The sequence below is a fragment of the Synechococcus sp. 1G10 genome, from assembly GCF_002252625.1.
In the GTDB taxonomy this organism is placed as follows: Bacteria; Cyanobacteriota; Cyanobacteriia; order PCC-6307; family Cyanobiaceae; genus Regnicoccus_A.
The window spans coordinates 1-48,054 of the sequence record NZ_NQKW01000021.1 but is presented as its reverse complement, the minus strand read 5'-3'; the positions used below and the strand labels follow the sequence as shown (position 1 = coordinate 48,054).

Genomic DNA, 48,054 nt, shown 5'->3' with positions numbered 1-48,054 from the left:
GGGGTTCTTTTGATGCAGTTTGTGGATTCGCTGCTCTTCATCCCAAAAGCCACGCTGCCCCATTGATTTGGCGCTTTCAACGCATCTATTGTATCTGCATGGCAGCATTCTGGCAAGTCAAACTTATTTTTCGAGGTGCCCTGCTGGAGACTGGCCGCTTTGCCTTAGTAATGGCATTGGAGTCGTGAAGGGAAAAGATATGAGGACCAGCGTTGGGTGCGATCTATGGCACGAAAGCTCCAGTTAAATCTTTTAGGGCTCAGAAGCACAGTCTCCACAAGACTGCCAAGCTGACTGGATTGTGCAGGCAACGTCTTCAGAGTCGCGATACGCTTCCTGATTTATCGGAATACCCAGCTGGCTGGTATCTGATGTAGGGGTGTAGAGTGCTTGTAGCGTTTCTGGCCCGGCAAAAGATTTTCTGGGCTATAAACACAGCACCAGCTTCAGTGCTCAAAGTCCAAAACGCTGACTTAACCAGTTGCAGGCATTCGGCTCTCCCCGTGTACAGGCGCTGTTAGCGATCATGGCTTGCTGGAAAAGTTGTGGATTGGCTGTGCCCAACTGCTGGAAGTAGCAGGCTTTCTGGAATCCATAGCTGCACCATAGTTGATAGTAGGTCAAGCAGATGTTGAAGTTGGCCGTGACCTGGCAAGCGGCTTCAAGCCGCCCAGCGGTCGGGTTCCACTGTCGCTCCTCATTGGGGTCGCCAGGATTCAGCTTGGGATAGATCTGGTAAGGCTGGGTTCTTGCGGTGGGCTGGCTGAGCATCAGGACCGTGGCAACACAGCCAGTCGCCAGAGCAGCTGGGCCTAACACCAGGCCTGCCGTGGTTCCTCGCTTTCGAAGGGTGGACATGGAATTCAGCCTGCCGACCACTGCTTGAACACTACCAGTGTTTCGTTTTGAAGCCGAATAGCTCGAACTGACGAAATTGGACTTCATGCTCAGTTCGAAAGTGTCGCATCATGCGTATCCAGGGCAGTCAGGGAGTTGTCGCTGGGAGAATGGATTCACGCCGATGAGGCTGCTTCGGGCTGCTTGGTGATCACTCAACAGCGCTTGCGGAGGGCCGCGATGATCCTCTGTGGTGCATCGGCTTGGCCCTGCATCGCGAACGCTTCCTGCTCGATGATCCGATTGCTGTGGTGATATCGGGTCGTGAGGATGCCGCTGATTTCACGCTCCACTACCGGCGCCAAGGTCACGTTCCAGCCGATCGGTCTGAGGGTGCCGTCGGGGCAGCTCTGGGCGGCATGCGTGGCCTCATGGAGGAAGGTCTGACGGCCGATCCCGAGTTCGAACGCGATCGGGGCCACCCAGAGGGTCCTGGTCTTGGCCTGATAAAGCCCGTACGTTCCCTGAACAGGAGGCGGGGCGAGCTTCAGCCTGAAGCCATGGCGACGAAGCTCAGCCGCCACCGGCTGGAGATCGGCGGGGAGGGAGTGGAGCGACATAGCCAGGAGGGCGATCGAGCCGCTGGCCAGGATCGTCATCGCCATGGCGGGGAGGAGGATGCGGTCCGATCAGCATCCATGAGTTCTGTGACGTCCCATCTTGCGCCTCCAGGTTGGACGCGCGAGCTTTTGGAAGGCTTGCGATGGCCATGAGCATGTCGTTTTCAGAAACTGATCTGGCGGCGGCCTTGTGTGTGCTTGAGCTGCACGCGCTTCTCCCCAGCCGACGCGCTCTCGCGGTGCGCGTGAACCGGCTCCATCCCGGTAGGGCCGTCTGGACGAAGGAAAACACCGCTGCCTACCGGCTGCTCTGGGAACTCCTCCAGGAGAGGACGGGAGAGGCGGCTGCGGCCTGAACGGTTTCTCTCCACCGGCGTTCGGCGCACCGACCAACGAGGACCCCCTGATCTGGCTGATCACGACGAGGATCCCACCCCTGTGTAAGCGCCATCGGCTGCTGAGGGAGGGAAAAACTGCGTCGGAGGAAACTGCGTCGGAGACAATTCGCTCGGTTCCCGCCCCAGCCATGACCCAGCCCCTGCCCGTGATGCTTCTGGGCTACGGAGCCGCCACCCTCACGACGTTGAGCTTCTTCCCTCAGGCGATCAAGACCGTCCGCAGCGGCGACACCCGCGGCATCTCTCTGCGCATGTACCTGTTGTTCACGCTGGGGATCACGGCTTGGGGGATCTATGGCCTGATCACTGGTGATGGGCCCCTGATCGTCGCCAATGCCCTCACCCTGGTCCCGGCCTTGGTGGTGCTGGAGAGGAAGGTGCAGGCCCTGCGGCGTGGGGACGACCGGTTGTGGTGAAGCCGCCAGCTCCAACCAGGGCGAATTAAGGAAGGCTTCAGAATGTCTTTTGTCTCATCTGCGCAAAAGTTCGTTACAGTGTGAAGAACTGAAACGCGGACATGGGCGAACTGGTGGGTGGATACGGCGGCGTCACGGCTGGTCTTCAGAGCGGCTATGCGCTCGCCTCAGCTCTGATCAGCGTGCTGGCCCTCGGCCTGTTTGCCCTTTTCCAGAACGACCAGGAGAACGACGACGACGATTCCAACCCAGGTGGCGGCCTGATGCAGCCCGTAACGGGCGCGGCCTGAATTTGGTCAGGCCGGGAGCCTGTCAGGCCGAAACTGTCCGCCTGAATCCGGGGGACCCGGCCGGACACATCCAGTCAGAACCTGGGGCCTTCCCTGTCATCGTTTGGCTGCCCCCCAGCGTCAGGGTGGAGGAGTAATAAGTCGTTGTCGTGGCCCGTTCGCTGCTGCCACCGACCCCAGGTCGTTCGGCCCACCGCCAGTGGTCCGGGGTTGGACCTATGGCTTGTTTCGCCGCTCTGCTGCTGAGCCTGGTGCCTGCCCCGGCAAAGGCTCTTGATCACTGGCGAGCCATCGACATCCTGCGAGATCGTCTGGCAGCCAACGGCGTGAGGGTGAAGCAGCGGGACTGCGGTCAGCGTGGTCTCCAGGGCCTGTATCACCCGAGCAGCGAGACGATCGTGGTCTGCCGCGTGCACAGCGATCCGGTTGCAGTGTGGAACACCCTGGCTCATGAAGCCACCCATCGGATGCAGGTCTGCCGAGGCGGTCCGATCACGGATCCGCGTCACCACAGGGCGATGGCGGCCACTCTGGCCAACCGGGCACCGCTCGAGTGGCGCTCCCTGCAGAGCTATCCAGCCCGGGAGCGCCTCAGCGAACTGGAGGCCCGCTACACCGCCCAGCTGCCACCCGATCAGGTGATCCGGCTGTTCGATCGCTACTGCGGTCGGCGCTCCTCTGCCGGCCTCGCCTTTCGTACCCCTTCGCTCCGATGAACAACCTTCTGCTTTCACTGCTTCTGAGCGCACTTGGCCAGTTCGGCGGGGGTTATGGCTACCGCCAGGGTCTGAGTTCGGGTTCGAGTTCGTTGCCGGTCGACACTCTGGCCGTGGTCCAGTGCCTCTATCAAGAGGGCCGTATCGGCGATGACGAGGCCCGTGCCCTGATCGATCAGCAGGGTCGCCGCCGCAGATGGCCGGTGGGTTGGGAACGCTCGATCGACCCCCGCCGCCTGGGGCAGGCCATCGGCGCGGCCGGCGGCTGTCGCTCCCTGATGGCCCGGCTAGATCGCAGCGGCAGCCGCATCGCCACCAGGCCGGTGCCCGTCGCCCCCTGGCCTATAAACGGACCGGGAATCACCGACAGGAGCCCAAGTCAGAGCGAGGGTTTCGGGCTGGCGCCCTATCGCTGAACGGGCAGGGCGGCCGGCAGATTGGCGCTGGTGGGATTGAAGGTGGTGCGGGAGGCGCTGGTTTCACGCAGCTTCTTCATAAGGGTGGATTCAGCCGCCCGGTACTGCACATCCTTGGAGGTGCCCAGATCTTCCAGCTTGAGCTTGGAGGCTTCCGCTTCGCTCAGCTTCACCGACACATCCGGGGCGATGCCGTGCTTGTGGATGTCGCGGCCGCTGGGGGTGAGGTACTTGGCGATGGTCACGGTCATGCCGGAGCCATCGGAGAGCCCACGCACCGATTGCACCAGACCCTTGCCGAAGGTTTTCTGGCCCACCAACACGGCCCGCTTGTTGTCCTGAAGGGCGCCGGAGAGAATCTCGCTGGCACTGGCGGAGCCTTCGTTGACCAGCACCACGATCGGTGATTTGGTCAGGGCGCGGCCATTGGCGCGACGCACGTCCTGGATGCCGTCACGCGTGCGGGTGGAGACGATGATGCCCTCATCAAGCAACTGACGGGCAATTTCCACGCTCGCCATCAGCAGCCCACCGGGGTTGCTGCGCAGGTCGATGACGTAGCCCTGCACCCCTTTCTGCTCCAGATCGCGCAGGGCAGCGCGCATGTCCTTGGCGGCGTTGGCGTTGAACTGTTTCAGGCGGATGTAGCCCACCTTCACGCCGCCGGCGCCGGTGTTGATCTGGTGCTCGACCGCATGCAGCTCGATGCGCGCCCGGGTGAGTGGCACCGTGACCACCTGGCTGCGGCGGCGAAGCTGCAGGGTGACCTTGGTGCCGGCCTGGCCGCGGATCAGTTTGACCGCATCCTCGGTGCTCATCCCCTTGGTGCTCTTGCCGTCGATCGAGACGATCACGTCTTTGGGCTGCACGCCGGCTTCAGAGGCGGGGGAGCCGTCGATCGGTGAGATCACCACCAGCTCCTTGGTCTCCTTGTCGAGACTCAGCTGGATGCCCACCCCGGAGAGTTCTCCCGAGGTGTCGATCTGCATCTCCTTGAACTCCCGCGGATCCATGAAGCGGGTGTAGGGATCATCGAGGGTGCCGAGCATCCCCCGGATCGCCTCATAGCTTTCCTTGGTGCTGCCGTAGCTCTTGGCCAGCAAGTCGCGGCGCAGCTTGCGCCATTGATCAGGTGTGTATTTGCCGGTGGTGTCGAGGTAGTCGCGGAAGACGATCTGCCAGGCCTGATCCATCACCTCCTTCGGACTGTCGGTGATCAACGAGGCGGCGCTCGGGGAGCCCAGCCAGTCGGTGCCGACGATCACAGCGGTGGTGCAGGCACCCAGTCCGGCGAGAACGGCGATGCTGGTGCGACCCCTGCCCATTGGCTGATTCCCTGGAGCTTGACTGTCCACCCAAGCTAGCCCCAGCTGCAGGGCTGGGCGAGGGATCGAAGACGGTCAAAGGCAAGTCAGGATGTGACTCGTCAGGGATCGACCCAGCGACCGTCCTCCTTGATCAGGGCGATCAGCGCCTCCACGCCTTCGGCTTCCGGCACCCGACGGATCTCATCGCGGCCGCGGTAAAGGGAGATGGTGCCAGGGGTTTTGCCCACGTAGCCGTAGTCGGCGTCGGCCATCTCGCCGGGTCCGTTGACGATGCAGCCCATCACGGCGATGTCGAGGCCGGTGAGGTGGGCGGTGGCGTTGCGCACCACATGTAGCACCTCCTCGAGGTTGAAGAGGGTGCGGCCGCAGCTGGGGCAGGCCACGTATTCGACCATCGTTTTGCGCAGGCCCAGGGCCTGCAGGATCGAGTAGCAGACCGGAATCTCCTTCTCGGGCGCCTCGGTGAGCGACACGCGGATGGTGTCACCGAGGCCCTCGGCCAGCAGGGTGGCGATGCCGGCGGTGCTCTTGATGCGGCCGTAGTCGCCGTCGCCCGCTTCGGTGACGCCCAGGTGCAGCGGGTAGCGGAAGCCGGCGGCGTCCATGCGGTCGGCCATCATCCGGTAGGCGGCCAGCATCACGGGCGCCCTTGAGGCTTTCATCGACACCACGATGTTGTGGAAGTCGAGGCGATCGCAGATCTGGATGAACTCCATGGCGCTCTCCACCATCCCCAGCGGCGTGTCGCCGTAGGTGAACAGCATGCGTTCGGCCAGGGAGCCGTGGTTCACGCCGATGCGCAGGCCCTTGTCCTGCTCCTTGAGCAGGCTCACCAGCGGTTCGAGTGTGGCCTGGATGCGCGCGCCGATCGCCGCCACTTCCTCGGGCGTGAACTCGGTGCGGTTGGGATCGGGCTTGTCGAACACATAAAGGCCCGGATTGATCCGCACCTTGTCGACGTGCTGGGCTACCTCCAGGGCGATCTTCATGCCGTTGTGGTGCACATCGGCCACCAGAGGAACGCTCTGGTAGCTGTCTAGAAGACGCTTGCGAATCTCACCCACCGCCTTGGCGTGGGCCAGGCTGGGCACCGTCAGCCGCACGATCTCGCAGCCCGCTTCGTGCAGGCGGCGGATGCCGGCGGTGGCGCCCGCGATGTCGAGGGTGTCCTCGTTGATCATCGACTGCACCACCACCGGGTGATCACTGCCCACCCAGATGTCGCCGACGCGCACGCTGCGGGTCTTGCGGCGGCGGATCAGGGTGTCGTAGCGGGGGTTGCTGGCCCAGTCGGCGGGGAGGCCCGCAAGGCTGGTTTCGGGGCGGGCGAGGGTGCCGGTCATCGCCAGGGTGCCGGGAAGTTGGTGCACCCTGCCACAGATCAGGGGTCGCCTGACGAATCGGGAGCGGGGTCAGGGGCGGCCCTGAGTTGGTCGAGGCGAACCCTGACCGCCTTGAGGTCCTGCCAGGTGTGCCACTTGGGGGTGTCCGGTTCCCGCGAGGGATTGCGCAGGAGATAGGAGGGGTGAAGGATCGGCATACACCAGCGCCCCTGCCAGGAACGCCACTGGCCCCGCAGGCGGGTGATACCGCCTTTGATTCCCAGCACCCCTTCCACCGCGGTGGCGCCAGCCAGCAGCACCACCTGCGGTTGCACCAGCTCCACCTGCTGCAGCAGCCAGGGCAGGCACGCGGCCATCTCCTGGGAGGTGGGTTTGCGGTTATCCGGTGGACGGCACTTCACCACATTGCAGATGTAGGCGTCGCGGTTGCTGTCGATGCCGACGCTGGCGAGCATTCGATCGAGCAGCTGGCCGGCCCGGCCCACGAAGGGGGAGCCGCTGGCGTCTTCCTGGGCGCCGGGCCCCTCGCCGATCACCATCAGGGCGGCACGGGGGTCCCCCCGGCTCACCACCACCTGCTGGCGGCCGTCCGCCAGGGAGCAGCGGCGGCACTCGGAGCAGGCTTGGGCCAGTTGCTGCAGCGCCGCGCCGGAATCACCCTCCACTCAGTTTCTCCCCTGTGGCTGAGCGTCCACGCTGGCCGCAGCGGGGTGCAGCTGTCCAGCTGCCTGGCGCGACGGTGCCCGCTCGAACCTTTCCCTGGAAGGGCGTCAGGCAGGATGCAAGATCTCCCAGGCGCTTCTTTCGGAGCGCCACGGCCCCAGCGGCCGCTTCGCGCTGCGGCCGTCGGCCGCGCCCCCGCCGATGCATCGTCCGTTGAAGCTCTCGGCCCGGGCCGAAGCCCTGCAGCCTTCGCTCACCCTGGCAATCGCCGCCCGCGCCAAGCAGTTGCGCGCTGAGGGCCAGGACATCTGCAGCCTGAGCGCCGGCGAACCCGACTTCGACACCCCGCCCTTCATCCGCCAGGCGGCCATCGATGCCCTCGAGGCCGGCGCCACCCGCTATGGCCCGGCCGCCGGCGAGCCGGCCCTGCGCCAAGCGATCGCCGTAAAGCTGAGTGAGGAAAACGGGGTTGCCACCAAGGCCGAGCAGGTGCTGGTCACCAATGGCGGCAAGCAGGCTCTGTTCAACCTCTTCCAGGTGCTGCTGGGCCCCGGCGATGAGGTGCTCCTGCCCGCCCCCTACTGGCTCAGCTATCCCGAGATGGTGCAGCTGGCCGGGGCCAAGGTGCGGCTGCTGCCCAGCGACGCCGAGCACGGCTTCCGTCTGGATCCCCAGGAGCTGGAGGCCGCGATCACCCCGGCTTCCCGCCTGCTGGTGCTCAACAGCCCGTCCAATCCCACCGGGATGGTGCTCAGCCGCCCGGAGCTGGAGGCCATCGCCGTGGTGCTGCGCCGCCATCCCCATGTGGCGGTGGTCTGCGACGAGATCTACGAATTTCTGCTGGCCCCGGGCCATGAGCACCACAGCTTCGCGGCAGTGGCGCCCGACCTCAGCGATCGGGTGTTCATCGTCAATGGCTTCGCCAAGGGCTGGGCGATGACGGGCTGGCGGCTGGGTTTTCTGGCCGGCCCCAGTGCCGTGGTGAGTGCCGCGATCGCCCTGCAGAGCCAGAGCACGAGCAACGTCTGCTCCTTCGCCCAGTTCGGTGCCCTGGCGGCGGTGCAGGGGCCGCGCGACTGCGTTGTGGAAATGGCCCGGCAGTTCAGTGAACGGCGCGCCCTGCTCCATCAGGGTCTCGCCGCCCTGCCGGGGCTCAACCTGCAGCCACCGGAGGGGGCCTTCTACGCCTTCCCGGATGTGAGCGCTCACGGGCTCGATTCGATGACCTTCTGCAATCGTCTGATTAACGAGGTGGGCCTGGCCGTGGTGCCTGGGATCGCCTTCGGCGACGACCGCTGCGTACGCCTCTCCTGCGCCGCCTCCCCCGCCACCCTGCGCGACGGCCTGGGCCGGCTCGGCCACTTCCTCACATCCCTGTAAATCGAAGCAACCCCCATGTTCTCCTTGCCCCTCCTCCGCCCACGCCTTCCGCGCCCCGGTTTTCGCCTGGCTCTGCTGGCCGGCCTCGCCCTGGCCCTCACGCCAGCGGCCCTGCCGCCCCAGCTGCAGCAGGTCGCACCCCAGCTCGCCGGCGCCCAGGCCCAGCAGAAGCTGCTGCGGATCAGCGCCATTCCTGATCAGAAGCCCGAAACCCTCAACCGCCTCTACCCCCTGGTGGCCAGCGAACTCAGCCGCAGCCTCGGTGTGCCGGTGAAGTACGTGCCGGTGACCGATTACACCGCCGCCGTGAGCGCCTTCCGCCGCGGTGATCTGGATCTGGTCTGGTTCGGAGCCCTCACCGGCGTTCAGGCCCGGCTGCAGAAGCCCGGCGCCAAGGTGATCGCCCAGCGCGACATCGACGCCTCCTTCCAGAGCTTCTTCATCGCCAACACCGCCAGTGGAATCAAGCCCATCGCCAATCAGAAGGGGCTGAGCGTGCTCAAGGGCAAGCGCTTCACCTTCGGTTCTGAGAGCTCCACCTCCGGTCGGTTGATGCCTCAGTACTTCCTCGGCCAGGCCGGCGTGCGGCTGAGCGATTTCGCCGGCGGCGCCCCGGGCTTCAGCAGCAGCCACGACGCCACGATCGCCCTCGTGCAGAGCGGCGCCTACCAGGCGGGGGTGGTGAACGAGGAGGTGTGGCAGAGCAATCTCAGCTCCGGCAAGACCGACCCGAAGAAGGTGATCGTGATCTGGCGCACCCCCGGTTACGCCAACTACCACTGGCTCGCCCAGCCGAATCTCGACCAGCGCTTCGGCAAGGGTTTCACCACCAGGCTTCAATCCACTTTCCTGAATCTGCGCGCCAGCAATCCAAAGCAGGCCCAGATCCTCGACCTCTTCGGTGCAAAGAGATTCATTCCTGCGCCTGTTAGCCAGTACGACTCGATCGAGAAGGTGGGCCGCGAGATCGGCAAGATCCGCTGAGCCACGCCGCTGGGGCCCCTTAAGCCTGAGACCGATGATGCCGGGTGCTGGCTGTTCCCTGTCCTCTCCTGAACCGGCCCAATTTCCCTGTCTTGAGCAGCTCCCCCGACCGTCTTTTGCTGGAGCTGTGCTCCATCCGGGTGCCGGGCCGCAGCGCCCCCCGGCTGGATGACGTGTCGTTGCAGCTGCGGCCAGGTGAGCGGGTGGCCCTGGTGGGCCCCAGCGGTGCGGGCAAAAGCACCCTGCTGGCCGTGGCCAATGGCCTGATCAGGCCTGAAGCCGGTGAGCTGTTCTGGAACGGCGCAGCCCCGGCGCGCTCCAGGCGCAGGCGCAGGCTTCAGCAGGCTTTGATCGGCACCCTCTGGCAGGACCTGCGCCTGATCGAAGAGCTGACGGTGCAGCAGAACCTGAATGCGGCGCGGCTGGCCCGCTGGGGCTGGCCGCGGGCCCTGCTCAACCTGATGCTGCCCGTCGAGACCGCGGCCAACACGGAGGTTCTCGCCCGGGTCGACCTCAGCGCCGATCTGCTGGAGCAGCCTGTGACCGCCCTCTCCGGCGGCCAACGCCAACGACTGGCTCTGGCCCGCTTGCTGCGGCAGGACCCGCTGCTGCTGCTGGCGGATGAACCCCTGGCCCATCTGGATCCGCGCCTGGCGCGTGACCTGCTGGATCTGTTGCTGAAGCAGGCCAGCGGCGGTCGGGCCCTGCTGCTCAGCCTGCACCGCCCCGATCTGCTCGCTGGCTTCGATCGGGTGGTGGCTCTGCGCCAGGGCCGGGTGGTGCTGGATGCAGCGCCTTCGGGCCTGACTGGCCAACAGCTGGCGGCCCTCTACCGCTCGGAAGCATGACGGCCACGTCTGCCTGGAGCTGGCGGTCGCTGCGCCTGGCCCCGCCGCTGCTGCCGCTGCTGCCGGTTCTGGCCTGGTTGCCGGTGCTGCTGGTGCTGCCTGGCCTCAGCCATGGCGGCGGCTGGGACCTGATCGGCCAGTTCGCCTGGGCGGCCTTCAACCCATCGCTGGATCCCCTGGTGCTGGGCTCGCTGCTCTCAGGCCTGGGGATCACCGTTGGGATCGCCCTGCTGGGCTGGGCCCTGAGCCTGGCGCTGGGGCTGCTGGGGGGAGTGCTGAGCTCCCGCACGGTGTGGCGCACGCTGATCGGCAGCGCCCTGCCGGCGGAGTTGATCCGGCGGCTGCTGGCAGTGCCGCGGGCGATGCATGAGCTGCTCTGGGGCCTGCTGCTGCTGCAACTGCTGGGTCTGCAGCCGGTGGTGGCCGTGTTGGCGATCACGATTCCCTACGCCGCCCTGGTGGCGCGGGTGGTGAGTGATCTGCTCGACGCACTCCCCACCCAGGGACTGGAGGCCCTGCGCCTGGCTGGAGCTCCGGCCGCCCCTGCCCTGCTCACCGCCCTCGGGCCGGCACTCCAGCCCGGGGTGATCAGCTACGGCGGTTACCGGCTGGAGTGCGCTCTGCGCAGCGCCACCCTGCTGGGGGTGTTCGGTCTCGGCGGGCTGGGCACCGATCTGCGTCTCACGCTCCAGTCTCTGCAGTTCAGTGAGCTCTGGAGCGGGCTGTGGATCCTGCTGCTGGTGATGCTGGCTCTTGAGGCCCTGCTGCGGGCGTTGCGCCAGCGCTGGGCGATGCCGGCCCGCTTCGGCCTGACGCGCCGCTCCGTCGGGCGTGGTGGCCGGGAGGTGGCACTGGGCCTGGTGCTGTTGCTGCCGCTGCTGGTGCTGGTGGCCGCGGCGCTCGGGGTCAGCCCGCTGCAGCTGGGGCAACTCCAGCCCCTGCCACCCTTCACGGCCGACTGGCCAGCGGTGGCGGCCTTGCCCTGGCTCTCGCTGATCGGCTCCACCCTCGGGCTCACCCTGCTGGCGGCGGCGCTAGCGGTGGGCAGCGCACCGCTGCTGCTGTTGTTGCTGGCCCCCTGGCCATGGGGGCGGGTGCTGATCCAGGCCGTCTGGGCGCTGGGGCGCCTCTGGCCGCCGCCGCTCACCGCCCTGCTGCTGCTGTTCGTGCTGCAGCCGGGGGTGCTCACGGCTGCCCTGGCCCTGGCGTTTCACAACCTGGGCATCCTCGGCCGCTTGCTGCTGGAGGCGGAGGAGTCGGCCCCGATGCAGGCGGAGGAAGCCCTGGTCGCCGCCGGTGCTGGCCCCAGGCTGGCCCTGCTCTACGGCCGCTTCAGTGCCCTGGCCCGCTCCTACCTGGCCTATGGCGCCTATCGCGCCGATGTGATCCTGCGCGAGACGGTGGTGGTGGGTCTGGTGGGTGCCGCCGGACTGGGCAGCCTGCTGCTGGAGTCCCTCAGCTCCTTCGCGATCGATCAGCTGATCGCCCTGGTGGCGGTCTACGTGCTGCTCACCCTGATGGGGGAAGATCTCAGCGACCGCCTCCGCCGGCGCCTGCTGGCGGCCTGACGCCCGAGCCCATGGCCGTGACCGCGACGCCGCGCAAGCTGATCGTGCTGGGGGACAGCGGTGTCTATGGCTGGGGCGACCCCGATGGCGGCGGCTGGTGCGAGCGGCTGCGGCGCCACTGGATGGGGCTGCCTGATGGACCGGTTCTGTACAACCTGGGGGTGCGCGGTGATGGCCTGGAGCGACTGGCGGCAAGGCTGCATGGGGAGGTTGGCTCCCGCGGTGAGCTGCGCCGCCAGGCTCCCCAGGGGATCGTGATCAGCGTGGGCCTGAATGACACGGCCCGGGTCGGGCGGCCCGACGGCCGCCACCAGCTGGCACCGGAGGCCTTCCTGTTCGGGTTGCAGCAGCTGCTGCGGGAGGCGGTGCGGCTGGCGCCGGTGCTGGTGATCGGGCTCACGCCCGTGGATGAGGCGGTGATGCCCTTCGCGGGCTGCCTCTGGTATCAGCTGGCGGTTGTGCACCAGTACGAGCGCCTGCTGGAGGAGGCATGCCTGGAGGCCGATGTGCCCTTCCTGCCCCTGCTGGAGCCCCTGCTGCAGGACCCCCACTGGAGCCGGCTGCTCACTGCCGACGGCCTGCATCTCAATGCCGACGGCCATGACCGCGTGTACGAGCGGGTGCGCCAGTGGCCGGCCCTGCTGGCCTGGGCGGGGCTGGAGCTGAGTCTGGCCGGCACACTGGCCTGCTGAGCCCGCCGGCCTGGTGTTGAACAACGACAAGTCACCCATCCGGGGGAGGGGAGTTCCCCGGTTGGGGTGAAGCGCCGGCAGTGCCATGGGACAGAGGGTGGAAACACGGACCCGCCGCTGTCCCCGCCATGCCCGATTCACGCCCCCAGCCCCACCAGGAACAGGACCTGCACAGCCTCAATACCGAGTTGCTGCAGCGTTTCCGCAGCAGCGGCGACCACCGCCTGCGCAACCGGTTGGTGGAGCTGAATCTGCCCCTGGTGCGCCGGGTGGCCGTGCGCCAGAGCGCGAGCACCGCAGTGCCGCTCGACGACCTGGTGCAGCTGGGCTGCCTTGGGCTGATCCGGGCGATTGAGGCCTTTGATCCATCCCGCCCCACCGCCCTGAGCAGCTTCGCGGTGCCCTACATGCATAGTATGTTGTCAATACAGCAGATACACGCTTGCTCGCCGTCCCGTACAGCCGTGTCTCCTCCGTTGCCCAGACCAGTGGTCTCGGCCTGGAGCGCCAGGCAGCCGACCCAGCCAGCTACTGCCGCCAGCGTGGGTGGAACCTCTACGACGGCCCTGGTTACGCCGATGCAGGCATCTCCGCATTCGGAGGGGCGAACCTCGCCGGCGGTGCATTGGGTCGCTTCCTGGCGGACCTGAAGGCCGGACAGTTCGGCGTCGATCCCGTTGCCCTGCTGTTGGAAGACCTGGATCGGTTCAGCCGCAGCTTCCCCCTCGCGGTACTACCAGTGCTGATCGATGACCTGCTAAACGCCGGCGTCACCCTCGGCGTGATGGCCAAGGGGCGGGACATCAACCGCGAAACGATCAGGGGCAACCCAATGGAACTGCACGAGCTGCTGTTCTGGCTTGGTTCCGCCCATGAGTTCAGCGACAAGCTCAGCCGTCGGCTGACGCACGTCCAGCAGGCCAAACGCCAGCGAATCCGTGAAGGGCAACCGGTCACGCCATCACAGGCGCCGGCATGGATCAGCCTCGATGAAGAGGGCCGGTGGGTGCTGAACGATTACGCCACTGTCATCCGTCGGCTGCTGGAGCTTGCCTCCGACCACGGCAGCACGGTGATCGCTGGCCTGCTCAACAGTGAAGGGATCCCATCGCCTGGCCAGGTGGCTAGGGATCGCTGGTCAGCCAGCGCAAAACGCCGCTCGCGGGATGCCTATAAGCCCGTTCAATGGAGTGGGGCATCGATATTGCAGGTGATTGAGAACCCGGCGATCACGGGCCACCGGCAGGTGCTCTGCCCAGGCCATAAAGCGAGGGAGCGTGACTGGCAGGAGCGTTGTGCGCTGCTCCTCCGCCAAGGCACCGATCCAGCGGATCTGCCGCCCATGCCAGCCCGCACCTATGAACAACCGCAGGCGGGCTATTACCCCAGCTTGCTGAGCGAAGCAGAGCATCAGGCCTTGCTGGCCACGATCCGCCGCCGCCGACCGAAGGACATGGGCCGGGGCGATCAGCTGCGCTGGCTTGGCGCTGGACTGAGCTTCTGCGTCTGCGGCGATCTTATCGGCGCAACCTGTACCACCCGAAAGCGGCCAGAAGGGGTCAGGCGCGACTACAGATTGCGTTGCCGTGGGAAGCACAAAAGATCGGGATGCCATGCGCCCGGTGTGACCGTGCCTGTTGCCCAGGCAGCACTGCTGACTCGTCTGAGCGCAGCCGATTTCCTGACGCTGCTGCGGGCCGATGCGTCAGGGCAACAGGGGCTGGCATTGGCTGCTGCGATGGCGGAGGTGGCGGCTGCACAGGCACAGGTCGATGCGATCAGCGCGGCGATCAACGCGGGCGATATCGCCATGGCCAACGAGTCCGACCCTGCGACTTTGCGGGTGTTGGCTCGCCGTCAGGCGGGGCAAGAGACGGCGATGGATGGTGCCAGGCAGCGGCTGAATGCGGCAGCAGGGGAGCTGCAACGGCTGCAGGTCAACCGCTCGATCGAGACGATTGGGGCCGAAGCACAGGAGCAGATCCGTGGGCTGCTGAGCACTTTCGCCTGCGGTGGCGACACGGTGGCGGATCGCCGGTTGGTGAGATCCCACCTGCTGCGCCTTGGGCTGCGGATCACGGTGGATGGCCATCAGCAGCGGATGGGTCTGCAGATCGGTGATGGCCCGATCGACTGGCAACCACTGCTTGGTGCGATGGCCACCGCGAATCTTGCCGAAGGCAGCTGCGATCAGGTGTACGCCGAATTCCTGGTGGAGAACGAACGTGAGCTGCGGCAACGGGTGCAGGAAGCGATCCGCAGTGGTGGGCGTGCCTGGATCGAACTGGCTGGTGGGGGGGAGGTGCGGGTCAGCGCTGACGGCTAAGCATGGCCTCTCCGGGAATTTGGAGTCCACAGGACAACAGTCACCTGCCGTACCAGATGGAGGGGGAAGCCCCGACGCACAGCCGACTGGGCCAGGCTCCGCCGAAAGCTTTGAGCGCTGACCCCCACCAGGACCAGGCGCTCGGTAGTGGCCAGAAGGGCCTTATCCGCAGCCTGGTGGCTCTGGGTTGTAGCGACCCGTCTGGCAGATGCGCTTACTCGCCGACTACCTCGCCGCCTAGCTCAATGGATGTTGGTGCGGCATGAGCTGAGCAGAAGGGGTCAAAAGCTCAGCCCGTGCACTTTTCGGTATCGCCATGTGCGACAAGCGCAGTTGGATTCCGCCCTCATGGATCAGCACGCAGCTTGCGAGGCATGGAGTGTAAACATGCGATCTATTGCAAGCGGATCAATATGGCGTAGATACGGAAAGTGGTGGCAGCACGAATCCCTGACAGCAACTATCGCCTAAGGGGCCTTAGCAGTGTCATCACGTCAAGCGACGTATTGAGATAGCAATTGTGCCACAATCACTAAGCCTGTCGCTTAAGGGGTGTGTGCAGTCTGGGGATGGATGGGATATGCTTCTGGCAGCGGCTGCCACCTGCGGACTCTCCGAATCGTTCGGGATCTTGGTCCACCCAGGTGAAGCCGACGGGAGAGGCTGCCTAGGCAGTTCATCCGTTGCCCCCCTTCATTTCTCCAATGGACCGTCCACGACAGTGGTATCGGACCGGTGATGCTTGCCGCATTCTTGACATCCACGAACGTACCTTGCGTCGTGATGTTGAGGATGGGCGGCTCACCGCATCTGTGCATTACAGGCGACAAGGCTTCGGCTCAGTTGCACCCCTCCAGTGGAACATCCCGGCTCTGCAGGCAGTGATGTCCCATCAGGTCATGACTCCGCTGGAGATCGAGGCTGCACTGGCTGATTACTGATCCCACACCCCCCTAAACAGATGCACTCCTCAAAAGCGCGCGATCCCCGCATGGTTCTCAAAGCCGAGGGATGTCCCTGGGCTGCCTTCAACGAGCAGCAGCTCTACCTGGCGATCAATGCCCGCATGGCGCCGATGGGTTTTGCCTTCGGCTACGGCCAGTTCGACCGCCAGATGATCGAGGTCCTGTTCCTCCCTTCTGATCGCAGCAACCTCGCCAAGGCCATCACCGCCACCGCTGCGATCAAGCCTGACTTCGAGGTGCGCGTCACTGCTGGCCTCGAGCAGTTGGTGGCCACCGCCATCAACGAGGGCTGTGGATCCTCCTGGGATGGCTACGCATGGGATGTCTTTCACATGGCCCGCAGCGCATCCTCCTGGGAGTTTGCAGCCGGCGAGGTGCTCTACGGCTGTGGCATCACCACCGACACCACAGTCGATGACATGCAGATCCGCTGGCTCGTCTCCGGCCTGCTGGATCCTGGTTTCGGCAAGGGATGGCTCACCTTTGGCCTGGCCGAGGAGCTGCTGGCAACGCCGGCTGAGATCCCATCCCTGACCTTCGACTCCATCAGCGGACTGGCTTTCGGAGGTGACGAGCTGGCACCGGCCACGGAGGTGCCGCCATGAGCCGCACCATCAACGAGGAGCAGCTGCTGGGCCGGCTCCGCCGTTGCCTGGCGAAGGATGGAGAGACGATCCACACCACCCGCAGCAATGCCCTGCGCGATGTACTGGTCGAGCTGCTCAGCAACCCGATCGATCACGACCTGTTCGCGCCATGGCGGCTCTGCCTACCGCCACCTGCTTCAGGCGGACATCCCACACCCGATCGACTGCCACACCTGCGACGGATTCGACCGCCTGTTCGAGCAGACCGTTGATGCCGCCGACTGCCTCGTTGAGCAGGAAGCACGCCGCGAGATGGCCGCCCTGAAGCGCGGCAAGGGCCACGACGCCGAGCTGCTCGGCATTGCTCAAGGCACCGGCTGACCACCACCGGCACGCCCCTGCGCCGGACCAAGCAGGGGCCACCTGATTCAACAACCTATGCACTCACGAAATGGCGGCAACCGGCCGCCGGGGGGACCCTATGGCTGAAATTGCACGCACCACCTTCACGGTGAGCCGTACCGCAGAGTTCTTCTCCGAGAAGGAACTGGAGATGCAGATGGGCGCCGGGCGCGAAAGCTGGCTCCCCATGCTCCTCAAGGAGCTGATCGACAACGCTCTCGATGCTGCAGAAGGCGCCGGTGTTATCTCGCCGGAGATCACCATCACCGTGGGGGCCGACGAGCTCATGGTGGCCGACAACGGGCCCGGGATTCCCCCGGAAACCGTGGCCAGCTCGCTGGACTACCTCAGCCGCACCAGCAGTAACAACCTCTACGTCAGCCCGACCAGGGGCCAGCTGGGCAATGCCCTCAAGTGCCTCTATGCCGCCGGCTTCGTCGCCCATGGCCGCGGCGACGTCACCATCACCGCCAAGGGAGTGGAGCACCGCATCACGGCCAGCTTCGACTCGATCCGCAATGAGCCGGTGCTCGATCACCAGCAGATCCTCGTGCCGCCGGCCGCTGGCACTTTTGTAAGGATCGCCTGGCCCGGGGCAGCAAGCGAACTCGAGGATTCACTTTTTACATCCGCCACCGAGCTGGCCTGGAGCTTCGGCCTGTTCAACCCGCACGTCAGGATCCGTGTCCTTGATGGGGAGCGCGATCCTGATAACAGTTGGTACGCAGCCCCGCGCTCGGCCGCCGATTGGGTCTTCAAGAAGTGGAAGCCGCTCGCCAGACCACCGGCGAGCTGGTACTACCGCGGGCAGTTCAAGGCGCTGCTCTGCGCCCATCTGGCCAGCAGTCCCACCATGTTCGTGCGGGACTTCATCAAGCAGTTCGCTGGCATGAGTGGTAGCTGGACGCAGAGCGCTGTGCTCGATGAGCTGACGCTGCAGCGCACCACCATTACCGCTGCCTTCACCACAGGCGGTGCGGTGCTTGAGGACAAGGTTCAGGAACTGCATGACGTGATCGCTGCCTACGGGGGTGAGCCGGTCAAGGCCAAACGGCTTGGGGTGATCGGCAGGACGCTCCACGAACGGCTGCATCAGATCCGAGAGGGCAGCACGGCCTACGCCAAGGTGCTGGTGGAGGACGAAAACAGGCCGTTCGTGGTGGAGGGCTGGTTCGCTGTCTCCAGCAACGCCGAGCGCACTCGTGTCCTTGTGGTCGGGGCCAACAACTCCCCGCTGCGGGAGGTGCCGCATCATCTCATCCAGAGCGCCCTCTCCGATAACTTCGCCGACTACCGCGACCCGATCACCGTGGTGCTCCACATGGTCTGCCCTGCATTTCGGTACACCGATCGCGGCAAGACCCTGATCAATTTCACCCCAGAGCAGTGGACCGCCATCCGCACCGTGATCGATGCCATCACCAAGAACTGGAAGAAGCTCAAGGCCAGGCAGCGGCGTGATGCACAGTCAACAGAGAAGGAGCTGGAACGCCTGAGTCGCCAGCAGAGTGGCGTCACCACCAAGGAGGCAGCATGGGCCGTGATGGCCGATGCCTACATGAAGGCCAGCAACAACAACACCCTGCCGGCCAACGCCCGTCAGGTGATGTACGCCGCACGGGGCGCGATCCTGAACGCAACCGGCAAGCCGCTCAGCGATACGTACTTCACTCAGACCCTTCTGCCTGATTTCATCTCCGAGAACTTCGAGCTCACCAAAGACTGGGATGTGGTCTACGACGATCGCGGCACCTTCATGGAGCCTCACACAAGAATCCGGGTGGCGATGGGGACACTTAAGGTACGCAACTATATCAACAGCTGGTGCGCACCTGATACGGCGGTACTAGACGTCAGTGACGTCATGCCTAACCGGATCCACACCTGCGGACCATCTGGGCGTTACAGCGCTGCCATCTTCATCGAGAAGGAAGGTTTCACCGCCCTGTTCGAGGCGGCCCGGACAGCGGAGCTCTACGACGTGGCCATCTTCTCCACCAAAGGGATGAGCACGACCGCTGCCCGTCGGCTGGTGGATGAGCTCAGCCAGCAGGGCATCCCGATCCTGCTGCTCCATGATTTCGACTTCGCCGGCCTGGCGATCGCCCGCACGATACAGAACGACGGCCGCCGCTATCAGTTCAATGCCAGCCCGATCGTGCACAGCCTGGGGTTGCGGCTGGAACAGGCCCAGGAGATGGAGCTTGAATCAGAGCCGTTTGAGTTCAGCAAGCAGCAGAAGAAGGATCCGCGCCACAACCTGCGGGAATGCGGGGCCACCGATGAGGAACTCGCATTCCTCGTCACGAGGGGCACCGCAGAATTCGGCGGCTGGGGTGGAGAGCGGATCGAGCTCAACGCCATGACATCCGCTCAGTTCATTGCGTTCGTTCACGGCCAGCTCGATGCCATGGAAATCATCAAGGTGGTGCCCGATGAGGCAACGCTGGCCGCGGCGTACCGACGGGCAGCAAAGATCCGAGCGGCAGAGGAAGCCATGGAGGCCGCACTAGCTGCCGCAGACGATGAAGAGGTCGAAATCCCAAATGACCTCCGTGAGCAAGTGACGCAGCGGCTGATGGGGCAGCCAATCCCGTGGGATGCGGCAGTTCATGCCTTGGCGGGGGAGCGCGTGGAAGATGAAGACTGACAACAAGCGTTCCTCAGCGCCACCCGCCCCGGCTCTTCACCGGGGCTTTCTCATGTCTCGTTATGTCTATAACGAGATGTAACAGTCTTGCAGTGGGTGTAATTCGCTGTCCGTGGGTGCCGGATTGAGCAGGGCTTGCTCTCCGTAGCTTATGCAAGTCAAACGCGCAAATCGCATCGATCGTTATGCAATCGACTGCCATCCGGTCCCGCGCCATGCCGATCACCTTCGGCATCTCTCCTGCGGAGTACGAGCAGATCCTCGCCTTCCAGGAAGCAAGGGAATTCTCCTCCTTTGCTGAAGCCGCCCGCCGCATCATGCGCCGCGGGCTAGAAGCAACCCTCAACGCCTGATCCATCTGAACGGAGCAGGTTCCACCACCGCACGTGCATGGTGTTGGGACCTGCTCTTTGACCGATCCCCATTGGCAAGAGATCAATCAATGAGTCAACGGACTGCCACAGCCAGTCTTGCTCCTAACGCCAGCAAGCGTGCCAGCTCCCCCTCTCCGTAGGGATGAAAAAGGGGCAGGTTGCCCCACCCCTATCCACTCAAGTTGCTGTCTTGCTTTCGAGATCTCGAGCAACTGGGTTTCAAAACGATGCAACTGTGTCCGATCTTAGCAACCAGCCACAATCCGCCCAGAGTGAGCCTGTTGCTCACAGTGGTGTTGCCACGGCAGAAGCCGTAGGGCATGGCTTAGTTGCTATTCGGGTTGCTGATGCCAGGCGCGACGGCTCGCTTCTCAACTCAGACCAGGCAGCCCTCCACCTCGAGCTGCTCGGTATCCCCGCAGATCTCGCCTACTTCCGTGCCATCAAGTGGGACGGCAGCGCTGCGCAGGATCTCGGACCCGTCCCCGGCACCACCTTCGAGGCCCGCCTCCCGCATCTGATCGCGGCACAGGGCCAGAGCAAACGGCTCTATCTGATCGCTGGCGGCGCCGGGGATGACCGCAGCGTCAAGGCTTGCCCCGCTGCATTTGCGGAATGGGATGGGGTCAGTTGGCAGGAGGCCTGGTCGAGGGTGGAGGCGGTTAGGGCATCTGGGCTCCCGACGCCGGTGCTGGGTCTCAACACCTGGGAGGGCGGCTCGCTTCATGTCTGGTGGCGGCTCGATCAACCCTGCACCGACATCCCACGGTGGACGCGGTTCATGGAGCGCTTCGTCGTCGTGCTCGGCAGTGATGCGGTCTGCCGTAACCCCAGCCGGTTGATGCGCCTCGCTGGATCCAGCTACATCGCCACTGACAAGGTGGCCAAGCGGTTTGGTGATCCAGAACTCAAAGGTCAGATCATCGGCCAGACCGCCGTCGTCTGGGAGGGCCGCGATGCCAGCGGCACGCCGATCACCTGCAGGCTCGAGCAGCTCGAGGCCTGGGTGGATGCACAGGTGGCAGCTAACCCGGCCCTCGAGGATCTGATCGCAGGCCTGCAATCCGGCACCAAGCTCTATGGCTCTGCCCCACGGGACGGAGAAGTAGGGCCACCCACCGAAGACGAACGCAAAGCCGCTCGAGCAGCTGAAGGCCGCCCCTACCTGCCGCCGCGCACGCTGGCCGAGATCAATGCTGCCCTGGCCGTCGTCCCACGCCGCGTGAGCGGTCTACCGGAAGGAAGCCCCTACCGGTATCCCTATCACCGCCTCGTGCTCTGCGGCCTCACTGATGCGCTCTACCGGCTCCACGGCGATGAAGGCCGCGCTTGTGATGAGGCCATCGGATTGATGGAAGAGCACTCGCCATCAGCCAGCTGCGGCTGGGACATCCCGCAGGTGCTGCGTAGTTCCGGGTGGCTCAATGAAGGTGTGTTCTGGGCCCGGGCCCGTGCAGAGGGTTGGGCGGGTGCAGGTGATGGCCTAGGCCTGAGCCAGAACGGCCACGGGGGTGCAGGGGGGCAGGACGCTCTCCACCAGCAGCTCGAGAGGGCCCAGGCCGCTGTTGATGCACACCTCGCCGATGCACTGCCTGTTGATCAGATCCTCGATCGCATCGCTGCCACCAATCCAGATCTGAAGTGGCCCGATCCCGCCATCCATCCGGTGATCGCCTCGCTCGTGGCCATCACCGCCGCTCGTGTTGGTGCTGATGGCGATGACCGCAACCTCGTCCCACTCCGTGATGCCATCACCGCCAAAACCAAGGCGCCCGCCGGCCACATCAAGTCCGAAATCCGGCGAGGTGTAAGCGAGTGCCAGCAGAAGTACGCTCCGCTTGTTGCGGCCGTCTGTCGCCTGCAGCGCCTGATTGATGCGCCTCGCGTTGAAGCGGCCCGGAACGCTCGCATCAATGCCGCCACGGCGCAGGTGGAGGGGGTCTGTGGTGGGGTCGCGCTGCTCGTTGCTGTCGGCTCCGGCTGGCAGGACACCGATAACGGCAGGAAGCGCACTGATCTCGTCAAAGGTGATCTCGCCGCCACCCTTCGCCAGGTTCTGGGGCGGCGCCTGCAGTTCGATGACCTCGCCCTCGCGCCAACCATCGACAAGATCTCGATCCCGGCCGAGCAGATCGAAGACCTCCACGTCGGCCTCAGTGAAGCCGGCTGGTCCATCTCCAAGGAATCATCCACCGATGCGCTCATAGCTGCCTCGAGGCACTCACGCTTCCATCCTGTGCAGGTCTACCTCGAGACCGTCGAAGGCGACCCCACCATCGAGCCCCTGCCCTGGGATGAGTTCTATGCCTTCTATGGCGTCACGGATCCCCTTCAGCAGCTCTACCTTCGCCTGCTCCTGCTCGGCCTCGTCAATCGTGCCCTCGAGCCCGGCTGCGAGTTCCAAACCATGACCGTGCTCCAGAGCGATCAGCAGGGCCTCGGTAAAACACGCAGCCTCAAGGCCCTGGTCGGTGCTGAGTGGCATAACGACACTCACCAGGACTCGGACAAGGACAGGTTGGTCGTGATGCACCAGCACTGGCTGTATGAGTTCGCAGAGCTCGAAACCATCACCAGCAGGAAGGAGGCCGGTGCGCTCAAGGCACTGATCAGTGCCTCTAAGGATAGTTTTAGGCCTCCTTATGGCCGTGTGTCGCAGTCCTTCCCGCGACGCTTTGCCCTGGTCGGCACTTGCAACCGCAGAGACTTCCTCGTTGATGACACCGGCAACAGGCGTTTCCTCATTGTTGAAATCACCCGCCACATTGATGTCGAGGCCATCGCCGCCAACCGTGACCGGATCTGGAAGGCCGCTCTCATCGCCTACCGCAACGATGAAAGCACCTGGCTCCTTGATGATCAGCTCGCCGCCAACGAGGCCGCCAACGAGCAGTTCCACGGTGAACACCCCTGGACCGCTCTCCTGCAGCGCTGGCTCGAGGGCTTCGCTGAAACTGTCCCCGACGGCCGTGGTGACACCCGCCTCGAGCTGATCCGGGCGCCCGATGAGTTCTCGACCGTCGAGGCCATCCTCGGTGCTCGCTGCGTCCGTGAGGGCGCCACCACCTCCGCCCACGCACGCATCATTGCCCCACTCCTCAAGCGGCTCGGATTCGAGCAGTACCGGCCCGTAATCGACGGGCAGAAGCTCCGCCTCTGGCGGCGCATGGATGCCGACGGCGACCAAGGACCAGAACCCGGACCAGCAGCCGCACACGGACCAGACGTAGACCGCTTCAGTGGGGGACTATCTGGTCCGGTTGAAACGCGGGTGGGGAGTGGCACCTTGCCCCTTAGACCAGATGGACCAGATGATTTATCTAAAGTTCTTAAGAATGAAGGGGGTATAGGGTCAGTAGTCCGTGGGGGGGGGTGTGCTCTCCCGGAGGGGTCTATAGGGGGCGCTTTTATGCGGTCCGATCTGGTCATCCAGTCCAGCCCATTCATACCAGCGGGGTTGGGCGGACCAGACATCCGGACCGGACCGGTCCAGGACCATATGGACAGCATTGAATCCGGACCTGGGCCGGTCCAGACCCACCTCGAACGCATTGAGGCCGCCCTTGAGCAGCTCAAGGCCAATGCCTCCGCTCCGGGTGTACTTCGTGATGTCGTACGAGTTACAGGCCTGCCCGCAGCCGTCTGCTCAGCCACCCTCGCTCGCATCAAGCGGGCTGAGGAGGCCGACAACAGCCCCCTTCTCGATGGCCTTTGATCCGGGCCCGCGGGCCCGTCCTGGCACTTGATGGGCACTTGATCGCCCTGGCCCGCAAAGCGGCACTCACAACGGCATCGTCTAACTCATATTCGTTACACCCCACAGGGCAGGCTGGTGGGCGCTCCCCCCGGTCAGCACATGGCTGCTGGGGCCCTGTTGCGCAACCGGCCTTGACCGGCCCACTAAGCGATTCGCGACAATGTCTCTACCTCCAGTGCCTTGGCCCGGTCAAACCGCTGCCCTGCTGGGTCAAGCGCACGAGGGGTGGGCCGAAGGGTGAGACACCCCTATAAAGTGAGTCTGATAACCGTTCCCATCCTCATGGCCACTGCCAGCACCCTTGCCAAGGCCAGCCCCAAGCGGCAGCAACGCGTAAGTGAGCAGGTTGCGCCTTTGGTGGTCAAAGGCTATTCAGTGCGCCGGATTGCAGCGGAGCTAGGCATTGATCGCAATGCGGCCTATCGTGACATCAAGCTGGTCAAGTCCACCTGGAAGGCCACCTTGGCCGACGCTGGCGAGGAATGGCGTGCCAAGGCGCTAGCACAGCACGAGTTCGTACTGCAAGAGCTTCACGAACAGTGGGAGATAGCAAAACAAGGCAAGAAAACAGCCACTCGTCATCCTGATGGATCAGAGACGATCAAGCATGAACCAGTGGATCTAAAGCCTCTTAGTGGAATTGTCGCCACCGTGAAGGAAATCACGACATTCCTCGGCATAAGAGAAGGTGCAGACACTGTTGCCCGCATTGAAGTAGACGAATCCACCCGTAATGCTTTGGCGCCAATGGATCGAGATAGCTATATGGCGCTTGTGGCTAATGGCATGCCGAGCATCACGGTAGATGCACGTCCGCGTGCTGAGGGTGTCATTGATGTGGAGCCCCTTGAGTCCGCTGAGTAGGTGCCGGGCCATTCAGAACAACATGCGGTCAATTTGCGCCGCCGACTGAGAGGGCCCATTCACGGGTGCTGTTCATGGGGCGCATTGTGACCCAGTCCAATGGGCAGACTTCTGGTGGCCGGCATTCATGACGGGTCTCGGCACCTCGGTTGTTGGTCACGAACTGGCTGGGGAGCGCCAACTCCCGACTTCGCTCACGGGAACAACGGCTCATTCATCGCCCGAGGCAGATTTGGCAGTCGGGCCCCATTCAAGAGAGCACCGCGGCAATGGCATCCTCATCGACGCCCAGATACTCTCCCAGCGAGCCCAGTGACTTGTGGCCCGTGATCTCCATCGCCAGGCGCAGATCGTTGGTCTGCCGCACCACACGCTGCGCCAGCGACCTGCGGAAGCTGTGCGTACTCACACCGACTAGGCCGGCATTCAAGACAGCTTTCCGCAGCGCCATGTCCGCTGCCTGCCGGGTGAGCGATTCATTGGGCCCGAACCGGCCTGGAAACAGGTGATCATCACCACAAGGCGTGCGGCCATTCATACGAGCCCATTCATCGCGCCATGCGGCAAGTTCTCGAACGAGGTGCGGCGACTGCATGATCTGACGTGTGCGGCGGGTCTTGGTCGTGGCCCTGCGGAAGGTGACAACGCCACCCGCGACATCTGCCCAAGTAAGCGCCAGTGCCTCGCCGATCCTGGCGGCGGTCCAACGTTGCAGAATCCAGAGCGTCCGGTAGCAGTCGCTGGGTGCCGCTGCTATCAGCTGGTCGAGCTGTTCATCGGTGAGGGCAGTTGCCTTCCCGTGTCGATTGATCTTGGGCATGATTTTGGTGTCTGTTTGATTTGCGGATCTGAGAGATGAGCAAGTCGCCTGCGCTGCAGCCATTCTCAATAAGGAATTGCGGTGATCAGCGCTGGAGACTTGCTCGCGTTCGCAATAAGGAGCCCCGCCAGCCGTAGCCGACGGGGCCAGGGTGGATGGATCAGCAGGTGCGGAAGATATGCACCCCTCCAGCGCTGGCCGATTCGCTGGTGTAGTCACCACCGATCTCCAGCTCTCGCCAGGCTGCCTCCCAGTCGATGCATGACACCGGCCAGGTGATGCCCTCGGGAATCAGGCCGCAATCATCGGCGAGGTCGTAGGCAAAATCCGATCCTGAGTCGTGCCGTCCGTTGTAGGCATCGCGGAAGGCCTCGACGTCGACGATCTCGCCGCGATCGTTGCAATAGAGGCGAAATGCCTCGCGCTCGTCGGCATCATCACCGATCTCCGCCAGGGCATCATCGTAAGCGGCAAGATCAGTGAGATCTGGCCATTCCGTATGGGTCAGACAATCCGGCAGCCCGGCATGATCATGCATCGCCCATTCCTCGGCACCGGGCTCTGGTGAGCTGGCCAGGATGTAGTCGATGCACTCCTGCAGATCATCGGTGGAGGTGATCTCCTCCAGATCAACCCATGCACCATGCAAGCGGCCATTGTTGTAGGCCGCCAGGCAGGCAAAGTAGGCGCCGATATCCGGCAGATAGTCAACGACACCTGCAGGGCGGTTGATGATGATGGTGGCGGTCATGACCGCACCCCCACCGGGGCTGTCCCCATGGCGTTCGGGATGCTGGCGTCGGACCAGCGAGGCAGGGTGCCGCGCTTCGGTCGCCAGGCGCAGGTCAGCGGTGACGATGGCCCACCAGCCCAGACCACGCGCGGTGCGCATGTTGGACAGGCATCACGGATCGCCGCGGCCCGACCACTTCGCAGGATGCGGCGTGCGGCATCGCACGCCTCCCAGCGGATGTAGCTGATGGCGCTCAGCACGTAGCCGGTGGCCGGATCCAGGGTTTCGACCACGGGCCACCAAAGCTGGCCACCGATCTCGGGAACGGTGGTGCAGTACTGGCGGTGATAGGCCTGGCTGGCTGGTAACAGCGCTGGATGCCACCCCCAGTGATCAGCGGCGCCACGATCGGACGGGACGTTGCCACGCCCGGTGTCGCCAAACCCCCCAGTGAGCGGTGCGATCAGGTAATGGGATCATCGCGCCACCTCCACCGCGCTGGCACGGCTGGATTCCAGAGCGGCACGGGCACCAGCGATGGCGCCTTCCACGCGATCCAGGAAGCATTCGGCGGCCTGGCGCTCGTTGCTGTTGTGGCGACTGTCACCAGCCCGCTGCACGAACCACACGATGGCGTTGTGCAGTTCCCGCGCGGCACCTTCCCAGTCGGTGTGGCGGATTTCAATTTCGGCCGACTCGTTGGTGTCGGGATGGCCGAGTGTGAAGGTGATGTAGCCGGAGCGCTGCAGGTGCACGTCCCGCACCTGCCAGTGGCCGGTGCTGTACATCATCAGGCGCTGATCACGGAAGATCAGCGGAGAGCCTGCGATGGCAGTTTCTGTCTGCTGCGAGACATCCCAGGCGGGACGTTGTGCTGTACTGGTCATGGGTTTCGGGTGCCAGCAGGTACCATCTGCCGGCACTCCGGAGCCCGCCTATGGCCACGCTGACCTAGACGGGCGGTCCCCAGGTTGTGCGTTCGGAAGCCTTGAGATCATCTGACTATGTGATCTCAAGTATAGCAGAAATGGACGCAATGAAGTGGGGGTGGGGTTGCAATTCTGCCGCACTCTGAGGGGCTTCCATATACACTCGCACGAGAATATCTACTTCTCATTAAGCTCAACAACCAGCCAGCCACCCGGGGGTAGTGGTCGGATTCTGATGGCACCCAGAAAGTCGCCCCCAGATTTTTTCTGCCACCCATCAAATAAGCCCGGCTGTGGCACAAAATCTTGGTTTATACTGATGGCCAGGTGCGAATGAGCCGATGGCGATTGCCAGGTCGACGGCAACCCTTCTCCATTGCGAGTACCTCAACCTGCCGAACCCCAGGCCGATGGCAGCGAGTCACCTCCGGAGGGACCAGCCGCACCTGCGCCTGGAGGCAGGCCCATGAACGCCAACTACCCAACCACCGCTGAGGAAGTACTCAGTAGCGCGTACAGCTCAAGGCTTTCGGCCGCCGGCACTCTGCGGAACCATCGCCAGCGGCTTGAGCAGACCCTCGCCAGGGTTGGCCCTGGAGCAGGCCCCAGGCAAGCTCTCCAGGCGGAGAAGGAGCGACTTGAGGCGGTAATCACCGTGCTGGTGGAAGCACGGGAACGGCTGATCACCGAGGCCGAACGCCGCCTGCTGCACCAGGAGGAAACACTCCAGCAGGAACTCTCGATCCTCCCCGACCCCAGCGAACAGGATCTGCAGAGACGGCTGACGCAAATCAGGAATCAGCGCATCGCTGGCACAAGCACTGCAGGATTGCTTGACCATGACTGAGCGACTGCAACCATTGCCATGGCAGAAGCTGGTGCTGGCGGTACCGGACGAATGTGACCTGCTGCTCAGCGGAGGCCGTGGTGGCGGCAAGAGTACCGCTGTGGTGCAGTTAATTGTCCGTGATGCAGTGCGGTTCGGTGCGGGGTATGTCGGTGCGCTGGTGCGCAAGGATCTAGCCGGATTACGCAAGCTTGAACGCGAACTGCTGGATCAAATCGAGATCACGCCGGAGCTGAAAGACAGCAAGTATCTCTCTGCTGCAAAGGAGTTCAGGTTCAACACCGGCGGCATCCTGTATCTGCACTACATCAAGGACGAGGCCAGCTTCGGTAGGTTCCAGGGTCTGGACCTTAGTCATGTCTACATCGATGAGGTGGCTCAGATCGCCGATCCTGGCCCTGTACTGCGGCTGAAGTCATCGATGCGATCGACAACACCTGGTGTGGTGCCCAGGCTGGTGATGACCGCCAACCCGAACAACATCGGCAGTTGGTGGATCTATCAGCACGTCATCTCACGGCTGAGTGCCTGGCGGCCGGGCTACTGCGAGATGTTCCGCAAGGAAGTGGTCTATGTGCCATCGACGCTCTTTGACAACCCGCACATCGTTGATCGCGATGCCTACATCGAGAGTCTCAAGGCATCCTGCAACTTTGATGATGCCAGGATCCAGTCCGAGGTCTACGGCAACTGGGCAACGGTCTCTGGTGCGTTCTTTGGGCCGGTGTGGGACGTGGAGCGCATCAAGGTGATGGACCTGGGCGGGCTGCCCCTAACGGATCGGAGCTACAACCCGCACAATCTGTGGCTGACACTGGACTGGGGTACCCGCAGCCCATCGAGTCTGATCCTGGCCTACAGGCCGCGTCAGCCGATCCTCTGGGGCAGGAAGCAGATCGGGGCGAACAGTGTGATTCTGCTCGATGAGCATTACACCGACCTGCGCACCCCCGATGGGCAGCGGCAGTGGAACATCGGTGATCGCAGGACCACAACCGCAACCATCGCCCGGGCGGCCTTCCTGCTCGCCGAACGCAACCGCATCGAGCTGCGCGACGTCTCAAGGAAGCACCGGTTGATGGATGCCGCGATGGCGGCGGAGATCGGCAGCACAGAGGGCAGCCTGGGCAATCAGCTGGCGCAGCAGGGGGTCAGCTTCATCGCGGCCCCGAAGGTCCGTCGCATTCCGGGCTGGGCGCTGGTGAGCAGGATGTTGGAAGCAGCAGGGGATCCCACCGCGGCGGGGCTCTATGCCACACCCAGGTGTGAGAGCTTCTGGGCGACGCTGCCGGTGCTTGTGCATGACGAGCTGCACTCCGGCGATCTTGATACCACCGGCCCGGATCACACCGCTGATGCGATCCGCTACCTGCTGACGGCGACTGTTGATCGGACGTACAACTACGTCACGGGGGCCTTGGACGGCACGGAAGGTCGCCCTTTATTCAGGGTCTGGTGATGGGGCCTTCCTGGTTCAGCCACTCGATGTCACAACGGGAGCAGCCGGCGGCGGAGCGGTTCCGGAGACAGCAGGAGGAGCTGCTGCTGGCGGAACATGCATGGGCACCCAGCTCCGAAGTGAAGTTCACCGCTGGGGTCGAGGCTGGCATGAGGCATCTGGTGGGCCGTGTCAGCAGGGTGCGCTGCTGCGCCTGAGGGCTGGGATGCTCATCTCCTTCTTGGTGCCCGGCCTTGCAGTCGGGTCTGTGGGTACGGCGCTGGTGCATGGGTGGGAGCCCCTTCTCAGGGACGGTGCCCCGCCTCACAGGTTAACGATGGGGCCTGTCCAGAAAAGCCAGACCACATCAGAGAAGTCACCGCTGGACCGCATCACCCGTGTTCGGCGCACCTACGAAACGGTTCCGAAGGCCTGACCCACCACCGAGCGCATCGGGGCATCATTCACCATCACCAGGCCACGATCAGCATGATTCCCGATCCCTGACTCGACGCTTCCCCCACTGATGCATGGCGTAGCCGGATCTGACTAGCGTGCTCCAGTCCATTGAGGCCCTCCATCAAACCGACTTCTGTCCCCCCGCTGATCGCCGGTCCTGTCTCTGCTAAAGAGCCTTCGCCGCCATCGGTGCCCCCGACAGCTTCGCAAGCGCATCAACCGCAGCAACTCCACCTCAGACGGTGTAGCCGCAAACGACTGAACTGAGCGCAGCACTACCAGTCGGTGGCAAGCGAGAGCATCTCAATGGCTGATCGTTTCGCCATCAGGGCGGTGCCGTGCCATGCACCCTCAAGCCTTGATTTCTTGAAAGTCACCAAATTGGATTGACGCTGCTAAGCGTCAGGTATCGCTGACGGAAGCCTGGCCCCTGGACGCACGAACTGCTAAAAAGCCTGAGTGGTTCAAGGCCACAACTGAAATTATGCTTGCATTTTGCTTGCGCATTTGTCAAACCCCACGTCCGCAAAACACACACATGCGCCATCCTGCTCTCCTGATCGCTTCCGCTGTTCTTCTGACCACCTCGGGGCTGGGGGTTTCAGCACAGGCAAAGGAGAGCCGCCCAAATATCGACGAATCGAACATGATGCGTTTCTGCCAAGGTGAAGTGGCAGCTAAATACAGCGTGAGTCCTCGCGACATCTCCACCCTGCCAGTCGAGCGTAAGGGGAGCAACTACCGCGTCTATGGACAGACTCCCGCAGAGGGTGACAATGCGATGTTTTTCTATTGTGAGTACAACCAACATCGTGAGTTCGACGGCGTCACGATGACCAGCGACAAGCGTTCTGCCAGTGGTGGTGGCTCCGCCAAGGAGAGTGTAGAGGTCGAGAACATGGCACGTTATTGCACTGGCATGGCCGCCGAAAAGTTCAACCAAAGCCCTCGGTACATCACCAGCAACGAGCCCAGTCGTCAGTCCAATGGCACCTATATGGTGTACGGGCAGTACAACGTATCAAGCACCTTCACTCAAGTCTTCACTTGCACCTTTAACTCCAATGGTGTGTTCAAGGGCGTCAAGAAGATTTGAAGGAGCAGGTTCGAGGCTGATCGGAACATGACGACCAGCCGCCTAGGAATCCGGCCAACGTAAATCAGCTTTTTAGTGGTTGCGTTCCGTACGAGCCAGTAGGCTCTGGATCTGAATTGGCTGGATCGTCATGAAGCGAACCTTCATTCGCCTCTCCTTACTGCTGATTGTTGGTGCCTTGGCCTGTGCTGTGGCCTACCAACTGATCGGGGTCCGGGTCGATGCCGATGGCATCGTCCGGGAGGCTTTTCCTCTGATCCCGATCGGTTTCTTTTTGGGCGGAGCGGGCGTGGTGACGGGGATCGCGGGGCTGTTGTGGCGTAAGGACGACAAGCACCGTTGATTGCTGCCATGGCCAATCCTGCAGAGCGATTGATCAACTGCCGGCATGCCAGCACGATTCAAGCGCTCGTTTGTGATCAGCTCATGAGTGAATGATCAGTCAGAGTCTTCCCTCCGAACCGGTGTACATCACACCCTGCACCCGGCCTCTGCGATCGCTGGTGCAGGTCCAGGGTGCCTGGGCGCCTGGTACCCGAATCATCACGCCGATACCTGCTTCGGCAGTCATCACATCGAGGATGCTGAGACGGTTCTGCGACACTCCCGTCGTCTTGGCGACGGCTGCCAGACAGGCATCTTCCGCGGCGACAGTCGACATCGTTGGTTGTGACGATGGAGGCCGGTTCTGAGCCATGGAATCATCGGCCTGCTGGACGAGGCTCGGTGTACATGCAGGCGTTTGGATGGTGCGGCCCCCCATGGCGTTGTAGTACACCCGGCAACTCCCTCCAACATGCACCTGAAAGGTGCCATCCGAAAGCCGAGCAACTTTGGCGGACTGTCCTGAGCTGGAAGGGGATGAGCTCATCCCAGAGCCTGGAACGGCGCTGCAGATCCCATGGGCTCCATTAGAACGGGTGTAAGACACATAGAGGGACTCGCCGGAATTCTTGCTGATTGAAATCGTGGTGCCCGAGCCCTTGGCTTCGTAATAGGTAGGACTGAACTCCTGAACCATGGCCTCTATTCCATTGATCCAAACGGGCCCACCACGATCGGCGTGCACATCAATCCCGCCAGGGCAGACATAGTGGAATTGAGGAACCTTGGCGAATGCATTCCCGGCTGACATTCCCAGGCTGCCCATGAAGAATAGGCTGGACATGGCAATGCTGCGACGAAACAATGCTGAGAGTTTCATTTCTTGGAGTTGGAAGTCAGGTGGTGATCGGATGAGGGGAATTGTACAAGGTGAGCGGCTGTTTTTCAAGAAATGCCAAACCCCCTGCGTCAGGAAGCTGGGCGTGGGTGAAGAACAAGGCGATGCCTGCCATTGGTCCAGCGAACGTACTGACGATCCTTGAGCTTCTGAAGATCAAGCGGATTGTCGGCGAGCTCAACAGGCCCATCTTCCAGCTCAAAAATACCCATCGACGTCATCAGTGCTGTTTTGGTGTCGGGGAAGATCAGGATGCCAAAGTAAAGATCCTTGCGCATAGCCGTTGGCGAAGGATACTTCAACGCTGTCCAGATACGATAATCGAAGTGCCCTGACCCTTTGTCCAAAAGATTTTGCACTCCGCCTCCAAGGCGTTTCGATCCTTTGGGCCCCAGCTCAGGGTGCAGGGCATCTTGACTGCTTGAGATTGCTGGATCTTCTGGGGGGCCGCCATGGCAGATGGGACAGCACCGGCGAGGCATGCCAGCGAAAGTATCGCCAACGACTTGAAGACTTTGTTGCTTGCTTGCATGGTCAAATGGTAGTGCAGGACTTTAGCATTAATTGATCAAAGAGGCGTTTGCATCTGCAAGGTTGGCGCAATGGGAGTGGGTGCCTTGGCGTAGCCTTGAAAGCCTGGGAGTGGGTCATTCGATCACACAGCCAAGCAGAGGAAGGATTCGATCATACTGTTACTTCTGAGTCCCAATCCTTCTCCGATCTCACCAGGGTGCAGCTCTCTCAGTTGCAAAGCCTCACCATAGTCACCTCCTCCATTGGGCGGCAAAATACCTGGCTGCTCCTGGATGGCGCAACGATGCGTATTGGCTGAAATGTAGATGCCATCAGCGCAAGGATCCAACTGCTCTCGCCTTGGTTTTCATCCGGTGCCTCATGGCAGCAACACCCACCCCCTCGTTCATGGTCTCGATGCCACTATTGAGCGGAGCAGGAATGACCTCATGATGCTCAGCCATGGCCGAACTGCATTTGAACAGAGACAATCGACTCTCCCGCCGAGAATCGCAATGGGCCTCATTTTCTCTCCGCTGCGATGAGTCCAGTGATGACAGGCACGAGTTGTCGCATCGATATCAAGGCTCACCGAATAGAGCGAACTCTGCTATTGAATCACACTGTTCTGCTTGAATGGTGGATGAATGTAGTGGCAACATGCTGACGGCCTTGCTGCCTTCCCATGATCGCCGCAAGTGCCCTACAGGGCTTGATGGCAAACCACGGCAAAACCAATTCAATGACCGGGCATGAAAAACACTAAGACTCTCTGGATCGCGTTGGCAGTCTTTGTTGGATGGCTGATGGTCACCATCGGAGGTGGTGCCATTCGCGGTGGAGGCAGCTCCTCTTTGAATGACATGGTCAGTCGCGGATTGGCCTGGCAATTCGTTGCCGCCATCGGGTTTCTTTGTCTGGTCACGGCTATCTTTGGCCTGAGAGAGATCGGGTTTCGTGCCCCGGAGTGGGGATTCGCCTTGCGGATTCTGTGGCTGCCTGGCCTGATGATTGTGCTCTTCTTCTCCCTGGCCCTCGTGCTCGGACTTCCAGGTCCAGTCACGACATTCTGGGTTGCGCTGAACACCCTGCTGGTTGGCATATCTGAGGAATGGATGTTCCGTGGAATCATCTTTAAAGGCTTGACTGACCGCTTCTCCGTATGGAAAGCCGTCTGGTTATCGTCACTTCTGTTTGGTGGGGTTCACGCGCTGAATGTCTTCGTCACCGGTGAGCTTCAGGCAGGCTTGATCCAAGCAGCCGCAGCGAGCTTCAGTGGGATTCTGTTCGCTGCCATCCGTGTACGAACTCAATCGCTCTACCCGGTGATCCTTACGCACGCCCTATGGGACTTTGCCGTTTTCATGGTGATATCCTCAGGGCACAAGGCCGCTGGCACTGGAGCGCAGTCTTCGGTAGGTCTGAGCATTCTTGCTCCCTTTCTCCTCGCTGCGCCTGGATTTTTCTACGGACTCTATCTTCTTCGCAGGGTTAAGCCGCTGGATAACGGACAACCTGTTTAGTTGGGCCCATTATCGATCCGCACTGGCACCCCTGGATCCAGGATCGCCGGAGATCCATTCTCGTCAACTTATTCCATGACGGCTAGCCATACGTTCGCCTCCTCTGTTGGGCCACTGCTGTTCTCCTTCGCCGTGTTGACGGTTCCGGCAATGGCTGTACCCCCGCCCGTGGAGTCGTTCGACGGAGTGACGATTCGATGCACCCCCGGGGCCAGCGCCACCACGGTGTTGATCTGCAGAGATGCCGCGCTACGCCGCTTCGATGACGAGGTCAGGCGGCTGTTCACGCTGGTCCGTACTGACCCCAGCCTGCCGTCCTCCACCAGGGCTTCTCTGCTTAGCGAGCAGCGCCTCTGGGTGGAGCAGCGACAGGCTTGTTGGCAATCAGCCAAGCCGCCCACCTGGGACGCTGACCTGCGCCGCTGCGTGCTCGAGTCCACTTTGGTGCGCCTTCATTTGCTTCGTCAGATCTCTGCAAGCGCGCGCCGGGAGGATCCAGCTTCCATCAGCCAGGGACCCATCCCCGTGGCCTGCCCCGAGATCCGTGATGTTCTGCGCGTCACCCTCGTGAATGGACAGCCGGAGTTTGCTGTTGTGGAGAGCAACGGCCGGCTGGTTCTGCTCACCCGCACTCCATCGGCGTCTGGAGTTCGCTACGTCAGTTCAACAACCAGCAGCAACCCAAGCAACGACGCCGCTGCACCTTCGGCCTTGCTCTGGATCAAGGGTGAGCAGGTCCAGATTGAATGGCCAACACTGGGCCTATCTGCAGCCAACTGTCGCTTCCAGCCCGTGACAGGGCCTCATCCTTAGGACTTCTTGCTCTCCTCGTTGCTCGGCACGTCAGTTCAGTGTGTGCTGATGAGGGAAACTTCGATGACCTTGGAGAGGTCGACCAGAGCCTTGGGACTGATTCTGTAAGAGCCGTAGGCAATGACGGGCCGATCTAACGGACGATGCGTGATCTCGACGATGGTCAAGATCATTCTCTCCGGACGATCACTGTCAGCATGACTGCACCGGGCACGGGTGAATGAAGATTCGTCTTCCGGCGATCATATGAGTCTTCGGCAGACATAAGGAATGCGCGAAACTGCTGTCCTGGTTGAAGGTTCTGCCGGCTCACGATGATCCCAGAGCAGAACGGCCTGTTTTGTCAATGCAGAGTTTCCTCAGAAGAATGATTCTGGCATGATGGAGCTCTACGCAACCGAACTCCGCGTCATGGTCGGCCATGAAGATTTTACCAGGATCTTGTCCCAGGAGGGCTTGCCTCCTGTCTACCGGTGGGACGCTGATGTGATCGCATCCCAACAGGCCCTGCCCGGCAGCGTGGGTGCCCTTGAAGCTTTTGAGACCGGGCTACGAGCCTTGTTCGTGAACTCGAAGGTCTGTGCCGGACGAGATGACTTTTATAGTCTTGTGGCGTCTGAGCCTGAAGCCTTTGGACTGACAGAAGCAGCATCAGCCGAAGAGATTCAATTGGCCATCAAGACCGCGCTTTCCAAGGACAGTGACCTATGTATTCAGCTTTTACCTGACGCAGGCTTGGCAATAATCGGTGCCGAAACGATGTTTCCACCTGAATATGGAGAGACTGTTCAGGACTTCTGGATCTGGTTCATACGCTCACCTGGATTCTTTCCAGGCCCTGCCTGGATACTTGTTCGTCGTGACGGCAGCATTGACGCTTATCATTATGGTTATATCTAGAAGTGGTTTTCATCCGGGCTTTGTAGGCCTGCATTGGCGTGATCAGCTGCTGCGGTCTCAATCCCTATGTGGCCGCAGAGCCATAGAGCGCAGGCCACATTGCTTGCCGTAGGGACTGCAGCGCTGCTAGACCGAAGATTGCAATTCTTCCATTGATGAGGGTGGTCCGCGATGCTGCAGCGATGGTTGTGGTCAGTGCCGCCATTGCTGCTTCCTTCCTGCTGCCTGGCGGCGAGGGGACCAGTCTGGCCAAGCCGACCAGCTCAGGCGCCCCCCTGGCGGGCACGCAGTGGCGCCTGCTCGAAATCCAGTCGATGGACGATGCACAGGGCATCACCCGGCCTGCCGATCCCTCCCGTTACACGTTGCGGTTCAACAGCGACGGCACGCTTCAGCTGCGCCTCGACTGCAACCGAGCCAGCGGAACCTGGTCGGCCCGACCAAGTGCTGATCCCAGCAACGGCAGTCTGCGGCTGGGTCCGCTTGCCAGCACCAAAGCCCTCTGTCCGTCTCCGAGCCTGGGGGAGAGGCTTGGCGCTCAGACCACTTTCGTGCGCGGCTATCTGCTCAGAGATGGACGATTGAATCTCAGCCTGCTGGCCGATGGCGGCATTCTCGTCTGGGAGCCCATCAACCAAGCAGGTCATTTCTCTGCTACCCCCGATCCAAAGCTGGAAGCCGCCATCCTGAGGGCCTCGCCCGGCGAGATGCACCACGCCATCGGTGGGAAGCGAGGTTCAGCTCGTGGGAGCTATGTCTATGCTCGTTACGACCTCAATGGCGATGGCCGCGATGAGGTGTTCGCCTACCTGATGGGCTCGAACTTCTGCGGCACCGGAGGCTGCACTATGCAGATCTTCCGGCAAAGCGGCAATTATTATCGGCTGATGAACAGCTTCCCGATTACTCGCCTGCCGGTCATCATTTCAGCCACGCGCACGCAAGGCTGGAATGACTTCTGGAAACGGGAGTCCGGTGGTGGCGCTCCCCTGACCTACGTGCGTCACATCTATGACGGCAGACGCTACGTGGCAAGGAAGCGTGTCCCGGCAATACCAACTCCTGCAGGCACGTCTATTCTTAGCGGTGATCCTACCCTTACGGATGGAATCCCGCTGGTGCTCAGCAACTGATAGCGGGTGGAACTGCTGCTTACGTTGTTCATCGCAATGCCGCCCACCTCATTGTGGAGGATCTACATTTGCTTATTGGTTGCGGAGCGCTGCGGATAGGCAGGAGCATGCTGCCAAAGCACCAATCAACGCCTCCTCACTGCGGTGAGTTGGATCAGCTGCGCAGCATGGGAGTGGTCGGTGACTTTCAGGAAAGGTATCACTCCTTGGCTGCCACTCAGGCGGCTTGAAATAAGGGTAACGCCTGGATCGGTTCCGTCTGCTGCCATGCCCAGTCCTGTCCTCAACTCCACCGATCCGGCCCTGCTGCTGCTGCGCTGCCGTGAGGCCATCGGTGCCGTTCTTGAGGCCCCGGAAGCCAGGCGCAGATGTGGAGCTCCCTTCTCGCCCAGCGAGCGTCGCTTCCTGCAGCTGGTGGTGCTGCCGGTGATCGATTAGTTCCTCGACCGCCTCCAGCTGATCCGCGCCGCCCAGGAGCAGCAGCAGTGGGAGCTTTATGAGGCGGCCCCGCCTGAGGAGGGCGGGCCGTCCAGCGGCGGCTGAGCGGCGGGCTGCTGCCTTTGATGCCAGCCCGGTCAAACTGGTACCTGCTCTGAACCCTGCTGCTGCCGCTCCAGGTAGCCCATGGCCCACACCAACGGGCTTATGCCGCTGGGGATGATCCGGTCGTAGGACTGGCTGCGCAGGATCTTGTTCACGGCGTCCCCCAGCAGCTCGTTGGAGCGGCTGCCAGGCATACGGTGGCTCAGGGTCTGGTGGATCCTCAGCAGGTACCAGGCGGTGCCATCGAGGCCGGCATTAAACCGCTCCCAGCTGCTTGGGTCGCGGCGGGCATCGAGCACCATGTCACGTGCGTTGTGGGCCTTATCGGCTGCCGTCACCAGCAGTGAATCGAGCGGCTTGTGCTCCAGCGAGGCCACGTAGCGCGTCTTGCGCACGAGCCAGGATTCCTTCTTGCCTCCCGGCGCCACCGGCCCTGCGGTGTCTGTGCAGTCGGCCACGATCCGCCCCACCCGCTGCCCGTAGCGGCCGGCGATCGAGGCCTCGTCCTGATCGGCATCCTCGATCGAATCGTGCAGCAGGCCTGCGATCGCCTGCTCCTCATCGCCGCCGTCTTCCCACACCAGAGCGCTCACGGCGATCAGGTGGGAGATGTAGGGCACGGGTTTGCCTTTGCGCCGCTGGAGGCTGTGCAGCTGTGCCGCCCAGCCCAGGGCATCGATGTAGCGCGGGCTGTGGAGATGGGGCAGGTTGGTCATCAGCGATCGGCAACCGGCGGGGGCAGCCGCTCCAACAGCAGTTCCAGCTTGCGGTCACTCCTCATCATCGCTGGCACCAACAGGAATCAGCCGGATCTGCTTCTTGCCCAGCTTGATCTCGAACTCATCGCCGGGCTTGAGGTCTAGCAATGCCGTGTAGGCCTTGCCCACCATCAGGTTCCCGTTGAACTGGATCTTGGTGGTGTAGCTCAAGCTGCGGCCACCTTGGCCCTTGCCACCGTCACCGAGGCTGACGCCCTTGGCTTCCAGCAGCGCCTCAAAGAAGGCCGTGAAGTTCAGCCGCTCACTGCCATTCTTCTTGCTGTTCACGTAGCCGGCGGCTCGCACCAGATCGGACTTGGAGGCAGCTCCAAGCTCCTTGACTTTGGCGAGCAGTTCAGATCCGGTGAGTGCCATCAATGTGGGGCAGGCAACAATGAATACACCCTAGCGGAATGGGAGAGGCTCCTCATACCAATGGTGCGGTTGTTCGTCATCTCAGCGGCGCAGACTTTCACACGCCTCTCCATCACTGTTGCTATCGAGATACCGGTGACCCTGGCTCAGCAGCTCCTGGGCTCGGGCATAAGAGCTGAGCTCGCTGCAGCGATACCGACGGCCGCCCGGAATGGATCCAGAATCAGCACCTGATCGAGTCGATGCTTTCACGCGGCGGAAGTCCCAGGGCCGGGTGATTCCGCCTGACATTTGCCACACGCCAACACGGCGCCGACTGGCCCGTGCTTCGGCATCGAGATACTTCTTTGAGTCGCACTGGCAGAGGTACTTCCGGTAGACAAATGCCTGGCCGTCTTCCACCATTGCCAGGTTCAGGTTCACCACCCCGATCACCTCGGCCACGGTGCGGCCTTAGCGATCCACCATCTGCGGCCTGAGGGTCACACTTGAGCCCAGCCGCAAACGGCTCTGCAGATACCGGCGGGCCTGTTCCCCATCGGGGGCCTGAGCCATCTCGGGAGCATCGATGCAGGCCAGGCGCACGCTGATCCGCTTGCCACCTTCCAGCACGCGGATGGTGTCGCCATCGCCGATCGAGTGCACAGTGGCGGCTTGCAGCGGCCAGGCCCATCCGATTGAAAGGCCTGGGAACATAGCCGCGGTCTTAGGTCCAGACGATCCAAGGCAGCGTGGGCATGGCAAGGTCCCATCAGACTCGCTCCTCCTGGATGGCGGTCGGTATCGCGGTTGCACTGCCAGGAGTCAGGCCACGCAGATTGGGAGCAGCCCAACTCGATCCGCAGGCGTCTCTGATGTGTGGCCGCTACTCGCTCACCACCACGATCGATCAGTTGCTGCCACGGCTCAAGGGTCCGCTGCCGGATGGTTTCCTCGAGCATTACCAGCCGCGGCAGCAAGTGCGGCCCGGCGAGTCACTACTGATCCAGCGGCACCAGCAGGGACAGCTGGCAGTGGGCTACGCGCGCTGGGGGTTGGTCCCCAGCTGGCTGAAGAACACCAGCGGCAAAAGCCGGCCGATCAATGCACGCAGCGAGACGGTGAGCCAGAAGCCGTTCTTTCGTGGTCCCTGGCGCCATCACCGCTGCCTGCTGCCAGCCGATGGCTTCTACGAATGGCGACCGCCACCGGAGGGGGCAGGCCATGGCCCCAAAGGGCAGAAGCAGCCCTACTGGATCCGCCGCCAGGACGGCGCCCCCTTCTGGCTTGGCGGCTTGTGGGACCACTGGATCGCTCCTGATGGCAGCGAACTCCAGACCTGCTGCATCCTCACCACCACCCCCAACGCGCTGCTGCGTCCGATCCACGACCGCATGCCGGTGGTGATCATTGATGGCTGGGAAGAGGCCTGGTTGCTGCCGGAAGACGCCGCCGAGCTGCGGGGGCTTGAGGCGCTGATGGCCCCATGTGATCCCGCCAGCTGGGATGCGATTCCGGTCGACTGGTTGTGATCTGCCCGCTCGGCCAGGTCATCGATCAGATTTATGGCCGTCGATAGGGCCCCCTGCTGGATGCTCAGATCGAGGCCTGATCACCTGCTGCACACACAACCGCCTAGGAAATCGTGCCAGGGTGATCGCCGCCAGTGATCCAGCTGCCGTGCTGTCCGTGCATCGAACGGAAACCTGTCAGCGGTTTGTCCTTGGTTCGTCAGTGATCACCACATGCGCTTCACCTTCTCCCTGCCGCTCAACACCGCCTCGGTGCGCAAGGTTCTGAAGGCCCGCGGCATCGACGCCGTCATCGCGCAATGGCCTGATCTGGAAGTCCATCGATCACTGCTCAGCCAGGTCCAGATCGAGGAGCAGGAACGAGCGGCCTACGAACGCCTGAGTCAAGTGGCGGCAGGCCGGGTGGAGCGGTTGCTTGAGCTTCTCAAGCAAGAGGCGGTGCAATAGCGATCAGGCGTGGTGCTCCAGTCCCTCCAGTGCCGTACGCAGCTCGCCGTTGAACTCTTCATCCAGCTCGGTGCCGGTGAGTTCCTCGTCAACCAGGTCCTTGATCAGGGGGAAGAAGCGCACCTCGAACCACCTGCGGAACATGGCAGCGGTTCACCACGGCCATGGCCCACCCGGCAGCGTGGGCCTGCCTGGCCACCTGTGCCGGCATGACGCTGCCGGGGAAGCCAGACATCGTCTCGACAAAGAGAAGGCGACCAGTATCGAACAGGGCTGAACGTCCCCAATGAAAAGGGCGACCCGTGTCTGGCTCCCTACTGCTTCTCTTCGAGAAGGCTGCGCCTACGCAGAAGCCAAGGGCTAGGGCCGGCTTCAGGGCTAGTGCTCGCGCCGCCCTGGTCGAGGCCTCTGATTCATTAATGCTGCATGGATGTGGCGAGCTTGCGCGCTGTGAAGAGCACACTGGGACGGCCCTTGGTGCCACGTAAAATGATCGAATCATGGAATCAGAGCCAGGGGAGGGACCAACCATGCAGACGATCGAAGTTACGGTGAAGGAGGCGATGATCAAAGCGCTTAACCGCATCCTGGAGCTAGAGCTGGCAGGAGTAGTTAAATACACCCATTACGCGCTGATGGTGTATGGCTACAATCGAATTCCGATCGTGTCTTGGCTCAAGAGCAACGCGGAGGAGGGCCTGGTTCATGCCCATAAGGCCGGTGAGATGGTGACGCTGCTGGGAGGGCATCCTTCCCTTCAGATCGGTTCACTTCTGGAGACCCAGAAGCACGACATCGGCGACATCCTGAGAGAGAGCATGGAGCACGAAAAAGAAGCACTCAAGGCCTATTACGAACTGCTCTCCCTTTCAGAAGCACATTCCGTGTTGATGGAGGAGTACGCAAGGGAGATGATCGTGTTGGAGGAACTTCATCTCGACGAGGTGGATAAGATGTTACGCCGACCGGGAGATCTTGAGCCCTATCACGGCTGATCGCATCTTCTCCCCACTTCTGCGATTCCAGTTGAGGCTGCCGGCGTGGCGATTCATCGAGATGGGCCCATGGGCCGGTTGCAGGGAACTGGTTTGAACCGCCCTGGTCGAGGCCTCCGATTCATCAATAGAACCGTTTGGCCGTGGTGTCAGTACGGCAAACCTCACTTCTGGGCCACACCCCATCACCACTGGGGCTCGCAGGGGCTCCAGCCCTCCTGGCGCTTGCTGGCCCACAGCTTGATGGCCTCATCCCGGCTGATCTCCCGGCGGCTCTTGAGCAGCGGCACCGGTTCGCCCGGGAGTATCTCGCCCTTGGTGATCTCCAGAAGCTGACTGGTGTGATCCCAACGGGTCGGGCGGAAGCGCAGCACCTGGCGGCCGTCGCTGAGCCACCCGTCTTTGGGCGACAGGGGTGGTCCCTTGCTGATGGCCATGCCTGCTCAGGCCACTTCCGGACACCAGCCCCGCTGGTGCGTTATGTCGTCGGTCCAACCCTGGCAGCGGTGGGTCAGGTGGCGTGATCGGCGGAATCTCGATCACCTGGCGGCGCTGGTCACGCCTGGCTGCAGACCAGATTCGGCATCCCTTCGGGCTATCCAGAAGCGGGCAAGCCCACACGGTTCTACAGCGAGGACCTGGAGAAGCACTGCGTTTACTTCAGTGCCACTGCTGCCAGCAACCAGTACATCGACCTTGATGCCTACATCCGCAGCCTGCGCGTGGCCTGTGGTGATGATCCTGCGCTGCTTGATGCCTGGCTCAGAGGGCGGCTTGATGTGGAGATCGCCGGGGCGTTCTTCGGGACGAGCTTCTCGGTGCGCCGCTCCCTTCGTGATGTCAGGCCAGGGGAGATCAACTTGAGGCTCCACAAGCCCTTCGTGGTGGGCGACTGGGGCTGTGCTGCCCCATCGGTGTTCTATCTGGCCATCCAGGACCCACCAAGCGCCCCCAAGGGCAGCCTGTGGCTGATTGATGAGATGTACGTCTGCGCCAGCACCAGCGGGGGGCAACGTGACTGGACTCGTGGCTCCTACATGAGCAATGCCGAGCAAGCCATGGCTCTCAAGGAATGGCTGAGCCGATGGGGGCTGGAGCCAAGGGATCTGCAGATCGTGATGGACGATGCCGTGTTCAACGCGACCGGCGGGCCAAAGGGTTCAGTGGCCGGTGACTTCCAAGATGCTGGTGTGCGGTTTCGACGTGCCGGGAAGCTCTCGGTGAGAGAAGCGAACTGCCTGGCCTTGGTCCGCACGATGCTGCAGGCAGCAAGTCGTGACCCGGAGACACCGTGGCTCCTATGGAGCAAGGCATGTCAGGGCTGGATGGCCACGGTGCCGACCTTGCCCCGCCACCCGACTGATTGTGAGCGGGTGGCTGATGGGGTGGCGCAGCACGCATTGGATGCGGTGCGGTAGGGAGTGATGTGGCAGCGGAGTCGGTCTACGGTGGGATCTACGAACTTCAGGGTGTGGTGAAGGGGATAGCAGTGGGCAGCTTTTACCCTCAGGAGCGATGCGCCGCCTCAGCGGTTAACGATGGGGCCTGTCCAGAAAACCCAGACGACCTAAGCATGTCAGTAACGAGGATACTCTTTCTGGACGTTCTCAACCGGCTTAAGGGTATTGGTTTCAAAGCTTACGTCAATTGTCTTTCCGTCTTCAAGCGTGACTACACATCGCCCGGACGACCTAGGTGTAATCGTAATAGGAGTGCAGCTCCCCTCCTTAATGCCGCCACCATCTCGGGTATAGTAGAAATCTGGTTTTGGCTTTTTGCTGGCCACGCTTGTTAGTGACCTAATTAGCACCACATCTACTTGCGGCATGAACGAATTGCCTTGAGAAATCAGGAACTGCCATTGTCCAAGCTTGCCTATTATGTGCAAGTTCACGGAGCTTCTGTCCTCACTTCCGACAGATATTGCCCCGGCTTCGCATGCTCCTCTCCCATATCCGGAGTGACTCATCTTGCAGGAGCTAGGCACAAACTGATAGAAATAAGCTTCAACATATTGAGGGTTGGCTAAAACAGCTTTAATCCCAACGGCAGACGTGAGGGAGACAAGGGTTAGAGGTAACAAACGAAATGCTATTCTCGCCAATAGGTGTCGAGCACACTGGGAGTCCTCGCTCTTCTCTGGAAAGCTCTTAATGCGTTGAAAAGACATGGTGCAATTGGATAGCAAAGGCTTCTTAAGAATAAAGTAAATCTGTTATAGATGTCGCGATTTCTAATGAGTTGATACCAGGTGTGAAGGCGCCCTAGCTGTATGCGGTTGGCAGGCCCACCGATTCGTAAAGCAGACTCCTAGGGCGGCGTCAGCAAGCTTCTGATCAGCGACCCCCTGCTCCATGGATTGCGGCGGGGACATTTCGCTGACGATGGCAGTGGTCAGGTTGAGGAGGCATAAGCCCAGGAGGCCACCGCCGAGGGTGGCAAGGAAGATGTGGTTGGACTTCATGCTCAGCGGATAGCAAAGGTGGAGGGAACGACGGCGCTGCCAGTGATGAGTGCCGGGCTCACGTCGGGCTTGTCACTCTGCTTGGAGACTGTGCAGGTGAGAATCGACTGATCCCTGCCCTCCCAGGGTGTCAGGCGGCACGCGCCCTTTGCCCCAAGGGTCCAGGATTGCCCATCGGCAAGGATTCGGATGCCCATTACACGGGTATCGCCGCTGGAGTAAGGCGGGGCAGATGTGTCGATGATGAAGCCGAAGGTGTTGTTGCTATTGCGCTCAAACCAGAGGTTGATGGTGCCGCCGCCACGGGTGGTGACGACCTGGTAGCACTCCTGTTGCACATCAGGCTTGGCGGGGTCGCCGAGGGTCTGAATGCAGTTGTCAACGGTCAGGAAATCGGCGTTCCGGTCGATCGTGCTGATGGTCTGTGCCACGGCTGGTGTCGCGATGAGCGACAGGGCGAGTGTGGCAAGGAAGATGCGGTTCGGCTTCATGGTGCGGGGGGATGGAGTTCGCTCTGGGGGAGGAGCCGAATCGAGTAACGGTCCTCTTCCTCTCTGACCTCTTCACCATCCCCTGGCTGCACCTTTCACCACATCCCCCGTCCGGGGGATTCCTGCTATCTGCAAAGTGAAGACTGTCCGACTTCGATCAGGCTGAATGACGCTTTGCATCAATCACAGGCCGCTCAGAACGCCAACACATTCGACGGCAAACACCACAGTCTTTGAAGGCAGACAAGGATCGCTATAAAATCGTTGATGACCCAAGACCGTCTAGTTGGCAACCTGCCAACTAGACGGTCCAATGGTCAGTCAACAGCACCCAGTCTAGCCTTTTCGACATTCGCCATCGAAGGGTAAGACGCCGCCCATGTGGCAACCGAAGGATTGGCTGACAGATACATGTCCCAGCTGCAATTGTACTGTTTCAGCACTTTGCCACAATCAAGTGAAGCTATGCGAGCCTTTTCCGCTTCAGCGGCCTTCTTCTCATTCATCAGAGCAATAGATTTCTCGCTGCGCTGCCCACTTGCCAAACCAGTGAGTCGCGACATATCATAGGCAAAATTTACGGCTGGCTTATTGTTGACAAAGCGAATTTCCTGGATTGCAGGGTTACCTGCACCATCTGCATAGGAGATTGTAAATCGATAGTCGTAGTTTTTCGCAAGGAATCCGATAAGCCCGGGAACACCAAATATAATTGTTGTTGCAATTCCTGTTCCAATACTGGTGGTCGCTCCTTGTCCGCCTTGATTCCAGGACGTAATCTGATCGCGACTAATGCCGCCACTTGGTGTAATAAACTCGTCAGCTGTAACAGATACATTACAGTTTACATTGCCGCAAAGTGCATCGTATGAGGCAGCCTTTGCTCCCAGTGGGCTAATGGCCAGAGACAGAGATCCAGCGATTGCAAGTGCAAGCTTTTTTGACATGTTGTTGACGAGGTAGTGGGCATTGCTGCCTTTGACCTTTTCAGCATCCCAGCCTCTCTAGTCCTTCGCATCCCCCGCTTGGGGGATAGTGCAGAACCCCCTCAGCACTACTGGCATAAACCTCCTCTGTATGCACCTTGGGCAGCGCTGTACCGATCACTGACGACGAACAAGGTGAGTTCATCGCGGCGGACCTCTGCCTACTGGTGATCGGGTCGAATCCAGAGGAGCGGGTTGAGCTGATGAAAGATGTTGCGGAGATGGTGGCCCGCTGTCTCAATCGTGCTTAATCCCCTCGTTCTGATTGTCAGCTTCGTGCAATATAAGATCACTCCTCAGGGGACGGTGAAGTCTTATCCAAATTGAAAAGGTGTTCAATAAGGATATGGTTGTAGCTGTCTCCATCATGGGCATGATGCACACGCCGGTGGCAGGTAGGGCATAGCGCTATCACGTGACCTGGGTGATCTGGGCCCCCATCCGCTAGCCTAGTCGTATGGTGAGGTTCTAGATATGGCTCACGGCGCTTAGTCATGAATGGCGCTATCTCGCCGCATCCTTCACATACACCAGCAGCCCGCTCCAGAACGTACTGACGAACTGCCGCTGACCGTACTCGGACGCATTGCCGCCTTTGCTGGACAGATGCTTCTCTGCCAGCCCCAGCAATAGCAAGTTGTCGAAGCTCTTGCAACGACTTTCCTCGCAGACGCCGGTTCGAAAAACTTCTGTCTGATCTGTCTATGGGCGTATCTTTTTCCCCTTCGTACGGCTCCAGAGCAAGCTCAAAGACGATTGCTTGCCTAAGTTTGTCATTGGTATCAGATCGCTCCTCATGGTGGTGGCCCAGATATGTAGCCTCACCAATGTAACTTACATCACCATGACCGAGAGCCTCGAAGAGGTAAACGCGTTTCCTATCAGCCCTATGATCACGCAGAGCTTTATTGGCCCTAACAAACTTCATGTCACCATGCTGGCCCTCGCCTGTGTAATGATAAGTTCCGTCAGGCTTGAACTCGTCGCGGTATCCATGTTGGGTGCCGCTATCGCCAGTAAATAGGAAGATTGCCGCATAGTCGCTAGGCGTGGACATTCCACCCTGTCGCTGTCCACCGTAACGATCGTGCAGGTCCCTCCGGCGATTGTAGATCTTGCCTGCTTGAAACTTCATTGGATTAGGCACGCATAGCATGTTCTAGATAGATGATTCCTTGAAGGCCTTCTGGATGCAGAAAGCAATCATGGCAATAGGTGAGGTGAAATGAACCTACTGGACTAGCGAACCAGTACGCCCTCCGCTGCTAAGCACGACACCATCACCCTCATGCGCGAGCCATCCAGAGCGGAAGCCCTCCTCTGCCGCAATGGTGCGGACCTCCTTGTAATACCCGGTGCCATCGGGGGTGATCGCTGCTGAGAGATGACGTGAACCAGGGTCGTGCTGCCGCAGCCAGGACCGCAATTCCTCTGCACTCATCACCCTGCCGGCGATTGGATCCAGCTGCAGAGAAGACCCCAGATCAGTCAGGCTGAAGAATCGACCGGTCGTCTCCAGATCATCCCCAGAAAATGGCCGGATGCCATCACCAGTGATCAGCAGATAGAGCGGACTCGTAGCGGCTTCCTGAACCTGGGGCAATGAGAGCCGAGCTGCTGGCCGCTCCGGCTGTGTAATGGGTGGCGGGGCTACTGGTGGTTGTGGAGTGGGGGCCTGTGGGTTGCTGACCCGCCCTGGAGCCGCGAGTGCCAGCACGACAGCCGTGATCATCAGAACGCCCAGAACGTTCATGAAAACATCGATCAAGCTGTCGAAGCTCAGCTCGGCTGCACCAGAGCGACGACGACCTCTCTGCTTCACTGCCATGGCAAGACGGCCTCCTCTGATGTGGGCTCGTAGCCAAGCTGCGACCCGCTGGCCCGGAAGGCTTCAACCAGAGAGTCAAGTGAGGGGAAGCAGGAACCGGATACCGCCAGGTAAACGTTGGGGGCTGCCAGTTCCCGAGCCACCGCCGCTGCACTGGTGGTGCCGAGTGACCAAGACTTGATTCTCTCGCCGTTTCCGGGATCGAATTGCTCCAGGCTCTCTCCCTTGCAAAGCAGGAAGGAAGTGGCCGCAGTGACATCACGGCCACCCACCGTGGTGATCTCGACGAGAGCGGGGGCTGTCCTGGACTCTGAAGCCGCAGCTGGCAACGGTTCAGGTGCAGCCTGGGTAGTTCCCTGCTCCCCGATCGAGAGGGCCAGCACCGAAATCACCAGCAACACGATCACCATCACAGCGCTGAGGATGTCGAGGAAGCCGATCAGATCAACTCCTGTACTAGAGCTTCGCCGTGGACGTCTCATCTTGAGCCAATCGAGGGAAGAGGGAATCGTTGATGCTTGCTTCGAGGTCCCCGGCCAGCCGATACTCCGAGCGCTCAGCCAGGCTCATCAACACCATGCAGCCGACGGCGCAGACAATCCCCAGAAGGGTGGTGTCGAAGGCAGTGGAGAGGCCACCGGTGACCTGCGTGAGGCCAGCCTTCACCTTCGTCAGATCCGTCACATTGGCCAGCAAGCCAGAGAAGCCTCCGATCGAGACGGAGATGCCAAGTACGGTTCCGAGAAAGCCCAGCATCGGCAGCACCCAGATCATGGTTCGGGTGACCAGGAAGCTGTCCTCAATCT

Annotated in this window: 56 protein-coding genes and 1 pseudogene; 33 read left to right on the top strand and 24 right to left on the bottom strand. The window is 61.8% G+C overall.

The window, feature by feature from the left end; genetic code table 11:
• The coding region (locus tag CJZ82_RS19100) for a hypothetical protein (protein ID WP_233130269.1) at positions 1–188 on the top strand (188 nt) is incomplete at its 5' end.
• Between the two features lie 265 nt (positions 189–453).
• Here the strand turns inward: CJZ82_RS19100 and CJZ82_RS19095 are convergent.
• The gene (locus tag CJZ82_RS19095; RefSeq protein ID WP_094556452.1) at positions 454–771 is read right to left on the bottom strand and encodes a hypothetical protein; all 318 of its coding nucleotides are present in this window, start codon (positions 769–771) and stop codon (positions 454–456) included.
• Positions 772–1,052: 281 nt separating this feature from the next.
• The gene (locus CJZ82_RS14380; protein WP_094556451.1) at positions 1,053–1,502 is read right to left on the bottom strand and encodes a hypothetical protein; all 450 of its coding nucleotides are present in this window, start codon (positions 1,500–1,502) and stop codon (positions 1,053–1,055) included.
• Positions 1,503–1,612: 110 nt separating this feature from the next.
• On the opposite strand from CJZ82_RS14380, the gene CJZ82_RS14375 reads away from it, so the two are divergent.
• The 5 genes from CJZ82_RS14375 (at position 1,613) to CJZ82_RS14355 (ending at position 3,693) form a co-directional block, all read left to right on the top strand.
• Entirely contained in the window at positions 1,613–1,813 is a 201-nt protein-coding gene (locus CJZ82_RS14375; protein WP_143593686.1) for a hypothetical protein, read from the top strand.
• A 170-nt stretch (positions 1,814–1,983) separates the two neighbouring features.
• Entirely contained in the window at positions 1,984–2,271 is a 288-nt protein-coding gene (locus CJZ82_RS14370) for a SemiSWEET family sugar transporter (protein WP_198949794.1), read from the top strand.
• 101 nt (positions 2,272–2,372) lie between these two features.
• The gene (locus CJZ82_RS14365; RefSeq protein ID WP_094556449.1) at positions 2,373–2,561 is read left to right on the top strand and encodes a hypothetical protein; all 189 of its coding nucleotides are present in this window, start codon (positions 2,373–2,375) and stop codon (positions 2,559–2,561) included.
• A 218-nt stretch (positions 2,562–2,779) separates the two neighbouring features.
• Complete coding sequence (locus CJZ82_RS14360) at positions 2,780–3,277, top strand: hypothetical protein (RefSeq protein WP_094556448.1); 498 nt, start codon at positions 2,780–2,782, stop codon at positions 3,275–3,277.
• A complete protein-coding gene (locus tag CJZ82_RS14355) occupies positions 3,274–3,693 on the top strand; it encodes a hypothetical protein (protein ID WP_094556447.1) in 420 nt (139 codons plus the stop codon). The genes CJZ82_RS14360 and CJZ82_RS14355 overlap by 4 nt, the downstream gene beginning before the upstream one ends.
• Here CJZ82_RS14355 and CJZ82_RS14350 read toward each other — a convergent pair.
• The 3 genes from CJZ82_RS14350 to CJZ82_RS14340 form a co-directional block, all read right to left on the bottom strand.
• Positions 3,684–5,018 carry a S41 family peptidase gene (locus CJZ82_RS14350; RefSeq protein ID WP_094556446.1) on the bottom strand — a complete coding sequence of 445 codons (1,335 nt, stop codon included), beginning with the start codon at positions 5,016–5,018 and terminating at the stop codon, positions 3,684–3,686. The genes CJZ82_RS14355 and CJZ82_RS14350 overlap by 10 nt on opposite strands.
• 101 nt (positions 5,019–5,119) lie before the next feature.
• The gene (gene ispG, locus CJZ82_RS14345; protein ID WP_094556454.1) at positions 5,120–6,364 is read right to left on the bottom strand and encodes a (E)-4-hydroxy-3-methylbut-2-enyl-diphosphate synthase; all 1,245 of its coding nucleotides are present in this window, start codon (positions 6,362–6,364) and stop codon (positions 5,120–5,122) included.
• A 38-nt stretch (positions 6,365–6,402) separates the two neighbouring features.
• The gene (locus tag CJZ82_RS14340; RefSeq protein ID WP_094556445.1) at positions 6,403–7,029 is read right to left on the bottom strand and encodes a uracil-DNA glycosylase family protein; all 627 of its coding nucleotides are present in this window, start codon (positions 7,027–7,029) and stop codon (positions 6,403–6,405) included.
• Positions 7,030–7,228: 199 nt separating this feature from the next.
• Here CJZ82_RS14340 and CJZ82_RS14335 point away from each other — a divergent pair, with 199 nt between their 5' ends.
• From CJZ82_RS14335 to CJZ82_RS14280, 13 genes and pseudogenes are all read left to right on the top strand, one after another.
• The gene (locus tag CJZ82_RS14335) at positions 7,229–8,407 is read left to right on the top strand and encodes a pyridoxal phosphate-dependent aminotransferase (RefSeq protein WP_094556444.1); all 1,179 of its coding nucleotides are present in this window, start codon (positions 7,229–7,231) and stop codon (positions 8,405–8,407) included.
• A 24-nt stretch (positions 8,408–8,431) separates the two neighbouring features.
• Positions 8,432–9,391, top strand: coding sequence for a putative selenate ABC transporter substrate-binding protein (locus CJZ82_RS14330; protein WP_255380945.1), 960 nt, complete (start codon positions 8,432–8,434; stop codon positions 9,389–9,391).
• Between the two features lie 92 nt (positions 9,392–9,483).
• The gene (locus tag CJZ82_RS14325; RefSeq protein WP_094556442.1) at positions 9,484–10,239 is read left to right on the top strand and encodes an ATP-binding cassette domain-containing protein; all 756 of its coding nucleotides are present in this window, start codon (positions 9,484–9,486) and stop codon (positions 10,237–10,239) included.
• Complete coding sequence (locus CJZ82_RS14320; RefSeq protein WP_094556441.1) at positions 10,236–11,807, top strand: ABC transporter permease subunit; 1,572 nt, start codon at positions 10,236–10,238, stop codon at positions 11,805–11,807. The genes CJZ82_RS14325 and CJZ82_RS14320 overlap by 4 nt, the downstream gene beginning before the upstream one ends.
• Before the next feature lie 11 nt (positions 11,808–11,818).
• Positions 11,819–12,499 (top strand): GDSL-type esterase/lipase family protein, encoded by a 681-nt coding sequence (locus tag CJZ82_RS14315; protein ID WP_198949793.1) that lies wholly within the window; start codon positions 11,819–11,821, stop codon positions 12,497–12,499.
• A 128-nt stretch (positions 12,500–12,627) separates the two neighbouring features.
• Positions 12,628–12,849 (top strand): annotated as a pseudogene (locus tag CJZ82_RS14310) (sigma factor); the annotation flags it as partial.
• A gap of 92 nt (positions 12,850–12,941) precedes the next feature.
• Positions 12,942–14,825: a recombinase family protein gene (locus tag CJZ82_RS14305; RefSeq protein WP_094556440.1), complete on the top strand. Its 1,884-nt coding sequence runs from the start codon at positions 12,942–12,944 to the stop codon at positions 14,823–14,825.
• A gap of 991 nt (positions 14,826–15,816) precedes the next feature.
• Positions 15,817–16,395 carry a hypothetical protein gene (locus CJZ82_RS14300; RefSeq protein WP_143593685.1) on the top strand — a complete coding sequence of 193 codons (579 nt, stop codon included), beginning with the start codon at positions 15,817–15,819 and terminating at the stop codon, positions 16,393–16,395.
• 57 nt (positions 16,396–16,452) lie between these two features.
• Complete coding sequence (locus tag CJZ82_RS19090; RefSeq protein WP_233130268.1) at positions 16,453–16,758, top strand: hypothetical protein; 306 nt, start codon at positions 16,453–16,455, stop codon at positions 16,756–16,758.
• A 100-nt stretch (positions 16,759–16,858) separates the two neighbouring features.
• On the top strand, positions 16,859–19,429 hold the full coding sequence (locus CJZ82_RS14290) for an ATP-binding protein (protein WP_158218591.1): 2,571 nt from the start codon (positions 16,859–16,861) through the stop codon (positions 19,427–19,429).
• Between the two features lie 215 nt (positions 19,430–19,644).
• Positions 19,645–19,782 (top strand): hypothetical protein, encoded by a 138-nt coding sequence (locus CJZ82_RS18445; RefSeq protein WP_158218590.1) that lies wholly within the window; start codon positions 19,645–19,647, stop codon positions 19,780–19,782.
• 256 nt (positions 19,783–20,038) lie between these two features.
• Entirely contained in the window at positions 20,039–23,518 is a 3,480-nt protein-coding gene (locus CJZ82_RS14285) for a VapE domain-containing protein (RefSeq protein ID WP_158218589.1), read from the top strand.
• Between the two features lie 324 nt (positions 23,519–23,842).
• Positions 23,843–24,424 (top strand): hypothetical protein, encoded by a 582-nt coding sequence (locus tag CJZ82_RS14280; RefSeq protein WP_094556435.1) that lies wholly within the window; start codon positions 23,843–23,845, stop codon positions 24,422–24,424.
• Between the two features lie 250 nt (positions 24,425–24,674).
• Here CJZ82_RS14280 and CJZ82_RS14275 read toward each other — a convergent pair whose 3' ends face one another.
• From CJZ82_RS14275 to CJZ82_RS14265, 4 genes are all read right to left on the bottom strand, one after another.
• Positions 24,675–25,244 (bottom strand): site-specific integrase, encoded by a 570-nt coding sequence (locus tag CJZ82_RS14275; RefSeq protein ID WP_158218588.1) that lies wholly within the window; start codon positions 25,242–25,244, stop codon positions 24,675–24,677.
• A 160-nt stretch (positions 25,245–25,404) separates the two neighbouring features.
• The gene (locus tag CJZ82_RS14270) at positions 25,405–25,995 is read right to left on the bottom strand and encodes an antirestriction protein ArdA (protein ID WP_158218587.1); all 591 of its coding nucleotides are present in this window, start codon (positions 25,993–25,995) and stop codon (positions 25,405–25,407) included.
• Positions 25,992–26,270 (bottom strand): hypothetical protein, encoded by a 279-nt coding sequence (locus CJZ82_RS18440; RefSeq protein WP_158218586.1) that lies wholly within the window; start codon positions 26,268–26,270, stop codon positions 25,992–25,994. Before CJZ82_RS18440 ends, CJZ82_RS14270 begins: the two co-directional genes overlap by 4 nt.
• A gap of 183 nt (positions 26,271–26,453) precedes the next feature.
• The gene (locus CJZ82_RS14265) at positions 26,454–26,864 is read right to left on the bottom strand and encodes a hypothetical protein (RefSeq protein ID WP_094556432.1); all 411 of its coding nucleotides are present in this window, start codon (positions 26,862–26,864) and stop codon (positions 26,454–26,456) included.
• Between the two features lie 508 nt (positions 26,865–27,372).
• Between CJZ82_RS14265 and CJZ82_RS17990 the strand changes: the two genes are divergently transcribed.
• The 5 genes from CJZ82_RS17990 to CJZ82_RS14240 all read left to right on the top strand — a co-directional run bounded on the left by CJZ82_RS17990 (position 27,373) and on the right by CJZ82_RS14240 (position 31,089).
• On the top strand, positions 27,373–27,753 hold the full coding sequence (locus tag CJZ82_RS17990) for a hypothetical protein (protein ID WP_143593683.1): 381 nt from the start codon (positions 27,373–27,375) through the stop codon (positions 27,751–27,753).
• The gene (locus CJZ82_RS14255) at positions 27,746–29,212 is read left to right on the top strand and encodes a phage terminase large subunit (RefSeq protein WP_143593682.1); all 1,467 of its coding nucleotides are present in this window, start codon (positions 27,746–27,748) and stop codon (positions 29,210–29,212) included. Before CJZ82_RS17990 ends, CJZ82_RS14255 begins: the two co-directional genes overlap by 8 nt.
• Entirely contained in the window at positions 29,212–29,409 is a 198-nt protein-coding gene (locus CJZ82_RS17985) for a hypothetical protein (protein ID WP_143593681.1), read from the top strand. The genes CJZ82_RS14255 and CJZ82_RS17985 overlap by 1 nt, the downstream gene beginning before the upstream one ends.
• Positions 29,410–30,188: 779 nt before the next feature.
• Complete coding sequence (locus tag CJZ82_RS14245; RefSeq protein ID WP_094556428.1) at positions 30,189–30,746, top strand: hypothetical protein; 558 nt, start codon at positions 30,189–30,191, stop codon at positions 30,744–30,746.
• A 130-nt stretch (positions 30,747–30,876) separates the two neighbouring features.
• The gene (locus tag CJZ82_RS14240; protein ID WP_094556427.1) at positions 30,877–31,089 is read left to right on the top strand and encodes a DUF3955 domain-containing protein; all 213 of its coding nucleotides are present in this window, start codon (positions 30,877–30,879) and stop codon (positions 31,087–31,089) included.
• 99 nt (positions 31,090–31,188) lie between these two features.
• Here the strand turns inward: CJZ82_RS14240 and CJZ82_RS18735 are convergent, their stop codons facing one another.
• Together CJZ82_RS18735 and CJZ82_RS14230 are read right to left on the bottom strand one after the other, a co-directional pair.
• Positions 31,189–31,950 (bottom strand): hypothetical protein, encoded by a 762-nt coding sequence (locus tag CJZ82_RS18735; protein ID WP_198949792.1) that lies wholly within the window; start codon positions 31,948–31,950, stop codon positions 31,189–31,191.
• A gap of 89 nt (positions 31,951–32,039) precedes the next feature.
• Positions 32,040–32,246: a hypothetical protein gene (locus CJZ82_RS14230; RefSeq protein ID WP_094556426.1), complete on the bottom strand. Its 207-nt coding sequence runs from the start codon at positions 32,244–32,246 to the stop codon at positions 32,040–32,042.
• A 987-nt stretch (positions 32,247–33,233) separates the two neighbouring features.
• On the opposite strand from CJZ82_RS14230, the gene CJZ82_RS14220 reads away from it, so the two are divergent.
• The 5 genes from CJZ82_RS14220 to CJZ82_RS18435 all read left to right on the top strand — a co-directional run bounded on the left by CJZ82_RS14220 (position 33,234) and on the right by CJZ82_RS18435 (position 37,288).
• Positions 33,234–34,004 (top strand): CPBP family intramembrane glutamic endopeptidase, encoded by a 771-nt coding sequence (locus CJZ82_RS14220; protein ID WP_094556424.1) that lies wholly within the window; start codon positions 33,234–33,236, stop codon positions 34,002–34,004.
• A gap of 75 nt (positions 34,005–34,079) precedes the next feature.
• Positions 34,080–34,817: an MliC family protein gene (locus CJZ82_RS14215; protein ID WP_094556423.1), complete on the top strand. Its 738-nt coding sequence runs from the start codon at positions 34,080–34,082 to the stop codon at positions 34,815–34,817.
• 378 nt (positions 34,818–35,195) lie between these two features.
• Positions 35,196–35,717, top strand: coding sequence for a hypothetical protein (locus CJZ82_RS14210; protein ID WP_094556422.1), 522 nt, complete (start codon positions 35,196–35,198; stop codon positions 35,715–35,717).
• Positions 35,718–35,899: 182 nt separating this feature from the next.
• The gene (locus CJZ82_RS14205) at positions 35,900–36,850 is read left to right on the top strand and encodes an META domain-containing protein (protein WP_233130267.1); all 951 of its coding nucleotides are present in this window, start codon (positions 35,900–35,902) and stop codon (positions 36,848–36,850) included.
• A 267-nt stretch (positions 36,851–37,117) separates the two neighbouring features.
• Positions 37,118–37,288: a hypothetical protein gene (locus CJZ82_RS18435; RefSeq protein ID WP_158218585.1), complete on the top strand. Its 171-nt coding sequence runs from the start codon at positions 37,118–37,120 to the stop codon at positions 37,286–37,288.
• Positions 37,289–37,425: 137 nt separating this feature from the next.
• On the opposite strand, the gene CJZ82_RS14200 is transcribed toward CJZ82_RS18435, so the two are convergent.
• The 4 genes from CJZ82_RS14200 to CJZ82_RS19080 form a co-directional block, all read right to left on the bottom strand.
• Positions 37,426–38,109, bottom strand: coding sequence for an HD domain-containing protein (locus tag CJZ82_RS14200; protein WP_094556420.1), 684 nt, complete (start codon positions 38,107–38,109; stop codon positions 37,426–37,428).
• A gap of 54 nt (positions 38,110–38,163) precedes the next feature.
• Positions 38,164–38,526: an AbrB family transcriptional regulator gene (locus tag CJZ82_RS14195; protein WP_094556419.1), complete on the bottom strand. Its 363-nt coding sequence runs from the start codon at positions 38,524–38,526 to the stop codon at positions 38,164–38,166.
• 81 nt (positions 38,527–38,607) lie between these two features.
• The gene (locus CJZ82_RS19085; protein WP_233130266.1) at positions 38,608–38,970 is read right to left on the bottom strand and encodes a thermonuclease family protein; all 363 of its coding nucleotides are present in this window, start codon (positions 38,968–38,970) and stop codon (positions 38,608–38,610) included.
• A gap of 9 nt (positions 38,971–38,979) precedes the next feature.
• The gene (locus CJZ82_RS19080; protein WP_233130265.1) at positions 38,980–39,171 is read right to left on the bottom strand and encodes a thermonuclease family protein; all 192 of its coding nucleotides are present in this window, start codon (positions 39,169–39,171) and stop codon (positions 38,980–38,982) included.
• Between the two features lie 209 nt (positions 39,172–39,380).
• Here CJZ82_RS19080 and CJZ82_RS14185 point away from each other — a divergent pair, with 209 nt between their 5' ends.
• Positions 39,381–40,037, top strand: coding sequence for an SOS response-associated peptidase (locus CJZ82_RS14185; RefSeq protein WP_094556418.1), 657 nt, complete (start codon positions 39,381–39,383; stop codon positions 40,035–40,037).
• A gap of 213 nt (positions 40,038–40,250) precedes the next feature.
• On the top strand, positions 40,251–40,484 hold the full coding sequence (locus CJZ82_RS14180; RefSeq protein ID WP_094556417.1) for a hypothetical protein: 234 nt from the start codon (positions 40,251–40,253) through the stop codon (positions 40,482–40,484).
• A 3-nt stretch (positions 40,485–40,487) separates the two neighbouring features.
• Here CJZ82_RS14180 and CJZ82_RS18430 read toward each other — a convergent pair whose 3' ends face one another.
• Entirely contained in the window at positions 40,488–40,628 is a 141-nt protein-coding gene (locus CJZ82_RS18430) for a hypothetical protein (RefSeq protein WP_158218584.1), read from the bottom strand.
• A 386-nt stretch (positions 40,629–41,014) separates the two neighbouring features.
• Between CJZ82_RS18430 and CJZ82_RS14175 the strand changes: the two genes are divergently transcribed.
• Complete coding sequence (locus CJZ82_RS14175) at positions 41,015–41,479, top strand: bacterioferritin (protein ID WP_094556416.1); 465 nt, start codon at positions 41,015–41,017, stop codon at positions 41,477–41,479.
• 185 nt (positions 41,480–41,664) lie between these two features.
• Here CJZ82_RS14175 and CJZ82_RS14170 read toward each other — a convergent pair whose 3' ends face one another.
• Positions 41,665–41,916 (bottom strand): DUF1651 domain-containing protein, encoded by a 252-nt coding sequence (locus tag CJZ82_RS14170; protein ID WP_094556415.1) that lies wholly within the window; start codon positions 41,914–41,916, stop codon positions 41,665–41,667.
• A gap of 285 nt (positions 41,917–42,201) precedes the next feature.
• On the opposite strand from CJZ82_RS14170, the gene CJZ82_RS18730 reads away from it, so the two are divergent.
• Entirely contained in the window at positions 42,202–42,897 is a 696-nt protein-coding gene (locus CJZ82_RS18730; RefSeq protein WP_198949791.1) for a hypothetical protein, read from the top strand.
• 158 nt (positions 42,898–43,055) lie between these two features.
• Here the strand turns inward: CJZ82_RS18730 and CJZ82_RS19075 are convergent, their stop codons facing one another.
• The 7 genes from CJZ82_RS19075 to CJZ82_RS14135 all read right to left on the bottom strand — a co-directional run bounded on the left by CJZ82_RS19075 (position 43,056) and on the right by CJZ82_RS14135 (position 48,022).
• Positions 43,056–43,649, bottom strand: a complete 594-nt coding sequence (locus tag CJZ82_RS19075) for a hypothetical protein (protein ID WP_233130264.1) — start codon at positions 43,647–43,649, stop codon at positions 43,056–43,058.
• A 296-nt stretch (positions 43,650–43,945) separates the two neighbouring features.
• Positions 43,946–44,434, bottom strand: coding sequence for a hypothetical protein (locus tag CJZ82_RS14155; RefSeq protein ID WP_094556414.1), 489 nt, complete (start codon positions 44,432–44,434; stop codon positions 43,946–43,948).
• A gap of 317 nt (positions 44,435–44,751) precedes the next feature.
• The gene (locus tag CJZ82_RS17980) at positions 44,752–45,381 is read right to left on the bottom strand and encodes a hypothetical protein (RefSeq protein WP_143593679.1); all 630 of its coding nucleotides are present in this window, start codon (positions 45,379–45,381) and stop codon (positions 44,752–44,754) included.
• A 328-nt stretch (positions 45,382–45,709) separates the two neighbouring features.
• Complete coding sequence (locus CJZ82_RS19645; RefSeq protein WP_369820078.1) at positions 45,710–46,348, bottom strand: HNH endonuclease; 639 nt, start codon at positions 46,346–46,348, stop codon at positions 45,710–45,712.
• Positions 46,349–46,651: 303 nt separating this feature from the next.
• Positions 46,652–47,248 (bottom strand): hypothetical protein, encoded by a 597-nt coding sequence (locus CJZ82_RS14145; RefSeq protein ID WP_094556412.1) that lies wholly within the window; start codon positions 47,246–47,248, stop codon positions 46,652–46,654.
• Entirely contained in the window at positions 47,239–47,730 is a 492-nt protein-coding gene (locus CJZ82_RS14140; RefSeq protein ID WP_143593678.1) for a hypothetical protein, read from the bottom strand. Before CJZ82_RS14140 ends, CJZ82_RS14145 begins: the two co-directional genes overlap by 10 nt.
• The gene (locus CJZ82_RS14135) at positions 47,705–48,022 is read right to left on the bottom strand and encodes a MotA/TolQ/ExbB proton channel family protein (protein ID WP_158218480.1); all 318 of its coding nucleotides are present in this window, start codon (positions 48,020–48,022) and stop codon (positions 47,705–47,707) included. Before CJZ82_RS14135 ends, CJZ82_RS14140 begins: the two co-directional genes overlap by 26 nt.
• Positions 48,023–48,054 lie beyond the last annotated feature (32 nt).

What these genes read in the sequence shown, in the direction of transcription:
- CJZ82_RS14170 (WP_094556415.1), bottom strand. Translation starts at nt 41,916, where the DNA reads ATGGCCATCAGCAAGGGACCACCCCTGTCGCCCAAAGACGGGTGGCTC.
- CJZ82_RS14230 (WP_094556426.1), bottom strand. Translation starts at nt 32,246, where the DNA reads ATGCGCAAGGATCTTTACTTTGGCATCCTGATCTTCCCCGACACCAAA.
- CJZ82_RS18430 (WP_158218584.1), bottom strand. Translation starts at nt 40,628, where the DNA reads ATGTTCCGCAGGTGGTTCGAGGTGCGCTTCTTCCCCCTGATCAAGGAC.
- CJZ82_RS14280 (WP_094556435.1), top strand. Translation starts at nt 23,843, where the DNA reads ATGGCCACTGCCAGCACCCTTGCCAAGGCCAGCCCCAAGCGGCAGCAA.
- CJZ82_RS14320 (WP_094556441.1), top strand. Translation starts at nt 10,236, where the DNA reads ATGACGGCCACGTCTGCCTGGAGCTGGCGGTCGCTGCGCCTGGCCCCG.
- CJZ82_RS17985 (WP_143593681.1), top strand. Translation starts at nt 29,212, where the DNA reads ATGGGGCCTTCCTGGTTCAGCCACTCGATGTCACAACGGGAGCAGCCG.
- CJZ82_RS14180 (WP_094556417.1), top strand. Translation starts at nt 40,251, where the DNA reads ATGCGCTTCACCTTCTCCCTGCCGCTCAACACCGCCTCGGTGCGCAAG.
- CJZ82_RS14135 (WP_158218480.1), bottom strand. Translation starts at nt 48,022, where the DNA reads ATGATCTGGGTGCTGCCGATGCTGGGCTTTCTCGGAACCGTACTTGGC.
- CJZ82_RS14290 (WP_158218591.1), top strand. Translation starts at nt 16,859, where the DNA reads ATGGCTGAAATTGCACGCACCACCTTCACGGTGAGCCGTACCGCAGAG.
- CJZ82_RS14195 (WP_094556419.1), bottom strand. Translation starts at nt 38,526, where the DNA reads ATGGCACTCACCGGATCTGAACTGCTCGCCAAAGTCAAGGAGCTTGGA.
- CJZ82_RS14380 (WP_094556451.1), bottom strand. Translation starts at nt 1,502, where the DNA reads ATGGCGATGACGATCCTGGCCAGCGGCTCGATCGCCCTCCTGGCTATG.
- CJZ82_RS14375 (WP_143593686.1), top strand. Translation starts at nt 1,613, where the DNA reads ATGTCGTTTTCAGAAACTGATCTGGCGGCGGCCTTGTGTGTGCTTGAG.
- CJZ82_RS18735 (WP_198949792.1), bottom strand. Translation starts at nt 31,950, where the DNA reads ATGAAACTCTCAGCATTGTTTCGTCGCAGCATTGCCATGTCCAGCCTA.
- CJZ82_RS14240 (WP_094556427.1), top strand. Translation starts at nt 30,877, where the DNA reads ATGAAGCGAACCTTCATTCGCCTCTCCTTACTGCTGATTGTTGGTGCC.
- CJZ82_RS19095 (WP_094556452.1), bottom strand. Translation starts at nt 771, where the DNA reads ATGCTCAGCCAGCCCACCGCAAGAACCCAGCCTTACCAGATCTATCCC.
- CJZ82_RS18435 (WP_158218585.1), top strand. Translation starts at nt 37,118, where the DNA reads ATGCCCAGTCCTGTCCTCAACTCCACCGATCCGGCCCTGCTGCTGCTG.
- ispG (WP_094556454.1), bottom strand. Translation starts at nt 6,364, where the DNA reads ATGACCGGCACCCTCGCCCGCCCCGAAACCAGCCTTGCGGGCCTCCCC.
- CJZ82_RS14185 (WP_094556418.1), top strand. Translation starts at nt 39,381, where the DNA reads ATGTGTGGCCGCTACTCGCTCACCACCACGATCGATCAGTTGCTGCCA.
- CJZ82_RS14220 (WP_094556424.1), top strand. Translation starts at nt 33,234, where the DNA reads ATGAAAAACACTAAGACTCTCTGGATCGCGTTGGCAGTCTTTGTTGGA.
- CJZ82_RS14365 (WP_094556449.1), top strand. Translation starts at nt 2,373, where the DNA reads ATGGGCGAACTGGTGGGTGGATACGGCGGCGTCACGGCTGGTCTTCAG.
- CJZ82_RS14215 (WP_094556423.1), top strand. Translation starts at nt 34,080, where the DNA reads ATGACGGCTAGCCATACGTTCGCCTCCTCTGTTGGGCCACTGCTGTTC.
- CJZ82_RS14140 (WP_143593678.1), bottom strand. Translation starts at nt 47,730, where the DNA reads ATGAGACGTCCACGGCGAAGCTCTAGTACAGGAGTTGATCTGATCGGC.
- CJZ82_RS14265 (WP_094556432.1), bottom strand. Translation starts at nt 26,864, where the DNA reads ATGACCAGTACAGCACAACGTCCCGCCTGGGATGTCTCGCAGCAGACA.
- CJZ82_RS14200 (WP_094556420.1), bottom strand. Translation starts at nt 38,109, where the DNA reads ATGACCAACCTGCCCCATCTCCACAGCCCGCGCTACATCGATGCCCTG.
- CJZ82_RS17990 (WP_143593683.1), top strand. Translation starts at nt 27,373, where the DNA reads ATGAACGCCAACTACCCAACCACCGCTGAGGAAGTACTCAGTAGCGCG.
- CJZ82_RS14210 (WP_094556422.1), top strand. Translation starts at nt 35,196, where the DNA reads ATGATGGAGCTCTACGCAACCGAACTCCGCGTCATGGTCGGCCATGAA.
- CJZ82_RS14315 (WP_198949793.1), top strand. Translation starts at nt 11,819, where the DNA reads ATGGCCGTGACCGCGACGCCGCGCAAGCTGATCGTGCTGGGGGACAGC.
- CJZ82_RS14335 (WP_094556444.1), top strand. Translation starts at nt 7,229, where the DNA reads ATGCATCGTCCGTTGAAGCTCTCGGCCCGGGCCGAAGCCCTGCAGCCT.
- CJZ82_RS14270 (WP_158218587.1), bottom strand. Translation starts at nt 25,995, where the DNA reads ATGACCGCCACCATCATCATCAACCGCCCTGCAGGTGTCGTTGACTAT.
- CJZ82_RS14370 (WP_198949794.1), top strand. Translation starts at nt 1,984, where the DNA reads ATGACCCAGCCCCTGCCCGTGATGCTTCTGGGCTACGGAGCCGCCACC.
- CJZ82_RS14355 (WP_094556447.1), top strand. Translation starts at nt 3,274, where the DNA reads ATGAACAACCTTCTGCTTTCACTGCTTCTGAGCGCACTTGGCCAGTTC.
- CJZ82_RS14360 (WP_094556448.1), top strand. Translation starts at nt 2,780, where the DNA reads ATGGCTTGTTTCGCCGCTCTGCTGCTGAGCCTGGTGCCTGCCCCGGCA.
- CJZ82_RS14275 (WP_158218588.1), bottom strand. Translation starts at nt 25,244, where the DNA reads ATGCCCAAGATCAATCGACACGGGAAGGCAACTGCCCTCACCGATGAA.
- CJZ82_RS14175 (WP_094556416.1), top strand. Translation starts at nt 41,015, where the DNA reads ATGCAGACGATCGAAGTTACGGTGAAGGAGGCGATGATCAAAGCGCTT.
- CJZ82_RS14205 (WP_233130267.1), top strand. Translation starts at nt 35,900, where the DNA reads ATGGTTGTGGTCAGTGCCGCCATTGCTGCTTCCTTCCTGCTGCCTGGC.
- CJZ82_RS14350 (WP_094556446.1), bottom strand. Translation starts at nt 5,018, where the DNA reads ATGGGCAGGGGTCGCACCAGCATCGCCGTTCTCGCCGGACTGGGTGCC.
- CJZ82_RS14300 (WP_143593685.1), top strand. Translation starts at nt 15,817, where the DNA reads ATGGTTCTCAAAGCCGAGGGATGTCCCTGGGCTGCCTTCAACGAGCAG.
- CJZ82_RS14245 (WP_094556428.1), top strand. Translation starts at nt 30,189, where the DNA reads ATGCGCCATCCTGCTCTCCTGATCGCTTCCGCTGTTCTTCTGACCACC.
- CJZ82_RS18445 (WP_158218590.1), top strand. Translation starts at nt 19,645, where the DNA reads ATGCCGATCACCTTCGGCATCTCTCCTGCGGAGTACGAGCAGATCCTC.
- CJZ82_RS17980 (WP_143593679.1), bottom strand. Translation starts at nt 45,381, where the DNA reads ATGTCAAAAAAGCTTGCACTTGCAATCGCTGGATCTCTGTCTCTGGCC.
- CJZ82_RS14145 (WP_094556412.1), bottom strand. Translation starts at nt 47,248, where the DNA reads ATGGCAGTGAAGCAGAGAGGTCGTCGTCGCTCTGGTGCAGCCGAGCTG.
- CJZ82_RS14255 (WP_143593682.1), top strand. Translation starts at nt 27,746, where the DNA reads ATGACTGAGCGACTGCAACCATTGCCATGGCAGAAGCTGGTGCTGGCG.
- CJZ82_RS14155 (WP_094556414.1), bottom strand. Translation starts at nt 44,434, where the DNA reads ATGAAGCCGAACCGCATCTTCCTTGCCACACTCGCCCTGTCGCTCATC.
- CJZ82_RS19075 (WP_233130264.1), bottom strand. Translation starts at nt 43,649, where the DNA reads ATGTCTTTTCAACGCATTAAGAGCTTTCCAGAGAAGAGCGAGGACTCC.
- CJZ82_RS19645 (WP_369820078.1), bottom strand. Translation starts at nt 46,348, where the DNA reads ATGAAGTTTGTTAGGGCCAATAAAGCTCTGCGTGATCATAGGGCTGAT.
- CJZ82_RS19090 (WP_233130268.1), top strand. Translation starts at nt 16,453, where the DNA reads ATGGAGAGACGATCCACACCACCCGCAGCAATGCCCTGCGCGATGTAC.